Origin of the sequence: Microbacterium sp. TPD7012 (assembly GCF_003075395.1) — a bacterium.
Taxonomy (GTDB): Bacteria; Actinomycetota; Actinomycetes; order Actinomycetales; family Microbacteriaceae; genus Microbacterium.
The window spans coordinates 1-53229 of the sequence record NZ_QDFV01000011.1 but is presented as its reverse complement, the minus strand read 5'-3'; the positions used below and the strand labels follow the sequence as shown (position 1 = coordinate 53229).

Genomic DNA, 53229 nt, shown 5'->3' with positions numbered 1-53229 from the left:
ATAACACACCGTTTGTTGGTGCTACGCGTCCACTGAGTGGTTCTCGATGTACGGTCGAGAACCGCATAACAACAATGACTTTGTTATGTGTTTGATTGAAACATCAATAGTGTTTCGGCGGCCATAGCGTGAGGGAAACGCCCGGTTACATTCCGAACCCGGAAGCTAAGCCTCACAGCGCCGATGGTACTGCAGGGGGGACCCTGTGGGAGAGTAGGACACCGCCGGACTTCTTTTAGACAAGAAAGCCACCCAATGCTGGGTGGCTTTCTTGCGTTAACGCGATCATTCGAACTGCTCCCATTCCGGGCAGCCGTCCGTGTGGAACGTGACGTACTCCGGGACGTCGGTCAGGAATGCGTACGCGCCCTGGTTCTCGACGACGATCCCGCCGCTCTCGTCCTGGATGCTCCACGTGCAGCCGTCCGGGACCGGTGCAGGTTCCCCGTGCATCTGGAATCCGCCGTACGGGATGTCGCCTCCGATCGTGTACACGCCCGTCCCCGCGACGGTGACGCCGGCACTGTCCTCGGCTGCGGCGTCGTCTTCAGCGGCCGGTGCCTGCTCCGCGGACGATGACTCGTCCGCATCGTCGGGTGCTGTCGGTTCCGGCGTCCCGACTCCGCACGCCGACAGCGCGAGCGCGGTCAAGACGACGATGCCACCGGCGATGGATCTCCTTCGTGTCGTGTGCATGACGACTCCCTCCTCAGCCCGACTCCCGGGCTCTCCCGTTCTCATGGTGCTCGTCATGCGCTGCTGCGGGCCATGGGGGAATCGAGCTATTCACCCGGCCGGGGGATACCATGACGCCATGTCTCGCGCTGCCCGTCTCGACGCGCTTCTTCGGCAGCTCGTCGTCGTCGATGCAGTGCCTCCTGAGCTGTACCGCGTCACGGCGGGCTCGTCGGACGTCGCCTTCGACAGCGCGCTCGCGGCACTCGCTGCAGTGTGGGCGGGGCAGTTCGGCATCGCCGCTCCGTTGGCGACGGCGGCTCGTCGTGCTGCAGACGACCCCGACACCGTGGTCTTCGCTGAGAGCGTGTGCGGACTCGCCCGGGCAGGGACGCCCATGTCGGCTCCGCCCGAAGAGTTCGCGTCCGCCGCGCGGGCCTCCGCGGGCATCGCGAGCGAGCTCCGCCTGCCCCTCTGCGCTCTTCTCGCCGAAGCGGCTCTCGCGGAGGCGCGCCTCGATATCGCGGAAGGGCTTCTCTCGGTCGTCCCTCCCCGCACGGCGCTGTTCGGTCGACGGGATCACCCGTTCCTGACCGTCATCCGCTGCTTCGTGGCGAGGGTGCGGCTGTTCAGCGGCGATGTGAGCGGCGCCGCCGACGAGGCGGCGCAGGCGTGCGCGGGTGCCGGGACGGAGGCGGAGCGGATCTTCGCGACCGCGACCGCGGCGGTCATCGACGGGAGTGCAGGACGGCGCCAGGAGGCACGGGCGGCGGTGAGCGGCATCCTCGCACGGGACATCGCGCCGGTGAACGCGTTGATGAGCGGGGCGTTCCTGCTCGCGAGCTACGCGGCGATCGTCGGCGACGACGTGCGGACCTCCGCCGCCGCCGTGCTGCGGGCATCCGTGGATCCGTCCTTCGGACAGGTGCGGATCGTCGACCGCGCGATCTGCCTCGAGATCCTGACCAGGGCCGCCGTCGACGCGGGCGACCTCGACGCTGCTCGCTCCTGGCAGCTGCGCGCTGCTCCGCTCGCGGAACACCCGAGCGCGAGCTCGACGGTCGAGCGGATCGCGAGCCGGGTGTCGCTCCTCGCCGGCGATGCCGAGCGTGCGCTCGAGGAGGCCATGCGATCGGTCGCTCTCGCTGAGAGCGCGCGGCGCGCATTGGAGGCAGCAGAGGGTGAGATTCTCGCGGCCCGCGCCAGGATCTCCCTGCGCGAACGAGGAGCGGCCGCACGGCGACTGGCGGATGTCGTGACCGATGCGGATGCGCACGGCTTCGGCGCCGTGCGCAGGTCGGCGTCCCGCGAGCTCCGGTCGGTGGGCAGGCGCCTCCCTCCGGACACGCGCCGCGGGTGGGAGGGGCTGTCCGCCCGTGAACAGGGCATCGCGCTGCTCATCTCCGAGGGGCGCAGCAACGCGCAGATCGCGTCGTCCGAGTTCCTGTCCGAGCACACGGTGCGCATCCATGTCTCGCGGGTGCTCCATGCCTTCGGGGTCCCGACGCGGGTGGGTGTGGCGTCGGCGTTGGGAGCAGCCTCCGCGGCTGCCGGACCCGAGCCGCTGACGGTGCGCCAGCAGCAGATCGTCGCCCTCATCACGAGCGGTGCGACGAACCGCTCGATCGCGGAGCGGCTCGAGGTGAGCGAGTCGACGGTCGAGAAGCATGTGAGTGCGGTGATGCGACGGTGGGAGGTGACATCGCGTTCGGGTATCGCCCGCCGGGCGGCCGGGCAGCACCCCGTCTGAGCGCGGCGGGCCTGATCCCGCTCATCACCTCAGCCGGGATTCCAGGACGGATGCCGTGGCCGTCACGGCATCCGCCAGCGCGCGCTCGTCCCGCTCCTCGCCGGCCCAGGTGACCGCGACGGCGGCCACCGGCCATCCGGCCTGATCGCGCACCGCGACGCCCACCGACCGCAGGCCCTCCGCCACTTCACTGTCCTCCGTCGCGTAGCCGCGCGAGCGGACCTCCCGGAGCAGCTCGCGCAGCTCTGCGGGACGACGAGGCCCGAGTCCGGTGCGGTCGGGGAAAGCGGAGGCGCTCGGGTAGAGCGCGCGCACCTGCTCGCGGGGGAGCACGGCGAGCATCGCCCGCCCGCTGGCCGTGAGATGTGCGGGGAGACGTACGCCGACGTCGGTGATCAGCGCCGGCCGCCGCGGCGCGCGCTCCTCGACGATGTACAGCACGTCGCCTCCGCTCATCACCGCGAGGTGCGCGCTCTCACCCAGACGATCGGACAGCGCGGCGACCAGGGGGCGTCCGAGGCGGGCGAGCGGCTGCTGTCGTGTGTAGCCTCCGGCCAGCTCGAAGGCGGAGGTGCCGAGGCCCCACCGATGCTCCTCCTGGAAGTGCAGCACGAAACCGTGGGTCGAGAGCGTGGTGAGCAGGTGATACACGGTCGATCGGGGGAGCGACAGCTCACGGGCGATCGCGGAGGCGGCGACCGGCGCCGGGCGACCCGCCAGATAGCTCAGGATCCGCAGGGTGTTCTCGGCCGCCGGCACCTGAGGTGCGCCGCTCCCTGAGGCTTGCGAACTGTCTGGGATCACAGACACAGCATGTCATGATCCGCTGTCGCCGTCGACGCTGCGGGTGTGGAATCGGAACATGAGTGATCTCGCCCCTGTTCTCGTCGGTGCCCGGCCGCTGACGCCCGCCGAAGTGGTCGCCGTCGCCCGGCACGGCGCGCCCGTCACGCTCGATCCCGCGGCCCTCGAGCGCGTCGCCGAGACGCGCCGGGTCATCGACGGACTCGCCGCCGACCCCGACCCCCACTACGGCGTCTCCACCGGATTCGGTGCCCTGGCGACCACGTTCATCGCGCCCGACCGGCGACTGCAGCTGCAGGCCAGCCTGATCCGCTCGCACGCGGCGGGCACCGGCACCGAGGTCGAACGCGAGGTCACGCGCGGTCTTCAGCTGCTGCGCCTGCAGACACTGGCGTCGGGTCGCACGGGGGTGCGTCCCGTCGTCGTCGAGACCTACGCGGGTCTGCTCAACGCCGGGATCACCCCGGTCGTGCGCGAGTACGGCTCCCTCGGATGCTCCGGCGACCTCGCCCCACTCGCGCACATCGCGCTCGCAGCGATGGGAGAGGGACAGGTCCGCACGGCGGACGGTCAACTCGTCGACGCCGCCGCGGCGCTGACCGCGGCCGGCCTCGAGCCGCTGACCCTCGTGGAGAAGGAGGGGCTCGCCCTCATCAACGGCACCGACGGCATGCTCGGGATGCTCCTGCTCGCGCTGCACGACCTCGAGACGCTGCTCCTGACCGCCGACATGGCGGCGGCGATGTCGGTCGAATCGCAGCTCGGCACCGATGCGGTGTTCGCGGCCGACCTCATGGCCCTGCGCCCGCAGACGGGGCAGGCCGTGTCGGCGGGCCACCTGCGGTCGTTCCTCGGCGACTCGCCCATCGTGCACAGCCACAAGGGCCCGGAGGACGGACGGGTCCAGGACGCCTACTCGCTGCGCTGCTCGCCGCAGGTGCACGGTGCCGCCCGCGACACGATGGGCTACGCGTCGACCATCGCCGAGCGCGAGCTCGCCAGCGTGATCGACAACCCCGTCATCACCGTCGACGGCCGCATCGAGTCCAACGGCAACTTCCACGGAGCGCCGGTCGCCGCGGTTCTGGACTTCCTCGCCATCTCGGTCGCCGACGTCGCCTCGGTCTCCGAGCGCCGCACCGATCGAGCGCTCGACCCCGCCCGCAGCCACGGGCTGCCGCCCTTCCTCGCCGACGAGGTCGGTGTCGACTCCGGCCTCATGATCGCGCAGTACGCGGCCGCGGGCATCGTGTCCGAGCTCAAGCGCCTGGCGGTGCCGGCATCCGTCGACTCGATCCCGTCGTCGGCGATGCAGGAAGACCACGTCTCGATGGGGTGGGCCGCTGCCCGCAAACTCCGTCGTGCGATCGACGGGCTCGGGCGCGTGCTCGCGATCGAGATCCTCACCGGCGCTCGTGCGCTCGACCTGCGAGCCCCTCTGCAGGCCGGACCCGCCACCGGCGCCGTCCGCGACCTCGTCCGCACCGTGGCCGCAGGCCCCGGCCCCGATCGCTTCCTCTCGCCCGAGATGGAGGCCGTCACCGAACTCGTCCAGTCGGGCGCCGTCGCCCGTATCGCAAAGGAGCACTCCCATGGCTGACACTTCGACCGGCTCAGCGTCCGAGCCGCGCGTCGTCCGCGCCGCCCGCGGCAACCAGCGCACCGCCAAGAGCTGGGGCGCCGAGGCCGCCAAGCGCATGCTCATGAACAACCTCGACCCCGAGGTCGCCGAGCACCCCGAGGACCTGGTCGTGTACGGCGGCACGGGCAAGGCCGCCCGCAGCTGGGAGGCGTACGACGCGATCGTGCGCACGCTCGACGAGCTGGAGCCGGATGAGACGCTGCTCGTGCAGTCGGGCAAGCCGGTCGGGGTGTTCCGCACCCACGAATGGGCGCCGCGCGTGCTGATCGCCAACTCGAACCTCGTGGGCGACTGGGCGAACTGGCCCGAGTTCCGTCGGCTCGAAGAGCTCGGACTGATCATGTACGGGCAGATGACCGCGGGGTCGTGGATCTACATCGGAACCCAGGGCATCCTGCAGGGCACCTATGAGACCTTCGCCGCCGTCGCCCGCTCGCTGGGTCGCGATTCTCTGCGCGGCACCCTCACCCTCACCGGTGGCGCCGGGGGCATGGGCGGTGCGCAGCCTCTGGCCGTCACCCTGAACGACGGCGTCGTCCTGATCGTCGATGTCGACGAGACGCGTCTCGCCCGTCGGGTGGAGCACGGTTACCTCGACGAGTACACGACCGATCTCGACGCCGCCGTGGCGAGGGTCACCGCGGCCAAGGAATCCGGAGAGCCTCTCTCGGTCGGTGTCGTCGGCAATGCAGCGGAGGTCTTCCCCGAGCTGCTGCGCCGCGGGGTGCCGATCGACATCGTGACCGACCAGACCAGCGCGCACGACCCGCTCGCCTACCTTCCGGTGGGCATCTCGGTCGCGGAGTGGAAGGCCGAGGCAGAGCGCGACGCGGAGGACTTCACCCGGCGCTCACGCGAGTCGATGGCGCAGCACGTCGCGGCGATGGTCGCGTTCCAGGATGCCGGGGCCGCGGTGTTCGACTACGGCAACTCGATCAGGGCCGAGGCACAGCTGGGCGGGTTCGACCGCGCCTTCGAGTTCCCCGGATTCGTGCCGGCCTACATCCGTCCCCAGTTCGAAGAGGGGCGCGGCCCCTTCCGCTGGGCAGCGCTCTCCGGCGACCCGGAGGACATCTACAAGACCGACCGGGCGATCGCGGAGCTCTTCCCCGACGACAAGCCTCTGCACCGCTGGCTCGAGAAGGCGGGGGAGAAGGTCCACTTCGAAGGGCTGCCTGCACGCATCTGCTGGCTCGGGTACAAGGAGCGGCACCTCGCGGGCCTCAAGTTCAACGAGATGGTGGCATCCGGCGAGCTGTCGGCACCCATCGTGATCGGCCGCGATCACCTCGACTCGGGTTCGGTCGCCTCGCCGTATCGGGAGACCGAGGCGATGAAGGACGGTTCGGACGCGATCGCCGACTGGCCGCTGCTGAACGCACTGCTCAACACGGCATCCGGTGCCTCATGGGTGTCGCTGCACCACGGCGGCGGCGTCGGCATCGGCCGCTCGATCCACGCCGGTCAGGTCTCGGTCGCCGACGGCTCGGCGCTCGCCGCGGAGAAGCTCGAGCGCGTGCTGACCAACGACCCCGGTACCGGAGTCATGCGACACGTGGATGCCGGGTACGAGCACGCCCGCGACGTGGCCCGCGAGCGCGGGCTGAAAGTGCCGATGCTGTGAGCACCGTCCTGATCACGAACATCGGTGAGCTGACGACCAACGTCGGCGTCGACGGCGACCCCTGCGGGACCCTTCATGACGCGGCGGTGCTCGTCGAGGACGGACGCATTTCCTGGGTGGGGGCGGCGACGGATGCCGACCGTACGATCGCAGGCGAGGTCGTCGACGGGGGCGGTCGCGCCGTGATCCCGGGCTTCGTCGACAGCCACAGCCATCTCGTCTTCGGCGGCGACCGGGCCGCGGAGTTCGAGGCGCGGATGGCGGGGCAGAAGTATGCCGCGGGCGGCATCCGCTCCACCGTCGCCGCCACCCGCGCGGCGAGCGACGACGAGCTGCGCGCGCGGCTGCGCGGATTCCTCGATGAGATGCTCGCACAGGGCACCACGACCGTCGAGATCAAGAGCGGGTACGGCCTGAGCGTCGCGGACGAGGAGCGGCTCGTGCGCCTGGCCGCCGAGGTGACGCCGGAGGTGACGTTCCTCGGTGCGCACGTGGCACCGGCCGAGTATGCCGACCGGGCCGACGACTACGTCGACCTCGTGGTCGGACCGATGCTCGACGCATGCGCTCCGCACGCCAGGTGGATCGACGTGTTCTGCGAGACCGGTGCCTTCACTGTGCCGCAGTCGCGGCGTGTGCTCGAGGCGGGGATCGCCCGAGGGCTCGCACCCCGCGTGCACGCGAGCCAGCTGGGCCCGGGGGAGGGCGTGCGTCTCGCGGTCGAGCTGGGCGCGGCATCCGTCGATCACGGCACGTACCTGACCGATGACGATGTCGCCGCGCTCGCCGCATCCGACACCGTGCTGACGCTGCTGCCCGGGGTCGAGTTCTCGACCCGGCAGCCGTACCCGGATGCGCGTCGTCTCATCGACGCCGGCGTGACGGTGGCGCTGGCCTGCGACACGAATCCCGGATCGAGCTTCACCTCATCGATGCCGTTCTGCATCGCGATCGCCGTGCGCGACATGGGTATGACGCCCGCGGAGGCCGTCTGGGCGGCGACCGCCGGCGGGGCACGCGCGCTCCGTCGCGACGACGTCGGGATCATCGCGCCCGGGGCCCGCGCGGATCTCGTGCTGCTGAAGGCACCCACGCGTATCCACCTGGCGTACCGGCCGGGAGTCCCGCTCGTCGATCAGGTGTGGAAGGACGGCGCCGCCGTCCTCACCGCGCAGGAATCCGGAAGGGGAACGGAAGACCATGGCTCTCTCGCACGATGACCTCTGGCCGCGGGCGGGCTCGTGGCCCGCGTTCGCCGCAGGGGATGACGCGGATGCCGTGCTGCTCGGCGTCCCCACCTGGCGCACGTCGCTGTCGCCGACGGGCGCACATGCCACGCCCGCCGCGGTCCGTGAAGCGCTGACCCGCTACAGCGCCACGCTCATGGGTCCGCCGGCCATCGATCTCGGTGCGGCGCTGCGCGTTCTCGACGCCGGTGACGTGCGCGAGCCGGACGGCGACGCCGGCATCGCCGAAACCGTCGCTCAGGTGCGTCGTGTCTCCGACGCCGCCCGACTCGTGATCGCGCTCGGCGGCGACAACGCGCTGACGTACCCGGTCGCGCGAGGCGCCAGGGCCACCGGTCTCATCACGATCGATGCGCACTTCGATCTGCGCGACGGGGTCTCGAACGGATCGCCCGTGCGGCGACTCGTGGAGGATGCCCCGGAGGGGGAGCGCATCGACCCGGCGCGGATCGTCCAGATCGGCATCGCGGACTTCGCGAACTCCGCGGCCTACGCGGCGCGCGCTGCCGAGTGGGGCATCCGCGTGATCACCCTCGACGAGGTTCGGCACCGGGGCATCGACGACGTCGTCGCCGAGGCGACGAGCATCGCGGGAGCCGGTGCCGCAGCCCGCATCCATCTCGATGTCGACGTCGACGCCGCCGATCGGGCCGCAGCGCCCGGGTGCCCGGCGAGTATCCCTGGCGGGTTCGCCGCGTGGGAGCTGCGCGTCCTCGTCCGCTCGATCGTCGCGGACCCGCGCGTGGTCAGTGCGGACATCGCCGAGGTGGACGCGACCGCCGACACCGACGACATGCGCACGGTCCGACTGGCCGCGCTCTGCGTGCTCGAGATGCTCGCCGCCCTCACCACTCGCTGACCGGTGCCGCAGCGCCGACGCCACGGACGACTGCCGCGGCGAGCAGCCCCGCGGCGGGGACGAGGATGATGCTCAGGCCCGGTTGCAGAACGGTCGCGACGATCAGCAGGACTGTCGCGCCGATCCCCAGAATCCACGAACGCGGCCCGGTCGGCTGGAGACTCAGCATCCCGACCGCGAGGCCGATCGCGCTGACGACGGCCGCAGGTCCGATCGCTCCGACCCAGTACTCGGCGCCCGTCAGTGGTGCGTACTGATCCTGCACCTGCGTCGACGACCCGTACCAGGTCAACCCGAGGATCCATGCAGTGGACAGGGCGGCGAGAACCACGAGCGCCAGTCGTGTCTGTCGATCACGCCGGACGAGCAGAGCGATGAGGGAGCCGACGAGCACGACAGCGAGCCACCCCGTGCCGAGGATGCCCGCGGTGGCGAGGTACCCGATCTCGTCGGCGCATATCCAGGTGCCCGCTGCCTCGGAACCCGGGGGCTGCATCTCGCAGTTGTGGTGCAACTCCTCCCGCACGAGCTCCAGGGCCGAGCTCGCGAGGACGAAGGCGATGACCCCGCTGACCAGCACGGACAGCGCTGCAAGGACTCGGACCCCGAAGCCCGCACCCGATCGCCTGCGACGGGAACTGGTGGATGCATCGTCGGCCATAGATGAGGACCCTAGCAACTGCAGCTGATCCGACTGCATCTGATCCGCTGCTCGTCGTAGACGTGCTCAGAGATCGGGACCTCAGACTCCGGGGATCAGGGCGTGCGCGATCGTGAAGATCGCGAGACCGGCGAGGGCGCCGACGAACGTGCCGTTCAAGCGGATGTACTGCAGGTCGCGGCCCACCATGAGCTCGATCTTCTCGGTGGTCTCGGCGGGATCCCAGCGCTCGACCGTGTCGGTGATGATCGAGGCGATGTCATGCCGGTAGCGGTCGACGAGGAAGACGGCGGCATCCGACACCCAGGTGTCGACGCGGTGCTGCAGCGCGGCATCCGTCGTCAGGCGCTCGCCCACCTCCTGGAGGGCGCGCACGGCGCGCCGACGCAGCCCGCTCTCCGGATCCGCGAGGGCGGTGAGCAGGCCGTTCTTCGCGGTGTTCCATGCCTCGGCCGCGAGGGCGCCCACCCGCGGGCTGTCGAACAGCGACGCCTTCGCGTTCTCGAGCTTCGCCCGGGTCTCGGGATCGTTCTGCAGGTTGTCGGCCAGTCGGGAGAGATACCCGTCGATCGCGATCCGCGCCGGATGCCGCGGGTCGGCCTGCACGGCATGCACGAACTTGATGGCCTCGTTGTAGACGGTGTCGTCGACGAATCGGTGCGCGAGCTTGGGCACCCAACCGGGCAGGCGGCGGGAGACGAGGCCGGAGAACGACTCGGCGTTCGCTTCGAGCCATCGTCCGATGTTGTCCACCGCGAGGTCGACGGCGCCGTGGTGCGCATCGGCGGCGACGATCTTCTCCAGCCAGACGCCCGCGGGCGGTCCCCACTCCGGTTCGACGAGGTGCTCGCGGGCGAGGTCGGTGATGAGGTCGCGGACGTCGTCGTCGCTGAGCGCGTTGAGCACGGCCGTGGCGATCGTGGCGCCTTCAGCGCCCACGCGCTCGGCGTGCGGTCCCTCCTTCAGCCACTCTCCCGCACGCAGTGCGATCGCGGTGCTCGACAGCTTCGTGCGCACGACGCCGGCTTCGAGGAAGTTGGTCTCCACGAACTCGCCGAGCGTGCGCCCGATCTCGTCCTTGCGGCTCGGGATGATCGCGGTGTGCGGGATCGGGAGCCCGAGCGGCCGCCGGAACAGGGCGGTCACGGCGAACCAGTCCGCCAGGGCGCCGACCATTCCGCCCTCGGCGGCGGCGCGCACGTACGCGAGCCAGCCCCATCGCTCCTGGAAGGCGAAGGCGAAGACGAACGCGACCGCCATGAACACCAGCGCGCCGAGGGCCACGGCCTTCATGCGACGGAGGGCGCGCAACCGCTCCTGGTCGGCGGGCGAGAGCTGCGCCATCGGTGTTCGCGGCATGACGCCATCCTTTCACGCGGAGAGTACCCTCGAGACGTGATCGAAGACATCAAGAAGCGCGCTCTGCACCGCACCAGCATCCTCGAGGGTCAGATGCGCGGCGTCGCGCGGATGATCGAGAACGAGGAGTACTGCATGGACATCATCACGCAGTCCCGTGCGATCCAGCGCTCACTCGAGTCGCTGAACCGTTTGCTGCTCGAGAATCACCTGCGCACGCACGTCACGCACATGTTCGACGAGGGGGGAGAGGAGCGCGACAAGGCGGTCGCCGAGCTTCTCAAGGCGTTCGACTTCGACCGCAAGTAGGGTCGGGCCCGACGCGCTCCTCTGCGGTCACCGCTTCCCGTCGAAGATCTCGCCCTCCATCGCGTCGTAGCCCTCGGCCTGCGGGTCTCCGTGCGAACCGCCCGAGAGCGCGTACTCCTCTTCCGGGGAGAGCACGAGGCGGTGCCGGAAGAACAGGCCGAATCCGAGCAGGATGATCGCGTAGACGATCGCGATCGCGATGATGGCCGGACCGAACGTCGGGTTCAGCAGGAAGCCCACGAAGATGAGCGCGGCGATCACGAGCGCGATCACGGCGCCCGGGATGCCCCAGGGGCTCACATACGGGCGGTCGACGTTCGGGAACTTCTTGCGCAGGATGATGAACGACACGAGCTGGAGCCCATAGGCCACGACCGCGCCCCAGACGGCGATGTTCAGCACGATCGCGCCGGCGACGGTCCCTGCACCCTCCGAGTCGACCGCCGTGAGCACATCGAGCACGATCAGAGCGACGAAGCCGATCGCGGCCCCCACGGTGAGGGCCACCCACGGGGTCTGACGCTTCCCGGTGAGGGAGAGGAACCGCGGGTAGTAGCCGGCGCGGGACAGCGAGTACATGTTGCGGCCGTAGGCGAACATGATGCCCTGCAGCGACGCGAGCAGACCGATCAGGGCGAACAGCGCCAGCACCGCGGCGAGCTGGTCGCCGACGATCGCGCGGAAGCCGTCGAGGAGCGGCTCGCCGGCGGTGCCGGTGGCCTCGGCACCGATCACTCCGGTGTTGAGGAACAGCACCAGGAGGCCGGTCACGATGAGGGTGCCCCGGGCCCAGAATCCGGCCTTCGGGATGTCGCGGGTCGGGTTGTGCGACTCCTCGGCGGCCAGCGGCAGCTCCTCGATCCCCAGGAAGAACCACATCGCGAAGGGCAGGGCGAACAGGATCGGCAGCACGCCGTGCGGGAGGAAGGTCGACTGTCCCTCGTCGGGGACGATGTCCCACAGCGCGTCCCAGCTGAAGGCGCCGGAGAAGATCGCCATCACGGAGAACACGAGGATGATGCCGATCGAGATCACCGAGACGACGATCGCGAAGCGGAAGGAGATCGCGGCGCCCGCGGAGTTCAGCGCGATGAAGACGACGTAGAGGATGAGGTACCAGACCCACCCCGGCAGCTCGAGACCGAGCAGCTCGCTCGTGATGCCGTTCGCATACGATGCCGAGAAGTAGACGATCACCGCCGTGGTGGCGACGTACTCGATCGTCTCGGCGGCGCCGGTGACCAGACCTCCCCAGGGGCCCATGGCCGATCGGGCGAACGAGTAGGCCCCGCCCGTGTGGGGCATGGCCGCCGCCATCTCGCCGATCGCGAAGATCATGCCGTAGTACATGGCGACGAGGATCGCGAAGGCGATCAGCATGCCACCGAAGCCCGCGAAGTCGATGCCGAAGTTCCAACCGGAGAAGTCGCCGGAGATGACGGCGGCGACGGCGAGACCCCAGAGTCCCCAGACGCCGGCCGATCTCTTCAGGGTCCGTTTCTCGAAGTAGTCACTCCCGGCACGTGTATAGGTCGCCCCAGCGACCTTGCGGGATTCATTGCTCTGCTCAGACATCCGCTCTCCGTTCGCATGCACACAGGCGCCGGGTGCACCTTGCGGATGATTGTGGCAGTCAATGGTGGTTTCGTCTACCTTTAGACGTCGAGGTGATCTACTCTGAGGGCGAAGCCGGTCGGTCGATCGCCTTCACCACGACGACGGGAGCGAGAAGATGTCGGGAAACCTGAGCATCGAGCAGCTGGATGCCGGCATCGCCGCCGGCGAGATCGACACGGTGATCGTGGCCTTCGCCGACGCGCAGGGACGACTGGTCGGCAAGCGGGTCTCCGCGCGGCTGTTCCAGGAGGACATCCTGCATCACGGCGCCGAGGCCTGCGACTACCTGCTGTCGGTCGATGTCGACATGAACACGGTCGACGGCTACGCGATGTCGGGCTGGAACCGCGGATACGGCGACATGGTGCTGCGCCCCGATGTCGTCACGCTCCGTCGGATGCCGTGGCTCGAGGGCACGGTCCTGATCATGGCCGATCTGGTCTGGCAGAACGGCGAGCCGGTGGGGCCGTCGCCGCGCGCGATCCTCGATCGGCAGCGTGATCGCCTGGCCGAACGGGGATGGACCGCCTTCTCGGGAACCGAGCTCGAGTTCATCGTGTTCGAGAACACCTACCGCGACGCCTGGGCGCGCAAGTACGAGGGACTGACGCCGGCGACCGACTACAACGTCGACTACAACCTGCAGGCCTCGACCCGGATGGAGCCGCTGCTGCGGGACATCCGCAACGGCATGGACGGCGCGGGCATGTACTGCGAGGGCGTCAAGGGCGAGTGCAACCTCGGCCAGCAGGAGATCGCATTCCGCTACGCCGAAGTGCGCGAGACCGCCGACCAGCACGTGATCTACAAGAACGGTGCGAAGGAGATCGCCGCGCAGCACGGGCAGGCGCTCACCTTCATGGCGAAGTTCAACGAGCGCGAGGGCAACAGCTGCCATATCCACCTCTCGCTGCGTGCGGATGACGGCACGCCGGTGATGGCCGGCGACGGAGCGCACGGGTTCAGCCCGGTCATGGAGCACTGGATCGCCGGCATCCTGGCGACGCTCCGCGAGTTCACGCTGCTCTACGCGCCGAACATCAACTCCTACAAGCGCTTCGCCAAGGGCAGCTTCGCGCCGACCGGCGTCGCCTGGGGCATCGACAACCGCACCTGCGCGCTGCGCGTGATCGGCAGCGGTTCCGGGCTCCGGGTCGAGAACCGGGTGCCCGGCGGCGATGTGAACCCGTACATGGGCATCTCGGCGATCATCGCCGGCGGCCTGTACGGCATCGAGAACGAGTTGCCGCTGCCGGAGCGCTTCGAGGGCAACGCCTACGAGGCCGGCGTCGACCACCTCCCGACGACTCTCCGCGAGGCGGCGCAGCTGTTCAGCGAGTCGACCATCGCGAGGGCGGCGTTCGGCGACGACGTCGTGGACCACTACCTGAACCAGGCGCGCATCGAGCTCGAGGCCTACGACGCCGCCGTCACCGACTGGGAGCGCATCCGTGGTTTCGAGCGGCTCTGAACCGGCACCGCTGATCGGTGTCACGACCTATCTGGAGCGGGCGCAGCAGGGGGTGTGGGATGTGCGGGCCGCGTTCCTCCCCGAGCAGTACCTGACCGGGGTGACCGCATCGGGCGGCATCGCGCTGCTGCTGCCCCCGCAGGATCCGGAGACGGCGGAAGCGGCCATCGCCGGAATGGACGGAATCATCCTCTCGGGCGGGGCCGACGTCGCCCCCGAGCTCTACGACGAGGAGCGGCATCCGCTCACCGATCCCGCCCGCACCGACCGCGACGCCTGGGAGCTCGCCCTGTTCCGCGCGGCGGAGCGGCGGCGCATCCCGGTGCTCGCGATCTGCCGGGGTCTGCAGCTCGTGAACGTCGCCCGCGGCGGCACCCTCCAGCAGCATCTGCCCGAGACTCTCGGAACCGAGCGCTACCGTCTGGGCGGCGGCGTCTTCGCCGAGAACGACATCGAGGTGTCGGACGACACGGCGCTCGCCGGGGTCCTCGGTGCGGGCGGGCTGCGGGTGCACAGCTATCACCACCAGGGCATCGATCGGCTCGGAGACGGACTGACCGCAGCCGCGCGCTCCGACGACGGACTCGTGCAGGCGTTCGTCGACACCTCGGCCGGCCATGTCGTCGGCATCCAATGGCATCCGGAGGAGAACGCCGAGGACCGGCGTCTCTTCGCCGATCTCGTCTCACAGGCTCGCGCGTTCGCCGCGCGACGGAAGGAAGAATCGCGATGAGTGCGTTCACCGTCATCAATCCGTCGACCGGCGCGGCGATCCGCGACGTCGCCCGCGCCGACATCGGAGAGACGGATGCCGCGATCGCCCGCGCCGTCGTCGCGCAGCGCCGGTGGGCGGCGCTGGCACCGGTCGCCCGCGCGGACGCGCTCCGGGCGTTCGCCCGCGCGGTCGAGGGTGCCGTCGAAGAGCTCGCCCAGCTCGAGGTCCTCAACTCCGGGCATCCGATCGGCTCCGCCCGCTGGGAGGCGGGGCACGTCGCCCAGGTGCTCAACTACTACTCGGCCGACCCGGAGCGCCTGTCCGGTCGGCAGATCCCGGTGGCCGGCGGGCTCGACGTGACCTTCCACGACCCCTACGGCGTGGTCGGCGTCATCGTGCCGTGGAACTTCCCCATGACGATCGCGTCGTGGGCGTTCGCGCCGGCGCTCGCCGCCGGCAACGCGGTGGTGCTGAAGCCGGCCGAGCTGACCCCGCTCACGGCGATCCGCCTCGGCGAGCTCGCGCTCGAGGCAGGGCTCCCCGATGGACTGTTCGAGGTCGTGACCGGCTTGGGTTCGGTGGTGGGCCAGCGACTGGTCGAGCATCCCGACGTGCGCAAGGTGGTCTTCACCGGGTCGACCGAGGTCGGCATCGAGGTGGCGGCGGGCTGTGCGCGTGCGCTCAAGCCGGTGACGCTCGAGCTCGGCGGCAAGAGCGCGAACATCGTCTTCGCCGACGCCGATCTCGAGCGGGCGGCGGCCGCGGTGCCCGGCTCGGTGTTCGACAACGCCGGCCAGGACTGCTGCGCGCGCAGCAGGCTGCTCGTGCAGCGCTCGGTCTTCGACCGCTTCCTCGAACTGCTCGAGCCGGCCGTCGCGGCCTGGCGCGTGGGAGACCCCGGCAGCTCCGACACTGACATGGGCCCGCTCATCTCGGCCGGGCACCGCGACACCGTCTCCTCCTTCCTCGACGGCGCCGACATCGCGTTTCGCGGTACCGCGCCCGAGGGGGACGGGTTCTGGTTCGCCCCGGCCGTCGTGCTCGCCGACCCCTCCGACCGCATCGCCCAACAGGAGGTCTTCGGCCCCGTCGTCGCGGTGATGCCGTTCGAGGACGAGGCCGACGCGATCCGCCTGGCGAACGACACGGTGTACGGGCTCGCAGGCTCCGTATGGACCGAGAGCCTCGGACGCGGTGTGCGCGTGGCGCGAGGCGTGCGCAGCGGTGTGCTGTCGGTGAACTCGCACTCCTCGGTGCGCTACGCGACGCCGTTCGGCGGCATGAAGGCCTCCGGCCTCGGGCGTGAGCTCGGTCCGGACGCCGCCGAGCACTTCACCGAGACCAAGAACGTCTTCTTCGCGACCGATGAACCCTGATCGCGTCGCACCCCACACCCCACAGAGCGGAGAACCCACATGAGCATCGATCTGACCCAGCGCCTGAAGGACCGCGTCGCCATCATCACCGGTGGTGCGAGCGGCATCGGGTTCGCCACCGCCGAGCGCTTCGCGGCAGAGGGAGCCTTCGTCGTCATCGCCGACGTCGACCCGGCGACGGGCGAGGAGGCTGCGGCGAAGGTGGGCGGGGTGTTCCGCCCTGTCGACGTCGCCGACGAGGCCAAGGTGAACGCGCTGTTCGACGGAGTGGCTGCGGAGTTCGGCCGCATCGACATCGCCTTCAACAACGCCGGCATCTCACCGGCCGACGACGACTCGATCGAGACGACGGAGCTGCCGGCGTGGGACCGGGTGCAGGATGTGAATCTCAAGAGCGTGTACCTGTGCAGCCGTGCGGCGCTGCGGCACATGGTGCCGGCGGGACGCGGCTCGATCATCAACACGGCGTCGTTCGTCGCGCTGCTGGGCTCGGCGACCTCGCAGATCAGCTACACCGCGTCTAAGGGCGGCGTGCTCGCGATGTCGCGCGAGCTGGGCGTGCAGTTCGCCCGGCAGGGGGTGCGCGTGAACGCGCTGTGCCCCGGACCGGTGAACACGCCGCTGCTGCAGGAGCTGTTCGCCAAGGACCCGGAGCGCGCGCAGCGACGGCTCGTGCACGTGCCGATGGGGCGCTTCGCGGAACCGTCGGAACTGGCGGCGGCCGTGGCCTTCCTCGCCTCGGACGACTCGTCGTTCATCACCGCGAGCGCTTTCGTCGTGGACGGCGGGATCACGAACGCCTACGTCACCCCGCTGTGAACGACCACGACGGCGACCTCGTCGAGGTGCGGAGAGCGGTCTATCGGCCGCTGCGGCGCGGCAACGCCCTGGAGGACGCGGTCGCCCGTCTCGTGCAGACGATCCGTCTCGGCGTGGTCGCCCCGGGGGAGTCCCTGCCCCCGGAGCGGGAGCTCGCGGCATCCTTCGGCGTGAGTCGCGACACCGTGCGCGAGGCCATCCGCGAACTGGCCGACACCGGCTATCTCCTTCCCCGTCGAGGACGGTACGGAGGGACCTTCGTCGCGGATCCGCTGCCGCACCCGTCGGTCCCCGGCGCCGTGGCACCGGAGAAGATCGACGATGTCCTCGGCCTGCGGCGCGTGCTCGAGACCGGTGCCGCCCGCGCGGCCGCGAGCCGGTCCCTCGACGCCGCGACCCGTGCGGATCTGTGGGCGCGGCATGAGGCGGCGCTGCCGGCGGGACCGGACGAGTATCGACGCCTCGACACCCTGCTGCATCTCGCGATCGCGGAGGCCGCGGGCATCCCCTCACTCGTCGCGCTCGTGGCCGAGAACCGCGCCGACGTCAACGCCTGGCTCGACACGTTCCCGCTGATGCCGCGGAACATCCAGCACTCGGGTGAGCAGCACGAGAGCATCGTCTCCGCGATCCTCGCCGGACGAGCGGATGCCGCGGAGGCGGCGATGCGCGATCATCTCGCCGGCTCCGAGGCGTTGCTGCGCGGCTTCCTGACGTGACGGTCACCCGGCCGCTCGGATCGCCGGATCAGCGGTCGTCGTATCCCCAGCGGATGCCGAGCGCGCCAGGACCGAAGTCCCGACGCGTCTGATGCACCGAGGTCTGCGGCCGGAGCGGGCGGTAGACCGTGCCGTCCGTCGACTCGGTCCGCTCGAGCTCGTCGAGCCAGTCCGGGACGGCGTCCTCATGGAATCGCGTCCACAGGACGAGGTCGCGGATGGGGCGCACGACGAAGGCGCCGGTCTCCGGCTGCGAGGTGTACTCCTCATGCCCTTCCATCGTGACCTCGATCATCGTCGTCGCGCCGAGCGTGAGCGGCTGGTCGAGCTTCAGGACGTAGGCGTACACGTGCTCGCTGACGTGCAGGTGATCGCGGACCATCCGCGCCCCTCGCACTGTCATCTCCGGGCGGTCGATGACGTCCTCCGCCGACAGCAGGGTGTACGTCACGTGGTCGACGGTCGCGGGGATGACGGACTGGATCAGGGTCTGGGCGGCACGGCGGCGCAGGTAGCCGTCGGCGGACACATCCGCGATCACATGCGTCGAGAGCTCACGGGTGATGTCGAGCGGCGGCGCATCGAGGAGCTCGAGCGTCTCGGACAGCGCCCGGGTGATCTGCTCCTCCGTGAACGGGTTGCGGGGTTCGTGCAGCGCTCCCAGGCGCACGCGCTCCGGCACCAGGCCGCCGAGAGCCCCCGATGGCAGGCCGAGTAGCCGCTCGATGTCCTCGACGGCGGCGAGCGAGGCTGCTCCCTCGGGCGCGCGCTCCCCGGAGCGCCAGTAACTGAGGGTCGTGAGCGAGACGGGGTTGGCGCGGGCGACGAGTCGGCGCTGGAGCGACGAGAGCGAGATGCCGCTCGCGGTGAGCGCTGCTCCGAACGCCCTGCTGAACGAGTCGCGTCCGTCGGGAACCTCAGCTGCCATCCCACCCTCCTCTCCCCGACGATAGTCCCGTCAGCGGTCGAACCCCCATCGGATGCCGAGGATGCCGGGCCCGAAATCCCGGCGTGACTGGTGGATGGAGTCGCGCGGAGACAGCGTCCGCGACACCAGGCCGTCGGTCGCGGGCGTGCGCTCGAACTCCGTCGTCCAGTCGGGGACGGCATCCGGATGGAAGCATGTCCAGACGACGAGGTCACGGATCGGACGCATCACGAAGGCGGCCGTCTCGTCCTCGGCCGGGAGCTCTCCCGCGGGCGGCGGCGGGACAGCCATCCCGATCTCGAGCATCGTCGTCGCGCCCATCACCAGCGGTCGATCCAGGCGGAGCACGCAGGCGTAGACATGCTCGCTCTCGTGCAGGTGCTCGCGCACCAGGGTCGCTCCCCGGAGCGTGCACTCGGGCCGGCGGACGACCCTCTCGACGGACATCAGGGCGTAGGTCATCTCGTGGACGAACGGTGCGACGGCCTGCACGAGGACCTGCGCCGTGCGATCGCGGAGCAGTCCGTTCTCGTCGACGGTCGACACCACGTGCGCGGACAGCGACCTCGTCGCCTCGATCGGCGGTGCATCGAGCAGCCTCAGGGTCTCGGCCGCCGCATCGCGGACCTGGGATTCGGTGAACGGGTTCTGCGCGGGCGCGAGCGACCCGAGTCGTGCGCGCGTGCTCACGAGGTCGAGCAGAGCGCCCGGCTCCAGCCCGAGCAGGCGCTCGACGTCCTCCAGCGCGGTCAGCGACCGCAGGCCCTCGGGGTGCCGTTCTCCCGACCGCCAGTAGCTGAGGGTCGCGACCGAGATGGGGTTCGCCCGGTCCTTGAGCCGTCTGTGCAGCCAGGACAGCGAGACCCCTCGCGCCGTGATCGCCCCCGAGAAGGCCTGAGCGAAGGCCGTCCGATTCTCTTCCCCCGTGTCGAGCATGATGTCTCCCGGGCGCCACCGTAGCGCCGGAGAGAGGGGCGGTATCCGCGCGACCCGATATGCTGCATCACCGCGCTCCGGCGGTCAGAGCACCGCCTGAGCGCGCGTCAGGACGTCGCGGAGGATCTGCTCGATCTCCCGGAACTCCGCCGGGCCCGTGGTGAGCGGGGGAGCGAGCTGGATGACGGGATCGCCCCGGTCGTCGGCGCGGCAGTAGAGCCCGGCCGCGAACAGGGCGGGGGAGAGGAATCCTCGCAGCAGCCGCTCGGATTCCGCATCGTCGAAGGTCTCCTTGGTGCTCTTGTCCTTCACGAGCTCGATTCCGAAGAAGTACCCGTCGCCGCGCACGTCGCCCACGAGGGGCAGATCGCTCAGCTTCTCGAGCTCGGCGCGGAACAGCGGAGAGTTCTCCCGCACGCGGGCGTTGAGTCCCTCCTCGTCGAAGATCGCGAGGTTCTCCAGCGCCACCGCCGCCGACACGGGATGGCCGCCGAACGTGTAGCCGTGGGGGAACGACACGTCTCCGTGCGAGAAGGGCTCGTAGATGCGGTCGCTGACGATCGTGGCGCCGATGGGGGAGTAGCCGCTGGTCATCCCCTTCGCGCAGGTGATCATGTCGGGCACGTAGCCGAGGCCCGTGCAGGCGAACGTGTGGCCGAGCCGGCCGAAGGCGCAGATGACCTCGTCCGAGACGAGCAGCACATCGTGACGGTCGCAGATCTCGCGCACGCGGGCGAAGTAGCCGGGAGGAGGCGGGAAGCACCCGCCGGAGTTCTGCACAGGCTCGAGGAACACCGCGGCCACCGTGTCTGCACCCTCGAAGAGGATCATCTCCTCGATGCGGTCGGCCGCCCAGCGTCCGAACGCCTCGAGGTCGTCGGCGGGCGCGCCCATCTCGGCCGCGCGGTAGAAGTTGGTGTTCGGCACGCGGAAGCCCCCGGGCGCGACCGGCTCGAACATGGCCTTCATCGCCGGGATCCCGGTGATCGCGAGCGCGCCGTGCGGCGTCCCGTGGTAGGCGACCGATCGCGAGATCACCTTGTGCTTGGTGGGCCTGCCCTGCAGCTTCCAGTAGTGCTTGGCCAGCTTCAGCGCGGTCTCCACGGCCTCGCCGCCGCCGGTCGAGAAGAAGACCCTGTTCAGATCTCCCGGAGCCTCGTCCGCGAGCCGGTCGGCCAGTTCGATCGCGGCGGGATGGGCGTAGGACCACAGCGGGAAGAACGACAGCTCGGCGGCCTGGGCGGCGGCCGCCTCGGCCAGGCGGCGCCTGCCGTGTCCGGCGTTCACCACGAACAGTCCGGAGAGGCCGTCGAAGTACTCCTTGCCCGAGGAATCCCAGATCCGGTGCCCGTCGCCCTTGACGATGATCGGCACGCCCGACTCGGCCATCGTGGACTGCCGGGTGAAGTGCATCCAGAGATGATCCTTCGCCATCTTCTGCAGCGCGGATTCCGACGGGGTCGTGCGGGTCGTGCTCATCTGGTCCCCCAGTTGTAGAGCTGCTTCTGCAGCTTGGCGTAGATGAAGGTCTCGGTCGACACCACGCCCTCGATCGGACGGATGACGTCGTTGATGAGGGCCAGCAGCTGATCGTCGTCCTCGCAGACCACCTCGGCGAGCACGTCGAACGCTCCGACGGTGATCACCACGTAGTCGATCGCCTCGACCCGGGCGATCGCCTCCGCGACGACCCGCGTGTCGCCGGAGACGCGGATGCCGATCATGGCCTGACGGTGGAAGCCGAGCTGCATCGGATCGGTCACCGCGACGATCTGCATCACGCCCGATTCGGTCAGCCGCTGCACCCGCTGACGCACGGCGGCCTCGCTCAGGCCGACCACGCGGCCGATGTCGGAGTAGGAGCGGCGTCCGTCCTCTTGGAGCAGCTCGATGATCGTCTTGGACACCGCGTCGAGCGATGAGTGCTTCTTCACCGAACTCATGGTGCGATCTTCGCACTCGGCGGCGCGCTCGGCAACCGATTCCGCGGCCGCAGGTGAAGCTGGGGCGCGATATCGGCAGGATGTCGCCTCAGTCCTCCAGAGGACCGAGCCACGCGCTCGCCGCGGTGGCGTGGGCGGATTCCGGGTCGGAGGGGTGGAAGGCGCCGGCCAGGACATCGCGGTAGAGGCGGGACAGCTCGTTGGCGGAGAAGTACGAGCCGCCACCGCCGACGAGCATGGCCTGGTCGACGACCCGCTTGGCCATCGTGATGGCCCGGTGCTTCACACCGGAGAGGAGGGAGAACCAGCGGGCGCCGTTGTCGACGCGGTCGTCGACATCTCGGGCGAGGGCGGCGATCTGCGGCGGCAGGGCGTCGTAGTCGAGAGCCATGTCCGCGATCCGCCAGCGGATGTCGGGGTCCTGGCTGTACGCGGCGCCGGTCTTCTTGGAGCGGCGCTTCCCGGCGGCGAGCACGGCGAGCTCGAGCGCCCGTCGTGCGATGCCCGTGTACACCGAGGCGAGGAGGATCTCGAACACCGAGAAGATGCCGAAGACGATCGGGTCGGGGGTGGGGCCGGGGTCGATCCGGCGCACCACGTGCACGGCATCCGCCGTCGCCCCGTTCAGGCGTGTGGTCCTGCTCTGCGTCGCGCGCATGCCGAGCGTGTCCCAGTCGTCGCTCGTCGCGACGGCGTCCGTCCGCTCCACGAAGGCGAAGACGAGCTGGGGGGCATCGGGGCTGGTCGTGTCCAGGCCGTGCAGGCCCAGCCGCGTCCAGACCGGGGCGAGCGAGGTGAAGATCTTCGTTCCCGTGAAGGCGTAGCCGCCGCTGCCGTCGGGCACGGCGGCGGTGTCGCTGCCGAAGAGGACGAGGTCGTTGCCGCCCTCGCTGATGCCGAAGGCGAAGACCTCGCCGGCCACGGCGCCGTCCTGCACGAACTCGAGCCCCGGCACACCGCGGTCGGAGAACACCTTGGCGACACCGGTCCAGACGAGGTGCATGTTGATCGCGAGCGCCGTTGCGGGAGCTGCCCCGGCGAGCCGCTGCTGCAGGACCGCGGCCTGGGCGAGCGAGAGCCCGGCACCGCCGCGCTCGGCGGGGACCAGGATCGAGAGGTACCCGGCCGCGCGCAGCTCGTCGAGATCCTGCTGCGGGAAGGTGTTGTCGCGATCATGGATCGGCGCGCGTTCGCGGATCCGCTCGAGCAGGTCGTCGGGGAGGTACGCGGCGGGGTCGAAGTCGCTCATGACAGGGCCTCCAGGAGCTGGCGGATCGATTCCTCGGGCTTGTCGCGGTGCAGGGAGTGGCCGGCGCCCTCGACGACCGACATCGTGAACCGGGGATTGGCGGCGAGCACCTCGGCGGCCAGGTCGCCGGTGAAGATGCTGTAGACAGCAGGATCGGCGGCGATCACGTGCGTGGGGACGGTCACCCGCTCCGCCTGCTCCCGCACATCCCACGGCTGGTTCTGTGCGCTGGTCTGCTCCACGGCCCATGCGCTCGCGCGCAGCACAGCGTCGACCTTCAGCTCGTGATCCTGCGGATGCCAGTGCGGATGCTCCTGCTGCACGACCTCGATCCGGGTGTCGGCGAAGGCGCGCTCCTGGCTCCGGCGCACGATCGACGCGTCGCGTCCGTCGACATGGATCGCCGGGTCGATGAGGACGAGGCGCCGGGTCCACTCCGGATCGGATGCCGCGGCCACCGTGCTGGCGGCCCCACCCAGCGAGTGGCCGATGACCGCATCCCACGAGCCGCCGTCATCGGGCAGCGTCGCGGCGAGGTCGGCGCCGTACGCCGCGACCGAGTAGTCGAGTGACCGGGGCGCGTCGCCGTGACCGCGCAGGTCGACGGCCGTCGTGTGCCATCCGGCCGCGGCCAGCGCATCGCCGAGACGCCACATCAGGGCACCGGAGGAACCGAGACCGTGCACGAGAAGGGCACGGCGAGAGGCCGAAGGAGAGCCCCAGGCGATGCGGGGGAGACGGAGCGGTGCAGACATGGTCCCAGCCTAGAACCGCGGGGTGCGGGCGGCGCCGGGCGCGCAGCGCCGATCAGTCGACCGGGGGCATATCCGCGTGGGTCACCAGCACGCGCGCGGCCGCGGCGTGCCCCGCCGAGAGACGCTCGTGCAGCGGCCGCTCCTCGAGCGTGGCCGCGAGGAATCCGGAGGCGAACGCGTCGCCGGCGCCGACCGGTTCGACCACGTCGACGCGCGGTGCGGGCACGAAGACCGGCTCGTCGTCTCCCGCGAAGGCGGTCGCTCCGACATCCCCGTCCTTCACGACGAGCAGCGGGCAGTTCGGAAGGAAGGCGCGGATCTCATCGGGCGTGACCGTTCCCCAGATCCGCTCGGCCTCATCGCGTCCGACGAAGGTGATGTCGGCGGCATCCGCGAGGCGGGCAAGGGTCGCGGCGGCATGCTCGCGGGACCAGAGAGGGCGTCGGTCGTTCACGTCGAACGACACGGCCGCACCCGCGGTGCGGGCGTCGACGAAGAGCTGATCGACCATGCGCAGGCACGTGTCGGACAGTGCCGGGGTGATGCCGGTCGTGTGCACGATGCGGACGCCCGCGAGGTGTGCGGTCGACAGGAAGCCCGGCTCCATCGCGGAGGCTGCGGAGCCTCGCCGGTAGTAGTAGACCGACGAGCCGTCGGCGCCGGGGTCCTTGAACATCACGCCGGTCGGCGCATCCGTGTCGCGCTCCACCCAGAGCTCGACGCCCCGCCTGCTCAGCTCCGACGCGATGCGGTCGCCGAGCGGATCGTCGCCGAGCCGGGACGCCCATGCCGCTCGATGACCGGATAACGCGAGGCCGGCCGTCACGTTCGACTCCGCTCCCGCGAGTCCGATGGTCGCGGTCTCCGCCGTGGTCAGCGCGGCGCCGACCGGCGTGATCAGGGCCATCGTCTCGCCGACGCAGACGATCTCGGGGGCGGGGGACGACGGGGTGAGGGGGATGCTCATGAAGGGGTGACCGCCAGGGGTTCGGTGTCGGGATGAGGGCTCGCGTCGCGGTGACGCAGGTCGGGGAAGGAGCGCACGAAGACGACGGCGACGAGGAGGCCGACAGCGGCGAACAGGGTCGCGGCGAAGTACGCGCCGCGCCAGTCGCCGAGGTCGACGAGGAATCCGGCGACGGCGGAGCCCGCGGCGGCTCCGATGAGCTGGCCGGTGCCCGCCCAGCCGAACGCCTCGGCGGTCTCGGAGAACTTGACGCTGGCCGAGGTGATCGCGAACAGGACGGCGAGAGCCGGGGCGATGCCGATGCCTGCGAGCACGAGGGTGCCGCCGAGCCAGAACACGTTGAGCATGACCATCGTCAGCGCGAGACCGACCGTGACGATCAGCAGCCGCCGGGCCATGGCCCAGGGGCCGATCGGGATGTGTCCGAACGCGAGGCCGCCGACGAGGCTGCCGACGGAGAACACTGCGAGGACGAGTCCGGCCGTCAGGCTGCCGTGCTCGAACGTCGCGACGACGCCGACCTCGACAGCGGCGCAGGCGCCGATCAGGAGGAAGCCGATCACGGTGGCGAGCAGGACGGGCGGCTTGAGCACGACCTTGCCCAGCGCGTTGCGGCTGCGGGGGATCCGGACGCGTCCTACCTCGGGGGAGAGGATGAACCACGCGCCCCCGCCGACGAGGATGATCGCGACGAGCAGCAGTCCTTCCACGGTTCCGATCTGCGTGGAGACGAGCGTGATGACGACCGGTGCGAGGATCCAGATGATCTCCTGCAGGGAGGCGTCGAGGGAGAACAGCGGCGTCAGCTGCGAGGAGTTGACGAGCTTGGGATAGATCGTGCGCACGGCGGCCTGGATCGGCGGTGTCGACAGGCCCGCGATCATGCCCAGGATCATGTAGCCGGGCACGTTCAGGGGCAGCAGCGCCAGTCCGAGCACGGCGACGACGCAGACGCTGAGGGTCAGCGTGATCACGCGGCGCATCCCCCACACGCCCATCCATCGGCTCGTGATGGGGCCGGCGACGGCCTGTCCCACGCTGGTCGCGGCGAGGACGAGTCCGGCCGCGCCGTAGGAGCCGGTCTGCTGCTCGACGTGCAGCAGGATCGCGAGCGACGACATCCCGTTGGGGAAGCGTGCGGTCAACTGTGCGGCGATCATGCGCGCCACTCCCGGCGTGCGAAGAAGATCCCGGTATCCCGCCACCAGACAACGGTACCGGGCGCCGACGATCGGCGTCGAAGCGACGACCCGTGCGACACGCCGACGACACGCCGAAAGGCGAATTCCACAAGCAATCCGATGTCGGAGGCCCCGCGTAGCGTGCCACCTGTGGATGGATCTCTCACAGGTGGCTCCCAGCCCCGGATTCTCGGGCTTCGCGGCCCTCTCCGACGAGGGGCCGCCTGTGGAAGAAACGGTGGAGAACCTGTGTTGTAACAGGGGAGAGCGGTGGAAAACTACACGGATGTAACTACTACCCCTTGTGGTCGCCCCCAATGTCGGCACCCATATGTAGTATTGAACTCCCGGCGGGGGGTCTGCCGGAAAAAGTCGCCTGATGAGAAGCAGGCCAGAGATTTGAGGGGTCAGAAAGATGTCGATCACGGTCTACACCAAGCCTTCCTGCGTTCAGTGCAACGCGACGTACCGGGCGCTGGACGCCAAGGGCATCGAGTACGAGATCCACGACCTCTCCCAGGACCCGACGGCCCTCGAGCAGGTCAAGGCGCTCGGCTACATGCAGGCGCCCGTCGTCGTCACCGACGAGGACCACTGGTCGGGCTTCCGTCCCGACAAGATCGCCGAGCTCGCGACCCGTCTGGCCTGACCGACTGCCCCTGAGGAGGGAACTATGAGCGCCGCCGTCGCAACCGCTGCGCCGCTCCTGGTCTACTTCTCCAGCGTGTCCGGAAACACGGCACGCTTCATCGAGAAGCTCGGGCTCCCCGCTCGGCGCATCCCGCTCCACCGGCAGGAGGGCGACCTCGTCATCGACGAGCCCTTCGTGCTGGTCACCCCCACCTACGGCGGGGGCGAGGGGCGCGGCGTCGAACGCGGGGCCGTGCCCAAGCAGGTGATCCGGTTCCTCAACGACGAGGCCAACCGGCGTCACATCCGCGGAGTCATCTCCGCGGGCAACACCAACTTCGGCGACTCCTTCTGTCTCGCCGGCGACATCATCAGCCGCAAGTGTCACGTGCCCCACTTGTACCGGCTCGAAATATTCGGCACACAGGACGATGTTGATCGCGTGAGCGACGGATTGGAACGACGGTGGGAATTGCAGTCGAAGAGCACGCAGAGCGTGACGCAGTGACCGAGACGGTGGCATTCAAGGCCAACCCGTCCTACGAGGGGCTCGACTATCACGCGCTGAACGCGATGCTGAACCTCTACGACGCGAACGGCAAGATCCAGTTCGACGCCGACAAGCGCGCCGCGCGGGAGTACTTCCTGCAGCACGTGAACCAGAACACCGTGTTCTTCCACTCGCTCAAGGAGCGTCTGGACTACCTCGTGGAGAAGGAGTACTACGAGGGCTCGGTCATCGAGAAGTACTCGTTCGACTTCATCCAGAAGCTCAACGACCTGGCCTACTCGAAGAAGTTCCGGTTCGAGACGTTCCTGGGCGCGTTCAAGTACTACACCAGCTACACGCTCAAGACGTTCGACGGCAAGCGCTACCTCGAGCGCTTCGAGGACCGCGTCGTGATGACGGCCCTCGGCCTGGCCGACGGCGACGAGAAGCTCGCGGTGAACCTCGTCGAGGAGATCATCTCCGGGCGCTTCCAGCCGGCGACGCCGACCTTCCTCAACGCCGGCAAGGCGCAGCGCGGCGAGCTCGTCAGCTGCTTCCTGCTGCGCATCGAAGACAACATGGAGTCGATCGCCCGCGGCATCAACTCCGCCCTGCAGCTCTCGAAGCGCGGCGGCGGCGTGGCCCTGCTCCTGTCGAACATCCGCGAGTCGGGTGCGCCGATCAAGCAGATCGAGAACCAGTCGTCGGGCATCATCCCCGTGATGAAGCTCCTCGAGGACAGCTTCAGCTACGCGAACCAGCTGGGTGCGCGTCAGGGTGCCGGCGCGGTGTACCTCAACGCCCACCACCCCGACATCATGCGCTTCCTCGACACCAAGCGCGAGAACGCCGACGAGAAGATCCGCATCAAGACGCTGTCGCTCGGTGTCGTCGTTCCCGACATCACGTTCGAGCTGGCGAAGAACGACGAGGACATGTACCTGTTCTCGCCGTATGACGTCGAGAAGGTCTACGGGGTTCCGTTCGGCGACATCTCCGTGACCGAGAAGTACCGCGAGATGGTCGACGACCCGCGCATCAAGAAGACGAAGATCAATGCGCGCGAGTTCTTCCAGACCGTCGCCGAGATCCAGTTCGAGTCGGGCTACCCGTACGTCATGTTCGAAGACACGGTGAACAAGGCCAACCCGATCAAGGGCCGCATCAACATGTCGAACCTCTGCAGCGAGATCCTGCAGGTGAACACGCCGACGACGTATAACGACGACCTGTCGTACGACAACATCGGCAAGGACATCTCCTGCAACCTCGGCTCGATGAACATCGCCCTGTCGATGGATGCCGACGACCTCGGCCAGACGGTGGAGACGGCCATCCGCGCCCTCACCGCGGTCAGCGACCAGAGCCACATCGGCTCGGTGCGCTCGATCGAGGACGGCAACGACCGCTCGCACGCCATCGGGCTCGGTCAGATGAACCTGCACGGCTACCTCGCTCGCGAGCACGTGTACTACGGCTCCGAAGAGGGCATCGACTTCACGAACATCTACTTCTACACGGTGCTGTTCCACGCGCTGCGGGCGTCCAACAACCTCGCGATCGAGCGCGGCACGACCTTCGACGGCTTCGAGGACTCGACCTACGCGTCGGGTGCGTTCTTCGACAAGTACATCGAGCGCGCCTGGGTGCCCGAGACGGAGAAGGTCAAGGAGCTCTTCGCGGGCAAGCACATCCCCACGCAGGAGGACTGGGCGGCGCTGAAGGCCTCCATCCAGGAGCACGGCATCTACAACCAGAACCTGCAGGCGGTGCCGCCGACCGGCTCGATCTCGTACATCAACAACTCGACGTCGTCGATCCACCCGATCGCGTCGAAGATCGAGATCCGCAAGGAAGGCAAGCTCGGTCGCGTGTACTACCCGGCGGCGTTCATGACGAACGACAACCTGGAGTACTACCAGGACGCGTACGAGATCGGCTACGAGAAGGTCATCGACACGTACGCCGCGGCGACGCAGCACGTCGACCAGGGCCTGTCGCTGACGCTGTTCTTCAAGGACACCGCGACCACGCGCGACATCAACAAGGCGCAGATCTACGCATGGCGCAAGGGCATCAAGACGATCTACTACATCCGTCTGCGTCAGATGGCACTCGAGGGCACCGACATGGCCGAGTGCGTCTCGTGCATGCTCTGAGGCGTTTCGTCTCGCTTCGCTCGCTCAACGACCGATCCTAGGAAAATCATGACTCCCTCCTCACCGCTCAAGCTGGTCGACCACGTGCAGGCGATCAACTGGAACCGCATCCAGGACGATAAGGACGTCGAGGTGTGGAACCGCCTCGTCAACAACTTCTGGCTGCCCGAGAAGATCCCGCTGTCCAACGACATCCAGTCGTGGAACACGCTGACCGCCGACGAGCAGCTGCTCACGATGCGCGTCTTCACGGGGCTCACCCTGCTCGACACCGTGCAGGCCACGGTCGGTGCGGTCTCGCTGATCCCCGATGCGATCACCCCGCACGAGGAGGCCGTCTACACGAACATCGCGTTCATGGAGTCGGTGCACGCGAAGAGCTACTCCTCGATCTTCTCGACGCTCGCGTCGACGAAGGAGATCGATGAGGCCTTCCGCTGGTCGGTGGAGAACCCGAACCTGCAGAAGAAGGCGCAGATCGTCACCGAGTACTACCGCGGTGACGATCCCCTCAAGCGCAAGATCGCCTCGACCCTGCTGGAGAGCTTCCTGTTCTACTCGGGCTTCTACCTGCCGATGCACTGGTCGAGCCGAGCGAAGCTCACCAACACCGCCGACCTCATCCGCCTCATCATCCGTGACGAGGCCGTGCACGGGTACTACATCGGCTACAAGTTCCAGAAGGGCCTCGAGACGGTCGACCAGACCAAGCGGGACGAGCTGAAGGACTACACCTTCTCGCTGCTGTACGAGCTCTACGACAACGAGGTGCAGTACACGCAGGACCTCTACGACGGCGTCGGTCTCACCGAGGACGTCAAGAAGTTCCTGCACTACAACGCCAACAAGGCGCTGATGAACCTCGGCTACGAGGCGATGTTCCCGTCGAGCGTGACGAACGTGAACCCGGCGATCCTGTCGGCGCTCTCGCCCAACGCCGACGAGAACCACGACTTCTTCAGCGGGTCGGGCTCCTCGTACGTCATCGGCAAGGCAGAGGCCACGGAAGACGACGACTGGGACTTCTGAGAGTCACCCGTCGGCGAGGGAGTCGCTGACGAATCACAGGCCCCTGGTGGCCGCTTCCCAGGAGCGGTTCACCAGGGGCCTTTTGTGCCACCCACCTCTCCGACACGGAGTGCCGGGTGCCGGCGCATCCTGTCGCGAGGGTGCACCGGCACCGTGGGGGAACCGCGAACGGGGGAGCGTTGCGCGATTCACCTGTAAAGAGTGCGGAATCCCCGCAGAGTGACGAACGCTCACACATCCTGCAGGGAAGCGCCGTCAGAGGCCCGGATCTGAGGAATCTCGCAGGTTCGGGTCTCTTCTGCTCTATCCTTGTGCGCATGGTGATCGGTGTGGTGTATCTCGACGGCTCTGGAGTGAGCCGTCGGCGCATGCATCGCTGATCCCAGATACTCGGCACACCCCAGAGCCCAAAGGTGAGGACGATCCGTCCTCACCTTTTTACGTTCATCGCGAGCGGGGTCTGCTGGGAGTTCTCGCTCGCACAATCGAGGGAGAACTCCATGACCACGCCTGACCAGGTGCTCGACCATCTGAGTCGCACGACCGAGCAGATCTTCGGCCGGGACGATCTGCACGACCGGCTCTCGTCGGGGAAGCCCCTGCGGGTCAAGTTCGGCGTCGACTGCACCGCGCCCGACCTGCACCTCGGTCACGCTGTCAACCTCTGGATGATGCGGTACCTGCAGGACCTCGGTCACGTCGTCGTCTTCCTCCTCGGCGACACGACGACCCGCGTCGGCGACCCGACCGGGCGTAGCAGTACGCGTCCGGTGCTCACGGCGGAACAGATCGAACGGAACGCTCAGGCGTTCCTCGATCAGGTGAGCCTGGTGCTGAGGAACGAGCCGGACGTGCTCGAGATCCGTCGCAACTCGGAGTGGTTCGACGCCATGCCGATCACCGACCTGCTCGGCGAGCTGAGCCTGGTGACCCACAGCCAGCTGATGGGCCGGGACATGTTCCAGAAGCGTGTCGAGGAGCGTCGCGAGATCGCGATGCACGAGTTGATCTACCCGCTGCTCCAAGGCTTCGACAGCGTGGCCTTGCAGTCGGACCTGACGATCGTCGGCTCGGATCAGCTCTTCAACGAGAACATGGGGCGCGAACTGCAGGCGAAGCACGGTCAGCGGCCGCAGACCGTCATCACGAGCACCATCACCCCGGGCCTCGACGGAGGGCCGAAGCAGTCGAAGTCATTGGGCAACTACGTCGGGCTCGCGCAGGCCGCGGACGACAAGTTCGGACGCCTGATGACCTTGAACGACGATCTCATCGGAGTCTGGGCGAAGGTCTACACCGAGCTGCCGATCGCCGCCGTCGATGAGCTCGCGCGACGGGCGGGCCTCGGCGGCATCGATGCTCGCGACGCCAAGCTGGACCTGGCCGAGGCGATCGTCGCGCGCCACCATGGCGCCTCGCAGGCCGCGCGCGTGAGGCGCGACTTCCTCGAGGTGTTCTCTGAGCGCGCAGTTCCCGACGGGATGCCGCGACTCGAGGTGCCCTCGCACGCGACGGTTCTACAGCTCGTGACCGCTGCGCGCCCTGAGCTCACCCGGTCGGAGGCACGCAGACTCATCGCGGATGGCGGCGTTCGCGTCAACGGCGTGAAGCGGCTCGACGGTGACGATGCTGCGTCCCCCGGCGAGCAGGACGTGCTCCAGGCAGGGCGGCGGCGCTGGTTCAGGATCCATGTGCACGACGGCGGATCAGCGCACCGACCGGATGCCGCAGGTCGGTGACGAGGATCCTAGGATGGCTCCGATGAGCGAGCCGACCACCGACGCCGCGGTGCGCGCGACCGTGGGGCGCAAGCTCATCCGCAACCCGATGCTCTGGGGAGCGCTGCTGCTGCTCGGTGCGATCGCCGCGACGATCGCCGGCGACGACCTGAGCATCTTCCCGATGTTGTTGATGCTCGTCGGCGGATGGTGCTTCGGCTTCGCATTCGTGAACGCGACCCTGCGCATGACGCCGTCCCGCAACGGTGCGTACCTGCACATCGGCGTCGCCGTCGTCCTCGGCGCGATCATGACGTTCGTGGTCGAGTTCGGGAGCGAGCTGCTCGCGTCCCTCCCGGAGTCGGTGCGCGCCGTCGCGGTCGTGCTGCAGATCGCCGCGATCCCGGCGACGGGCTGGATCTGGCTCGGACTGCTCAGCCGCGTCACCGACGCGTTGACGCGACGCGACCGGAGGAAACATCCTCTGCCCACGACCGTCGAGTGGGAGCGCGAGGAGAGCGGCGACGGGTCGAGCGTGCGCATCAACGGCATCCCGCTCCGGATGAAGGTCCTCACGGGCGCGATCGTCGGAATCGTGATCGTCTTCGGACTCTTCGGCACGCTGTTGCTGATCGCCTTCGACGACATCGTCATGCGACTGGGGCCGCGACTCCTGATCATCCTGGTGGGGGTCGTGATCGCCCTGCCGGTGTACCTGGCGTTGACCGCGGTGCTGCGGCGGCGAACGGTCGCCTGCGTCATCGCCTTCGGCAACGACGAGCTCCGCGTGCGAGTGGGGGATGAGGATCACGTCGTCGCGTTCCGTGACCTCGAGTTCCTGCTGTGGCGGACCCGAAGCGACTACGCGCGGATCGAGGTGCGCGGGGCCGGCGTCGATCTGTCTGTGTTCGCCGGACTCGCGAAGCCTCCGGCCGGTCGCACGGCCGAACTCCCCGTCCTACCGCGACGCGTCTTCCGTCGCCTGGAGCTCGCGGGGATGAGCGTGGAGCGCGCGCGCCGCGGCGAGGTGATCACGTTCACGCGTCCGTGAGCCTTGTGCGACGACCTGGGCCTCAGGTGCTCGGATACTCCCGCTCTCGCAGCACCCGTGCGAGATGCGCCGCATTCCGAGCCGCTGTCGCCGTCGCGGCGGCCACCTTCTCAGGCACGTCGTCCAGATCCTTGTAGTCGACGGTCTGCATGGCCTCGCCGTTCCAGTAGACGGACGACTGCGACGGGATCGTGTACCCGACGTCGTTCAGCGACTGGAAGAGGATCGCGGCGATGTGGTGTGCGCCGTCTTCGTTGCCGACGATCCCGGCGATGGCGACCTTGTCGAGCAGCGTGAGCCGACCGCGGGCATCGGTCTCGGAGAGCTCCGCGTCGAGCCTCTCGAGCACGCGCTGAGCGACGCTCGAGTGCTGTCCCATCCAGGTCGGCGTGACGAAGACCAGGATGTCGGCGTCGAGGATCTGGCGGCGCAAGCCGGGCCACGCATCGTTCCCGCCCATGTCCTTCTCGACGCCGGGGCTGATCACGTGGTCGACAGCACGGATGACCTCGCCGGTGACACCGTGCCCCGCCAGGGCCGCGAGGATCTGCGACGCGAGCAGGTCCGAGCTCGAATCGCCGGGGGAGGGCTTCAGCGTGCAGGAGATGGCGACAGCCGTCAGCGGAGCGTTCATGGGGAGAGAGAACCACGGCCCTCCGCCCCGACCCAAGGGGGTTTCGTCCGCCCGTCCGGTACGCTAGAAGGCGGCCGCTACGACAGGAGATCCCGTGATCCTCAGCTTCATCTTCTTCATGATCCTCTTCCTCGGAGGCATCTGGCTGATGGGTCTCGCGCAGTCGCTTCCCGTGGAGTACGCGGCCTACGTCTTCGTCGCCGGTCTCCTGATCGTGAGCCTGTCGCTCGCGTTCATGATGCGCCAGCGCGGCTCCGCGACCCGCCGCAAGGACAACTGGTCGGGCAGCCCGACCGAGTGATCGTCGGCGCGCTCAGCGCCGTCGCGCGAGTCGCGCCTCGAGGTTGGCCTTCACCGCCGGCCATTCCGGCTCGATGATCGAGAACTCGACGCTGTCGCGCAGCGCGCCGTTGCGGTAGCGGCTCATGGCTCGCATCACGCCGTCCTGCTTCGCGCCGAGCCGCTCGATGGCCGCGCGCGACTGGAAGTTCACCCACTGCGTCGTCAGGCCGACCCGGAAGACCCCGAGCGTCTCGAAGGCGTGCCGCAGCAGCAGGAGCTTGGACTCCGCGTTCGTGCCCGTGCCGTGCGCCGACGGACGGTTCCAGGTGTATCCGATGTGCAGACGCGGCACATCGGCGACGATGTCGTAGAACGAGGTCAGACCGAGGACGCGCCCGGAGGCGTCGAACGCGGTGAACGGCAGCATCTCGCCCGTGTCGATCAGGCCGATGCGGCGGTCGACCTCGGCGGCGACGCCGTCGGGAGCCGGCACCGACGTGTACCAGGCGGTCTTCCACAGGTCGCCCTCCTCGACGGCCTCCACGAGGCCAGCGACGTGAGAGCGATCGAGCGGACGGAGCTCGACGAGCTCACCGGTCAGGGTGACGGGGGCGGGGGTGACGAGGAAAGCCATGAGGATATTCAATCAGCGCACGCAGGCTGAGCAGAGCCTCCCGCCGCGCTGAACCCGAGCGTCGCATCCGTTCCCTTTCGCCGGAGCAGGCGCTGATACGCGACGACGATCTCTACCGTCACCCCGAGCTCGAACGCGAGGCTCGCCAGGTGCGGTCCGCGCAGGTGCTCGGCCTCCGCGTATGCGCGGGGCGTGATGAGGCGAGCGGCCGCCCATTCGTCAGCCTGCCGTTCCTGCCTCTCGCGAATCGTCGCGGACCTGGTCGGCTCGTGCCCGAGCAGGGCGTGGGCGAGCTCGTGCGCGAGCACGCTGACTGCCGTGCGAGCGGTCATGCCGGGGGCGAGCCGGATGGTACCGGATGCCGGCTCGAAACCGCCGCAGGTGGCTCCGGACCGCTCGACGATGCGCAGGCCATGCTCCTCGGCGAGGCGGAGGAGCTGATGCATGAGGTTCCCTATTCGTAGAGATCGTCGGTGTCGGCGCCGTGGCGGAGGCCGGAATCGAATGCGACTTCCCTCTGATCATGGCGCGGGCCTGGGACATCGGGTCGGCGGCGCAGAACGCTGATGCGCGCGGCAGGGGCGTCGTCAGCGCGCAGACGATCCTCGGCACGGTCGAGGAGCACGTGGGGCTCGAGGCCGACCACCGCGCACACCTGGTAGACGACGGGGATGGGGATCGATCGTTTGCCGGTGACGTAGTTGTCCAGGGCGCTCCGCGCGATGCCGATGTCACGCGCCATGGCGGCGATGCTGCTTCGCGCCGCCGCGATCTCGGCGCGGAGCTGGCTGCCCACCGCTGCGTTGAAGTCGTCTGCAGGTGTCTTCACCCGGCACACGATAGCACCGACGTGTAGCCAGAATATCGTCATATTGGTACAGGCGACCGTTGAATGGAGGCGTATGACTTTGTAGTGTCGACATATGGGATCGGAAGCGGGTCATTTGGTGGCACAGACCGTTCGGCAGCACCTGCATCGACGCGAGTTGTCGTTGGAGTGGCTCGCTGCGGAGATGGGAATCGAGCCTGCAGTTCTGCACGCGAAGCTCTCCCAACAGACGGATCCCACGGGAGCAGACCCCGCGGTCCTCGATCTCACGGTCGTCGACCTGGCGAACATCGCGACCGCGCTCAGGGTCCCCGTCTCATCGCTGGCTCCGAGCTCGCCCGGTGCGACGCCCGATGCGGGCGATCGGCGGGCATCGGGGGTCTTCGACGGGTAGCGTGTCCGACATGAAGACAGTGCCGTTCGGATCCGCCACCGCCCCCGCCGTCGTCGCCGGAATGATGCGCATCGACGACAAGGACGATGCGCACATCCGCGATCTCTACGCCGCCGCACGCGATTCCGGAATCGACTTCTTCGATCACGCCGACATCTACGGCGGGAGCATGCATCACTGCGAGTCGCGGTTCGCCGACGCTCTGCGGCTCACCGCCTCCGAGCGCGACGAGATCGTGCTGCAGACCAAGTGCGGCATCGTGCCGAAGCAGGGGATGTTCGACTTCTCCTACGAGCACATCGTCGCTCAGGTCGAGGGGTCGCTCGCCGCCCTGCGCACCGACCGGATCGACGTGCTCCTGCTCCACCGCCCCGACGCGCTCGTGGAGCCCGACGAGGTCGCCCGGGCGTTCGATGAGCTCGAGGCCGACGGCAAGGTGCGGGCGTTCGGAGTGTCGAACCACACGCCGAGGCAGATCGACCTGCTGCGCACGGCCGTGCGTCAGCCGCTGATCGCGAACCAGCTGCAGTTGTCGATCACCCACGCGCCGATCATCGCGCAGCCCATCGCGATGAACATGGCGGGCGAGGAGCAGAGCGTCGTCCGCGACGGCGGGGGCATCGTCGAGTACTGCCGCATCAACGGCATCACGATCCAGGCCTGGTCGCCGTTCCAGGGCGGCTTCTTCACCGGGGTCTTCCTCGGCAACCCGGAGTACGCCGAGCTCAACACGGTGATCGATCGACTCGCCGCGTCCTACGGCGTCACCCCGATCGCCATCGCGACCGCGTGGATCACCCGGCACCCCGCGCATATGCAGGTCGTGCTCGGCACGACCACGCCGCAGCGCGTGCGCGATGCCGCGGCCGGCGCCGACGTCGAGCTCACGCGCGCCGAGTGGTACGAACTGTTCCGCGCCGCGGGCCACCTGCTCCCGTAGGCCGCGCGGCCGAATCCGGCGTCGTCTACCCTGAACTCATGCCGTTCCTGTTCTCGATCCTCGTCATCGCGCTGATGATCGGCGCGCTGATCGACATCATCACGCGCGACGACTCGCAGGTGAAGCATCTGCCGAAGATGGTGTGGATCATCATCGTGATCCTGCTGCCGTTGATCGGCAGCGCGCTCTGGTTCGGGATCGGGCGGGAGTACGGCGAGTCCGGCATCTCGCTCCCGAGGATGCGGCGGTCCGAGCGGCCGGCGGGACCCGTGGACGTCCGCCCGGCACCGCCGACGGACCTGCGCACGACCGAGCAGCAGATCGCCGACCTCGATCGGGAGATCGAGGAGTGGCGCCTGCGCGAGGAGCTCGAGCGGCGCCGCCGAGACGGCGAGGAACCTGCCGCCGGGGCGGCGTCCTAGAAGCTACGCCGCGGGCGCGACCTTGCGATCGAGGGATTCCCTGACGGCGTCTTCGAGCGTCGGATAACGGAACTCGAACCCTGCGGTCGTGAGCTTTTCCGGCACCACCCACCGGCTCTTGAGAACGAGCTCGGTCTCGGTGCGGATGCCGATGGCCCCGAGCTCCAGCATCCACCGCGGCATCGGCACTCCGATACGGGCGCCGAGCGCGCGGCGCACCGTCGCCATGAACTCGACATTGTCGACCGGGTGGGGCGCAGCGGCGTTGATCGGACCCTCGAGTGTCGGAGTCTCCTCGAGGAAGTCGATGATGCGCGCCACGTCTTCGATGTGCACCCAGCTGAAGCGTTGACGCCCTCGGCGCGCACCGAGGAGGTGCGCGGTGCCCGCCGCGCGGCGAGCACGGCTCACCGGCCAGCGGCCGTCGTGCTGGGCTCCGCCGAGTCCCAGCCGGGCGAGGTTCCGGATCGGGCCGAGCACGCCTCCGTGGCCGAGGACGATCGCGCTGCGCAGCGCGATCCGGCGCGTGCGGGGGAGGTCGGCGGCGAACAGCGCGTGCTCCCAGGCCTTCGCGACCTCGACCGAGAATCCGCTGCCGATCTCGCCGTCCGACTCGGTCATCGGCCGATCCTCCGCATGCCGATAGATCGTGGCGGTGGAGGAGTTCACCCAGAGCGCGGGAGGGGCGGAGGCCTTCTCGATGGCGCGGCTCAGCGACGAGGTCGTCTCCAGGCGCGAGCGGAAGATCTCGGCGCGGTTCTCGGGGGTGTAGCGGCAGTTGACGCTCTTGCCCGCCAGGCCGATCACGAGAGAGGCACCGTCGACCGCCTGATCGATGGCCTCCTGCTCTCCCCAGCGGACATCGGCTCCGGAGCGGGAGATCGTGACGACCTCGCGACCGTCGGACCGCAGACGCGGGATCAGGTACCGTCCCATGAATCCGGTCGAGCCTCCGATGACGACCCTGCCTGCGCTCATCCGGCGGTCTCCCTCTCTGCGACGGTCTCGATGCGGTACTGGAAGTGTCCGCGGTACTCGTACACGCGGCCGATGACCGGGGCGTCGATGCTCACGCTCACGAACTGGCGGTCGACGGCGTCGTCGAACCGCTCGGTGAGGCGGACGACGGGGGAGAGGAATCGGGGGAGTCGTACGCGCAGGCGTCCGAGGCGGAACCCGACCGCGCGGCTCGTGAGCTCGAGGGCTCCGTCGTGGGCGCGCACGTCGAAGCAGGCGGCGATGAGGCCGGGCTCGCCGAGCTCGTCGACCACGCGGCCATGGCGGGTGAGGGCGACGGCGTCGTGCATGACCCACGGCCCGCGCGCCAGGTGGAACGTGCGCTCGCCGATGGCGCGCGATGCGATCGTGCGGTTCTCGATGCGGAAGGGGATGTCGCGTTCCCAGCAGGCGGCGACCACGCCGCGGCGCTCGAGCAGGCGGAGGATCGGCCAGAGCCAGCGTCGTGGCGTCCCGACCCGTTCGAAGACGCCCTCGCCGATGCCGACGGCGCCGTCGGGGATCGCCTGGAAGTACGTGCGAAGCCGCGGATGCAGGTCGTCGAGGCGCTCGCCGAGTGCTCTCGCGTAGGGGGACTGCGGCACGGGCGTCACGCTTCGAGCCTAGCCCGCGTGCCTGCCGCCGCCGGACTTCAGCCCGCCGGTCGCAGCAGCCGGTCGAGGAGGGCCAGAGCCTCGTGCTGCGGCGCGGCATCGTCGAGCAGCCACTGGGTCTGCAGACCGTCGGATGCTGCCACGACGAGGGCGGCGACGGCATCCGGATCCGCGTCCTGGCGAAGGCGTCCACGTTCCTGCTGCTCTCTGACGGCCTCGGCGAGGCGCGTTCGGAGGTCGGCGAACCGTGCCGTCGCGAAGTCGCGCGCCACGGGGTGACCATCTTCCAGGGCTGAGGCGACCAGTGTCGAGTAGAGCTGGACGAGCCCGGGAACCTCGCGGTTGGTGCGCGCGGACGCGATCATCCGCTCGACCGGCGTCGCGTCGTCCGGCACGATCTCCTGCCGGTGGGCGGGGGCGTTGCTCTCTTGGTACACGGCGACGAGGAGCTCTTCCAGCGAGCCGAAGTAGTGCGTCAGTGCGGCGTGCGTGACCCCGACCTCGCGGGCGATGGCGCGCAGGCTGGTGCGGTCGGCGCCGCGCTCGGCGAAAACCTCGATGGCGCGGTCGAGGATCTCCTGGCGCCGCGCGATCCCCTTCGCATAGGCGCCGCGCTGGCGAGGGCGCTCATCGTCGTCGGGCATGGTCGGAGTCTAGCGAATGAAAACTTCCGCGTGGAGGTATTTGGTGATAGCGTGCTGACGTCGGGTCGCGCACCCGCCGTCACCGATGACCGAAGGAGCAAGACCGATGACGATTCAGACCTCCCTCCAGCTGTTCACGATCAAGGAGCAGCTGGACGCCGACCTCGAGGGCTCGCTCGCCGCGGTCGCCGCGCGCGGCTTCGCCGCCGTCGAGCCGTACGACTTCGTGCGCCGCGCCGCGCCGCTGGCCGACGCGCTCACGGCAGCGGGGCTCACCGCGCCGTCCGGCCACGCCTTCCTCGCCTCGCAGTCGTTCGTCAATCCGGACGGCAGCGGGACCACCGTTCCGGTGCCGTCGCCCGCCGAGGTCTTCGCCGCGGCGAAGGTGCTCGGCATGACGACGGTCATCGACCCGTACACCGAGCCGGCCCGCTGGACCTCGATCGAGCAGATCGAGGAGACCGCGCGCCTGCTCAACGAGGCCGCCGCCGTCGGAGCCGCGGTCGGCGTGCGCGTGGGCTACCACAACCACGCGCACGAGCTGGAGGCCGTGTTCGACGGCGTCACCGGCCTCGAGGTGCTGGCGGGACTGCTCGACGAGCGCGTCGTGCTCGAGGTCGACCTCTACTGGGTCGCCCGCGGCGGCGTCGATCCCGTCGCCCTCCTCGAGCGTCTGGGCAGCCGCGTGATCGCGGTGCACGCCAAGGACGGCACGCTCGACCCTGCCCTCGCGAATGCCTACCCGCCGGCCGACCAGGTGCCCGCGGGCGAAGGCGCCGTGCCGCTCGTCGAGGCGATCGCCGCGGCATCCGCCCTCGAACTCGCGATCGTCGAGTTCGATCACTACGACGGCGACCTCTTCGACGCGATCGAGCGCAGCCGCGTCTACCTCGACGAGAAGGTCGCGGGCTGATGGCGGGCGGCACCGGTCCCGTCGGCGTCGGCCTCATCGGCGCGGGGAACATCAGCGACCAGTATCTGACCCAGCTCACCACCTTCCCGGACGTACGCGTCCTCGCGGTCGCGGACGTGATCAAGGAGCGTGCGAAAGCACAGGCGGAGAAGTACGGGGTGCCGCGCGCCGGCGGCGTCGACGTCGTGCTCGACGACCCGGAGATCGACATCGTCGTGAACCTCACGATCCCCGCGGTGCACGTGGAGGTGTCCGAGGCGATCATCGCCGCCGGCAAGCACGTCTGGACCGAGAAGCCCATCGGCGTGAGCCGCGAGGAGTCCCGTCGGCTGCTCGAGAAGGCGGAGGCCGCGGGCCTCCGGGTGGGCGTCGCGCCGGACACCGTGCTCGGACCGGGAGTGCAGACGGCGAAGCGCGCGATCGCTCGCGGCGACATCGGGCGCCCGCTGTTCGGTCAGACGACCTTCCAGTGGCAGGGCCCGGAGATCTTCCACCCGAACCCGGCGTTCCTCTATGCGAAGGGGGCGGGACCGCTACTCGACATGGGGCCGTACTACGTCTCCACGCTCGTGCACGTGTTCGGTCCCGTCGCCTCGGTGGCGGCGCTCGGGCTGCAGGGGACGGCGACCAGGCGCGTGCAGGTCGGCGAGCTGGCAGGCCAGGAGTTCCCCGTCGAGATCCCGTCGACGCTGAGCGTGCTCATGGAGTTCGAGCAGGGCGGTCAGGGGCAGAGCATCTACAGCACGGACTCGCCCGCGATCCGTCAGGGGATCGTCGAGATCACCGGCACCGAGGGCACGCTCGTGATCCCCGACCCGAACACGTTCGGCGGAGCGATCTCGATCACCCGCCCGCTCCGGCTCGGGCAGCAGCCGGTCGAGCAGGAGGTCGTCGACGTCGTGCAGGAGGGCGCGCTCGCCGGTCGCGGCGTCGGGCTGCTCGACATGGCGCGCTCGATCGCCGCCGGTCGTCCGCATGTCGCGACGGGGGAGTTCGGCTACCACGTGCTCGATACGCTGCTGTCGATCGAGGAGGCCGCGGAGAGCCGCCGCTTCGTCGCCGTCGAGAGCTCGCTCGACCAGGTCGGCGCGCTCGACGCGGACTTCGACCCCTTCGCCGCCACGCTCTGAGCGCAGGCACAGGGTGGCGGAGGCGCGCTCAGCGCGTCTTCGCCACCACGTAGGCGTCGACGTTCGCGGGTGAGAGCACCTCGCGGGCGACCATGATCGCGGCGCCGAGCACGGCGGCGCGATCGCCGGCCTGGGACTGCACGATCGCCAGATGCTGCGTCGCCAGCGGGATCGAGCGCCGGTAGACGATCTCGCGCACGCCCGCGAGCAGATGCTCACCGGCCCGGGCGATGCTGCCGCCGAGCACGATGATCGACGGGTTGAGCAGATTGACGACCGTGGCGAGGACCTCGCCGACGTCGCGTCCGGCCTGACGGGTGGCCTCGATCGCGGCGGCGTTGCCCGTGCGCACGAGGTCGACGACGTCGGACGCGCTCTGCACGTCGTGCCCGTCGTCGCGGAGCGCGACGGCCAGGGCCGACCCGCTGGCGAGGGCCTCCAGATCGCGTTCGTCGCCCGGCTCACGCGTGGATCCGGCACCGGTCGGCACCTGGACATGCCCCATGTCTCCGGCAGAACCCTGCGCGCCGCGCTGCAGCTGCCCGCCCGCGATGATGCCCGCCCCGATCCCTGTCGACACCTTGACGAAGATGAGGTCGTCGACCTGCGGCCAGCTCGTGGCCTGCTCGCCGAGGGCGAGGATGTTGACGTCGTTGTCGACGAGCACCGGCACGTCGAAGGTCTGCTGCACGTATCCCGGAACGTCGAAGCGGTCCCACCCCGGCATGATCGGCGGATTGGTCGGTCGGCCCGTGGAGTGCTCCACGGGTCCGGGCACGCCGATGCCGACCCCGAGCAGGGGGAGTCCTGCGGCCGACGGCAGCTCCAGCAGGGCGGTGCCGTCGGTGATGATCGTGTCGAGGAGCGTCTCGGGCCCGTCGCCGATATCGATCGTGCGCGTGCGTGCGTCGAGGATCACGCCCGCGAGGTCGGCCACCGCCACTGTCGCGTGCGTCGCGCCGAGGTCCACGGCGAGCACGAGCCCGGCTCGCGGGTTGAACGCGACACGGGCAGGCGGTCGCCCGCCGGTCGACGCCGCCTCGCCCGCCGGGCGCAACAGATCGGCGGCGAGGAGGGCGTCCACGCGCAGCGCCACCGTCGAGCGGGCGAGGCCGGTGAGAGCGGCGAGCTCGGCCTTGGTGCGCGCGTGCCCGTCGCGGAGGATCTGGAAGATCTCGCCGGTGCCCGGATTCGTCGCGGGGACGGGGCGCAGAACGTCAACCATTGCGTCAGTAAACCACAGGCTTTCACCACTCGGGCGATTGACTTCAAATTACGAAACGATGACTTTTGACGAAGGACTAGCAAAAGTAGCGAAGCGTGTGTCAGAATCGCCGACATGACAACGGATGTCACAGACACCGGTCTCGGAACGATCCGAGCCGGCATCCTCGGCGGAGGATTCATGGCCCGCGTGCACCGCACGGCGGCCCGAGACGCCGGAGGCGAGCTCCGCGCCATCGCCACCCGCTCCGCCGCCGGCAGCCGCCATGCCGCCGACGCCCTGGGTGCCGAGCGTGCAGAGGCCGACGCCATCGCACTCCTGGACGCGGCCGACATCGACGTGGTCCACATCTGCACCCCGAACGCGACGCACGCCGAGCTGGCCCTGCGCGCTCTGCAGGCAGGCAAGCACGTGGTCTGCGAGAAGCCCCTCGCGACGACCGCGCACGACGCGAGGACGCTCGCAGACGCCGCGGAGGCCTCCGGGCGCGTGGCCGCCGTGCCCTTCATCTACCGCTACCACCCGATGGTGCGCGAGGCGCGGGCCCGCGTCGCCCGCGGCGACATCGGCGAGCTCCTCACCCTGGACTGCTCCTACCTGCAGGATTGGATGCTGTTCCCCACCGACGACGACTGGCGGGTGCGCTCCTCCTCGGGCGGTGCGTCCCGTGCGTTCGCCGACATCGGCTCGCACCTGTGCGATCTCATCGAGTTCGTGATCGGCGACCGCATCCGCGCGCTGAGCGCCCGCACGCGCCGGGTGTTCCCCGAACGCGCCGGGCACGAGGTCGACACCGAGGACATCGTGGCGGTTCTCGTCGAGACCGTGTCGGGGGCACTCGGAACCCTTCTCATCTCGCAGATGGCGGCCGGGCGGAAGAACGCGCTCACCCTCGAGCTGCACGGGTCCCGGCAGAGCATCCGCTTCGAGCAGGAGCGTCCGGAGGAGCTCTGGATCGGCACGCGCGAGGAGTCGCGGCTGCTGCTGCGCGATCCGGCGGGCTCCGCTCCCGACTCCGCTCGGCTGCAGCGGGTTCCCGCCGGGCACGCGATGGGCTACCAGGACGCGTTCAACGGGTTCGTCGCCGACGTCTACGCCGCGATGGCCGGTGCGCAGCCGGACGGGATGCCGACCTTCGCCGACGGACACCGCTCGGCCGTTCTCACCGAGGCGGTCCTGCAGTCGGCGGCCGACGACGGACGATGGGTGGAGGTGACGGCATGAACGCGACCACGACGCAGCCGGTGCTCGCAGTGAGCGGCATCCGCAAGTCGTTCTTCGGCGTCGAGGTGCTCAAGGGCATCGACTTCGATGTGCGACCGGGAGAGGTGCACGGTCTCGTCGGCGAGAACGGCGCGGGCAAGTCGACTCTGATGAAGATCATCGCCGGCGTGCAGCCCGCCGATGAGGGCGTCGTGGCGTACCGCGGCGAGGAGGTGCGCCACGCGCACCCCCGGCAGGCGATGGATGCCGGCATCGTCACGGTGTTCCAGGAGTTCACGCTGCTGCCCGAGCGGACGGTCGCCCAGAACGTGTATCTCGGACGCGAGCCGCGTCGCGCCGGGTTCGTCGACCGGAAGGCGATGATCAGCAGCACGGCAGGGCTCCTCGCCGACCTCGGCGTCTCCTTCATCGATCCGCAGGCGCGCGTGGGCTCGCTGACCGTGGCGGAGCAGCAGATCGTCGAGATCGTGAAGGCGCTGTCGTTCGATGCGCAGGTGATCTCGATGGACGAGCCGACCGCCGCACTCAGCGACCGCGAGGTCGAGCTCCTGTACGCGATCATCCGCCGTCTCACCTCCCGCGGCGTCGCCGTGATCTACGTCTCGCACCGGTTGAAGGAGATCTTCGACCTCTGCGACCGCATCACGATCCTCAAGGACGGCTCCCTCGTCTCCACCGACGAGACGGCCGCTCTCACGACGGACGAGCTCGTGCGGCGCATGGTCGGACGCTCGATCCAGTCCTACTTCCCGGATGCCGTCGAGGGCACGACCGTGGGCGAGCCGCGCATCGAGCTCGAGGAGTGCGGCAACGCCTACGTCGACGGAGTGTCGCTGACGCTCCGTGCAGGCGAGATCGTCGGCATCGCCGGCCTGCAGGGCTCGGGGCGCACCGAACTGGTCGAGGGGATCTTCGGCATCCAGGCCTTCACCCGTGGCTCGATGAGGATCGACGGCTCACCGGTGCGCATCAGCAGCGCCCGGTCCGCCGTCCGCGCCGGGCTCGCCCTCGTGTCGGAGGACCGCAAGGCGCAGGGTCTCGCGCTCGGCCAGTCTGTGCTGGACAACGCCCTGCTGGTCGTGCGGAGCGTGTTCCCCGGTCGCACGTCGGCGTCGCGTCGCGAGGTGCCCGGAGTGCTCAGCTCGCTCGAGATCAGCTCGCGGGGACTCGACCAGGAGGCGCGCTTCCTCTCCGGAGGCAATCAGCAGAAGGTCGTCCTGGCGAAGTGGCTGCTCACACGGCCCCAGATCGTGCTGTTCGACGAGCCGACCAGGGGCATCGACGTCGGCGCGAAGTACGCCGTGTACCAGCTCATGCGAGAGCTGGCGGCGCAGGGCACAGCGGTGCTCATGGTCTCGAGCGAGCTGCCGGAGGTGATCGGCATGAGCGACCGCATCCTCGTCATGCACGACGGCGAGCTCGTGGCGGAGCTGCCCGCAGGGTCGGCGGAGCACGAGATCCTCGGCGCCGCGACCGGTGCGGGGGATCCCCGGACCTCGACGGACGGAGGTGCGCGATGAAGCGCATCCGGATCGACTCCACAGTCATCGTCCTCGGCATCCTGATCCTCGCCCTCATCGTCGGGGCGATCCTCATCGGGACCGTCGGACGCAACTTCCTCAGCCCCGGCAACATCCGGGACATCCTCACCGGCATGAGCGTGCTCGGCCTCGTCGCGATCGGGCAGACGCTCGTGGTCCTCGGCGCCTCGCTCGACCTGTCGGTCACCTACGTCATCAGTCTCGCGAGCCTGCTGGGGGCGACGATCATGAACGGCAGCCCGGGCAACATCCCGGCGGCCGTGGCGATCACGCTGCTCGTCTGCGCCGGGATCGGCCTCGTCAACGGACTCATCGTCACGGTGCTCAAGGTGAACGGCTTCATCGCGACGCTCGGCGTGGGGCTCATCCTGCAGGGCATCCTCAACACGAACTTCGAGGGATCGGCGGGAGCCGTGCCGTGGGAGTTCCAGCTGATCGGCGCGACCGGCGTCGGACCGGTGCCCGTGTCGACCATCATCATGATCGCGCTGGCCGTGCTCGTCTGGTTCCTTCTGGACCGCACCCGCACCGGTGCGCACCTCTATGCCGTGGGCGGCGACCCCGAGATCGCTCGCCTGTCGGGTGTCCGCACGCGGCCGCCGCTCATCGCCGCGCACGTGCTGTGCTCGGTGTTCGCCGGCCTCGCCGGCCTCCTGCTCGCCAGCCGCCTCGGCGTCGGCAGCCCGACGGTCGGGCAGCAGGGCGGCTACGCGCTGCTCTCGATCGCCGCGGTGGTCCTCGGCGGCACGCTCCTCCTCGGCGGACGCGGATCGATCTGGGGCACGGTCGGCGGCGTCGCCATCCTGGCGGTCGTCGACAACGTGATGAGCGTGATGCAGGTCAACCCGTTCCTCAAGGACGTCGTGCGCGGCGTCGTCATCGTGGCGGCCGTCGCCGTCTACAGCCGCCGCGCCATCGTGCGCCGCCGGCCGCGATTCGGCACCGGCGGCACCCGCACCGGCGGCGACGACGCGGCCAAGGCGGCCGAAGACGAGATGGCGGCGGCCGCATCGCAGCTCGCCGATACGACTCCCGCAGCGGAAGGAGGACGCGCATGAACGTCCTGCGCTCGCTCATCAGCCCCCGAGGCGCCGTGTTCCTGCTCCTCGTGCTGCTGCTGGTCGCCGTCATGATCCTCAACCCGAGCTTCGCGGAGCCGGGCCAGCTGATGCGATTCATCCAGCGGGTGGCTCCCATCGCGATCGTCGCGATCGGGCAGTACTTCGTGATCATCGCCGGAGAGTTCGACCTCTCGCAGGGGTCGCTCATCACCGCGCAGGTTATCGTCGCCGGCAACCTGGTGGGCCAGGACGATTCGCGCACGGTCCCGGTGCTCCTGCTCATGGTGGTCTTCGGCATCGCCGTCGGGCTCGTGAACGGCCTGATCACGACGCTGCTCAAGGTGCCGTCGTTCATCGTGACGCTGGGCATGATGCTCGCGCTCCTCGGCGGGGTCATGTGGTGGACCGGGGGAGCGGCGACCGGGAACCCGGCCGACAGCTTCCGCGAGATCGGCCGCGGCGGGATCCGCGACGTGCCGTTCCTGGAGTTCATCCCGTGGGCTGTGCTGATCCTCATCGCCTGGCTCGCGCTGGGCATCTGGATCACGAAGATGCCCCTCGGCAAGTCCCTCATCGCGGTGGGCGACAACGCCGGCGCGGTCGACTACGCCGGCGGGCGCCGCGCCTGGGTCACCACACGGGCGTTCGTCATCTCCTCGCTGTCCGCGTCGCTCTCGGCTGTGCTGCTCGTCGGCTACGCCGGTGTGCACCCCTCGGTGGGCCGCGGCTACGAGTTCATCGCCATCACGGCCGTCGTGCTCGGCGGCGTCGTGCTGGGCGGCGGTCGCGGCTGGATCGTCGCCGCCGCGGCCGGGGCGTTCGCGCTCGAAGCGCTCTTCATGCTCCTCAACATCGCGGGGGTCCCGTCGACGCTCCGCGACGCCGTGCAGGGCGTCATCATCATCGCCGCCGTCGCCTACTCCGCCGTCGCCTTCCGCGCCCGGCGCCGGCGCGGCCCACAGACTTCCCCCGACCTCACGACCGCAGAATCCGTATCAACCAGCACCATCCACACAGAGAAGATCAGAGGAGATTAGCAATGCGACGATCAATGAGGATCGCCACCGCAGGGGTGGCTCTCTTCGGACTCATCGCGCTCGCCGGGTGCACGACCGACCCGTCCGTCGCGCCGGCCGAGTCCGACAGTCCCGAGGAGTCGGCGGAGACGACCGAATGGTTCGATCAGGAGCTGTTCGACAAGCAGAACGAGGAGCGAGGTGTCGAGCCGCAGGGGCCGGCCGAGGAGCCGTACCTTCAGCACATCAACGCGGAGATGGTCGACACGGCCGAGTTCGCGAGCGAAGGCGCCAAGAAGGCCTGTTTCGCGAACGCCTCGATCTCCAACCCGTGGCGTCAGACGGGCTGGATCACCATGAACGAGCAGCTGAAGGCGCTGCAGGCCGACGGCGCGATCAGCGCGATGGAGACGCGCGACGCGCAGGACTCCGATGACACGCAGATCGCCGACATCGACTACTTCATCGCCGAGGGCAACTGCGATGTGTTCCTCATCTCGCCGAACAGCACGGCGGCGATGACCCCGGCCGTCGAGCGGGCGTGCGAGACGGGCAAGCCCGTGATCGTGTTCGACCGCGGTGTGAACACCGACTGCTACGTGTCGTTCATCCACCCGATCGGCGGCTTCGCCTGGGGCATCGACACGGCCGAGTTCCTGATCGACAACCTCGAGAAGGGCGACAAGGTCGTGGCGCTTCGCATCCTGCCGGGCGTCGACGTGCTGGAGCACCGCTGGGCGGCTGCCGAGAAGCTCTTCGACGAGGCGGGCATCGAGGCCGTGGACTACTTCACGGGCGCTGATCCCGCCGAGATCAAGAGCATCATCTCGGACGAACTGGCCAAGGGCGACGTGCAGGGCATCTGGATGGATGCCGGTGACGGCGCCGTCGCCGCCATCGAGGCGTTCGAGGACGCCGGAGCGGACTACCCGGTCATGACCGGCGAGGACGAGATGAGCTTCCTCCGCAAGTGGAAGGACACCGGTCTCACCGGTCTCGCGCCGGTGTACTCCAACTTCCAGTGGCGCACGCCGCTCCTCGCGGCGCAGAAGATCTTCGCCGGCGAAGAGGTGCCGAAGGAGTGGGTGCTTCCGCAGAAGCCGATCACGGAGGGCGAGCTCGACCAGTACCTCGAGGCGAACGAGGGCATGCCCGACGGTCACTACGCCAAGTTCGGCGGGGAGAACCTCCCGGGGTACCCCACCGTCTGGCAGGAACGGCAGATCCCGTAACCTGACGGGACGAGTGCGGGCGTTTCGTCTCGCTTCGCTCGCTCAACGACCGAAGCCCGGTCGTTGAGCGACGAGACGAAACGCCCGCCGGCATGATTCGAAGGAGAAGGATGCCCCGCACGATCGCCGTCAACACGTGGGTGTGGACGTCGCCGCTCACGGACGCGACCCTCGAGCCGCTCGCCCGGAAGGCCGCCGGACTCGGCTACGACGCCCTGGAGCTGCCCCTCGAGAACGTGGGGGACTGGGAACCGGTGCGCGCGCGCGAGACCCTCGACCGATTCGGTCTCGGCGCGATCGTGGTCGGGGCGATGGGACCGGGGCGGTCGCTGATCGCCCGCGTCGGTGATGTGGCCGCCACGCAGGAGTATCTGCGGGCCTGCATCGCCGCCGCGCGCGAGCTCGGAGCGGATGCCGTCGCCGGCCCGTTCTACGCCCCGACCGGTGTCACCTGGCGCATGGACGTCGACGAGCGCACCGCGGTCGTCCGCGAGCTGCGGGAGAACCTCGCACCGATCGCCGCCGAGGCCGCGGCTCTCGGGATCACCCTGGCCGTCGAGCCGCTCAACCGCTACGAGACGAGCGTGATCAACACCGTCGAGCAGGGGCTCGACGCACTGGCCCCGCTGTTCGACGCCGGCGTCGGGCTGGCTCTGGACACGTACCACCTCAACATCGAGGAGAAGAAGCCCGCGGAGGCGATCCGTGCCGCGGGAGCGGCGATCGCGCACGTGCAGGTGTGCGGCAGCGATCGCGGCGCCGTCGGCGACGACCACACCGACTGGCCCGAGATCCTGCGGGCGCTGGACGACGCGGGCTACCGGGGTCCGCTGGGACTGGAGAGCTTCACCGGCGAGAACGCCACGATCGCCGTCGCCGCGTCGGTGTGGCGCCCGCTCGCGGCGAGCCAGGACGAACTGGCCGCCCGCAGCATCGCGGCACTCCGAGCATTGGAGCATTCATGAGCACCCACCCCGTCACCCTGTTCACCGGTCAGTGGGCGGATCTGCCGTTCGAGGAGGTCGCCCGTCTCGCGTCCGAGTGGGGCTACGACGGGCTCGAGGTCGCCGCATCCGGCGACCATCTCGACCTGCGGCGCGCGGACGAGGACGACGCGTACGCGGCTTCCCGTCTCGAGGTCCTCGATCGGCACGGGCTGAAGATCTTCGCGATCTCGAACCATCTCACCGGTCAGGCGGTGTGCGACGCCCCGATCGACTTCCGGCACCAGGCGATCCTCCGCGACCACGTCTGGGGCGACGGTGACGCGGAGGGGGTCCGGCAGCGTGCGGCGGAGGACATGAAGCGAGCGGCGCGCGTCGCCCGCAAGCTCGACATCGACACGGTCGTCGGGTTCACCGGTTCGTCGATCTGGCCGTACGTGGCGATGTTCCCGCCGGTGCCGGCATCCGTCATCGAGGGCGGCTTCGAGGACTTCGCGGCCCGCTGGAACCCGATCCTCGACGTCTTCGACGGCGAGGGCGTGCGTTTCGCGCACGAGGTGCATCCGGGGGAGATCGCGTACGACTACTGGTCGTCGGTGCGGGCGCTCGAGGCGATCGATCACCGGAAGGCGTTCGGCTTCAACTGGGATCCCTCGCACATGATGTGGCAGAACATCGACCCGGTCGGGTTCATCGTCGACTTCGCCGACCGCATCTACCACGTGGACTGCAAGGACACCCGGATGCGCCCGCATAACGGCCGTGCCGGCGTGCTCGGCTCGCATCTGCCGTGGGGCGATCCCCGCCGCGGGTGGGATTTCGTCTCGACCGGCCACGGCGACGTGCCCTGGGAGGACTCGTTCCGCGCCCTCGACGCGGTCGGCTACACCGGACCGATCTCGATCGAGTGGGAGGACGCGGGGATGGACCGCCTCCACGGCGCCCCCGAGGCACTCGCGTACGTGCGGTCGCTGCTGTGGCCGAAGCCCGAGGCCTCGTTCGACGCCGCCTTCAGCAACCAGTGACCGCCTCTTCGTCCCGCAGGAGCCCCATGTCGATCCAGCACACCGTCGTCTTCCGCCTCGTGCACCCGGCGGGTTCCGCCGAGGAACGCGAGTTCCTCGCCACGGGTCACGCCGTCCTGACCTCGATCCCGGGGGTCTCGGACTTCACGATCCGCCGCCAGGTCAGCCCGAAGAGCGACCTCGCCCATCAGTTCTCGATGGTCTTCGCGGATCAGGGCGCCTATGAGGCGTACAACGCCCACCCTGCGCACACCGCCTTCGTGGCGGAGCGCTGGGTGCCGGAGGTCGAGGCCTTCCAGGAGTACGACTTCGCCGAGTGAGCGGCGCCGGCTCTACTGCTCGCGCAGCTTGACCAGGCGCTCGTGGCCCGTCTCCTCGAGCTCCGCGATGTCGTCGCGGGACTTGAGGAAGTCGGAGAACGATCGGTAGCCGAGAGCCTTCTCGCTGAACGACGGATCCATGCGGCGCATGTGCGTCTTGACCGCCGAGCTGTGCAGCCATTCGTCGGCGTCGGTCTTGTCGTGCCCGAGGCGCAGCGCACGCTCCAGCAGCTGCGTCGCCTCGCCCTGCTCGTCGACCTTGGGCTCCTCGACCTTGGCCACCGCCGTCTTGGACTTGGCCCTGCGCGGCGCCTTCGCCTTGGGCGCGTCTGCCGGGGCTTCTGCGACGGGCTCGACGGTCTCCGCGACCTGCGGGGCGACGGCCGGCGCGGGCTTCGTCGGACGAACGACGCCGGGGAGCGAGTCGTAGGCCTCGAACTCGTCGCAGGCCGCGGCCAGCGACTTGGCGGTGGAGCCGGCGACGCCGACCCCGATCACGTAGCGGCCGAGCCGCTTGCAGCGCTGGGCGAGCGGCACGTAGTCGCTGTCTCCGGCCACGATCACCACATGGGTGAGGTCGGGGAGACGGAACATGTCCTCGACGGCATCGACCGCGAGACGGATGTCGGCGCCGTTCTTGGCGTATGCCGCCGCCGGGAAGAGCTGCACGAGGTCGACCGCGCGGGCGACGAGCTGGGAGCGGTACTCGGCGTTGACGGGCGACGACCAGTCGGCGTACGCCCTCGTGAGCACGAGGGTGCCGAAGGAGGCGGCGTAGTCGATGATCGCGCCGACCTCGATCATGGCCCGGCTGAGCCGCTCGGCGACATCGGGATCGTTCGGGTTCTCGGTGATCCGCTGGCGGTCCTTGCCGTAGGCGTTGCGGCCGTGGACACGGTCGTACCAGGAGATGACGATGTTGTCGAAGTCGAGGTAGACCGCGACGCGGGCGTTCGTGGGCTCAGCCACGGTCGGACTCCTCGTGCGGGTAGCGCACGCCGATCTGGGATCGGATCTCGTCGAGGGTCCCCATGATCGCCACGGTCTCGGAGATCGGGAGCAGATCGCCCGCGATGTTCCCCTCGGCCACGAGCCGTTCGGCCGCGAGCGCCTCGAACTGCATGCCGCGCCCTTCGATGTCGGAGGCGTACTCCTCGTGGACGGTGCCGTCCGGCAGCACGACGCGGAACGACGTGGGGGCGTACCAGACGTGGTCGATGTCGATGCGCGCGGCCGTGCCGACGATGCTCGCCGTGTTCGGGCCGGCGGCGCGGGAGGACGAGAGGGTGGTCGAGATCGCCCCGCCCTCGTGCGTCATGACCGTCGCGACCTCGGCATCCGCACCGGTCTCGATCAGGCGGCCGACGGCGCGGATCGTGGTCGGGGCGCCGAGGATGTCGTGGACGAACGAGATCGGGTAGATGCCCAGGTCGAGCAGGGCGCCGCCGCCGAGCTCGAGCGCGTTGAGCCGGTGCGCGGGATCGGAGGGCAGCAGCTGGGTGTGGTCGGCGGTCACGGCCCGGATCTCGCCGAGCGTGCCCTCGGCGATGATCTCGCGGATGCGGATCATGTGCGGCAGATACCGCGTCCACATGGCCTCCGTGACGAGCAGCCCCTTCTCGGCGGCCAGCCGCTGCAGGTCCTCGGCCTCGGCGCGATTCAGCGTGAACGCCTTCTCGGCGATGACGTGCTTGCCGTGCTCGAGCAGCAGGCGGGCGTTCTCATGGTGCATCGGATGCGGAGTCGAGACGTAGACGATGTCGACATCCGGGTCCGACGCGAGAGCCTCGTACGAGGGATGCGCGTGCGGGATGTCGAAGCGGCTCGCGAAGGCGTCGGCCGATTCCTGCGAGCGCGAGCCGACGGCCACCAGGTCGAGTCCTGCGGTGCGCAGATCGGATGCGAACGAGGCGGCGATACCGCCGGTTGCGAGGATTCCCCAACGAAGACCAGTCATCGTCTCAGCGTAGACGGTGCTGTCGGTGTGACGGACTGTGACATCGCGTGACGCCCGGCATCGACGGCATGGCAGCGGCGCGCACGCCGAATCTACGGTGGCGATCATGACCGGACCTCTCATCATCGGCGCCATGGTGCGCACACTCGGCGCGTACCCGTCGGGGTGGCGGCAGCCGGGAGCGCACCGCGACCCGGCGGGCGACGCCGACATCCTCCGCCGCATCGCGAGGGAGGGAGAGGATGCCGGCCTCGACTACCTCTTCTTCGGGGACTGGCTGGCGACCGGACCCGACCTGGAGTTCCGCGATCCGTACCTGCTCGCCCGCATCGATCCGGTCAGCGCGGTGCTGTTCCTCGCCGGCATCACCTCGCGGATCGGGCTCATCGCCACGGTCAACACGACCTACGCCGACCCGTACACGACCGCCCGGTCGCTCGCATCGCTCGACGTGCTCTCCGGGGGCCGTGCCGGGATCAATCTCGTGACCGGCGCCGAGCCGCGCGCCGCGGGCAACCACGGCCGCGACGCGCACGCCGACAACGAGACGCGCTACGACCGCGCCGAGG

Annotated in this window: 55 protein-coding genes and 1 rRNA gene; 33 read left to right on the top strand and 23 right to left on the bottom strand. The window is 69.2% G+C overall.

Annotation, left to right across the window (positions count from 1 at the left end; translation table 11 throughout):
• Window positions 1-113 precede the first annotated feature (113 nt).
• Window positions 114-230 (top strand): 5S ribosomal RNA (gene rrf / locus DC434_RS19570).
• A 55-nt stretch (window positions 231-285) separates the two neighbouring features.
• Here the strand turns inward: rrf and DC434_RS19565 are convergent.
• The gene (locus tag DC434_RS19565; RefSeq protein ID WP_116636994.1) at window positions 286-696 is read right to left on the bottom strand and encodes a hypothetical protein; all 411 of its coding nucleotides are present in this window, start codon (window positions 694-696) and stop codon (window positions 286-288) included.
• Between the two features lie 118 nt (window positions 697-814).
• Here DC434_RS19565 and DC434_RS19560 point away from each other — a divergent pair, with 118 nt between their 5' ends.
• Window positions 815-2425 (top strand): helix-turn-helix transcriptional regulator, encoded by a 1611-nt coding sequence (locus tag DC434_RS19560; RefSeq protein ID WP_116636993.1) that lies wholly within the window; start codon window positions 815-817, stop codon window positions 2423-2425.
• 24 nt (window positions 2426-2449) lie between these two features.
• Here DC434_RS19560 and DC434_RS19555 read toward each other — a convergent pair whose 3' ends face one another.
• Window positions 2450-3235 carry an IclR family transcriptional regulator gene (locus DC434_RS19555; RefSeq protein ID WP_243409026.1) on the bottom strand — a complete coding sequence of 262 codons (786 nt, stop codon included), beginning with the start codon at window positions 3233-3235 and terminating at the stop codon, window positions 2450-2452.
• Window positions 3236-3287: 52 nt separating this feature from the next.
• Between DC434_RS19555 and hutH the strand changes: the two genes are divergently transcribed.
• Genes hutH through DC434_RS19535 form a run of 4 tightly spaced genes read left to right on the top strand, consistent with a single transcriptional unit; the run spans window position 3288 to window position 8601 of the window.
• Entirely contained in the window at window positions 3288-4829 is a 1542-nt protein-coding gene (gene hutH / locus DC434_RS19550) for a histidine ammonia-lyase (protein ID WP_116636991.1), read from the top strand.
• Window positions 4822-6495, top strand: coding sequence for a urocanate hydratase (gene hutU, locus DC434_RS19545; protein WP_116636990.1), 1674 nt, complete (start codon window positions 4822-4824; stop codon window positions 6493-6495). Before hutH ends, hutU begins: the two co-directional genes overlap by 8 nt.
• Window positions 6492-7715: an imidazolonepropionase gene (gene hutI, locus DC434_RS19540; RefSeq protein WP_116636989.1), complete on the top strand. Its 1224-nt coding sequence runs from the start codon at window positions 6492-6494 to the stop codon at window positions 7713-7715. The genes hutU and hutI overlap by 4 nt, the downstream gene beginning before the upstream one ends.
• Entirely contained in the window at window positions 7696-8601 is a 906-nt protein-coding gene (locus tag DC434_RS19535; RefSeq protein ID WP_116636988.1) for an arginase family protein, read from the top strand. The genes hutI and DC434_RS19535 overlap by 20 nt, the downstream gene beginning before the upstream one ends.
• Here DC434_RS19535 and DC434_RS19530 read toward each other — a convergent pair.
• Together DC434_RS19530 and DC434_RS19525 are read right to left on the bottom strand one after the other, a co-directional pair.
• Window positions 8588-9262 (bottom strand): hypothetical protein, encoded by a 675-nt coding sequence (locus DC434_RS19530; RefSeq protein ID WP_116636987.1) that lies wholly within the window; start codon window positions 9260-9262, stop codon window positions 8588-8590. The genes DC434_RS19535 and DC434_RS19530 overlap by 14 nt on opposite strands.
• An 81-nt stretch (window positions 9263-9343) precedes the next feature.
• Entirely contained in the window at window positions 9344-10621 is a 1278-nt protein-coding gene (locus DC434_RS19525; protein WP_116636986.1) for a DUF445 domain-containing protein, read from the bottom strand.
• 36 nt (window positions 10622-10657) lie between these two features.
• Here DC434_RS19525 and DC434_RS19520 point away from each other — a divergent pair, with 36 nt between their 5' ends.
• Window positions 10658-10930, top strand: a complete 273-nt coding sequence (locus DC434_RS19520) for a metal-sensitive transcriptional regulator (protein ID WP_056517673.1) — start codon at window positions 10658-10660, stop codon at window positions 10928-10930.
• Between the two features lie 27 nt (window positions 10931-10957).
• Here DC434_RS19520 and DC434_RS19515 read toward each other — a convergent pair whose 3' ends face one another.
• Window positions 10958-12505: an amino acid permease gene (locus DC434_RS19515; protein WP_116636985.1), complete on the bottom strand. Its 1548-nt coding sequence runs from the start codon at window positions 12503-12505 to the stop codon at window positions 10958-10960.
• Between the two features lie 157 nt (window positions 12506-12662).
• Here DC434_RS19515 and DC434_RS19510 point away from each other — a divergent pair, with 157 nt between their 5' ends.
• The 5 genes from DC434_RS19510 to DC434_RS19490 are packed head-to-tail and all read left to right on the top strand — an operon-like array spanning window position 12663 to window position 17647.
• Window positions 12663-14018: a glutamine synthetase family protein gene (locus tag DC434_RS19510; RefSeq protein WP_116636984.1), complete on the top strand. Its 1356-nt coding sequence runs from the start codon at window positions 12663-12665 to the stop codon at window positions 14016-14018.
• A complete protein-coding gene (locus tag DC434_RS19505; RefSeq protein ID WP_165808136.1) occupies window positions 13999-14751 on the top strand; it encodes a gamma-glutamyl-gamma-aminobutyrate hydrolase family protein in 753 nt (250 codons plus the stop codon). Before DC434_RS19510 ends, DC434_RS19505 begins: the two co-directional genes overlap by 20 nt.
• Window positions 14748-16109, top strand: a complete 1362-nt coding sequence (locus DC434_RS19500) for an aldehyde dehydrogenase family protein (protein ID WP_116636983.1) — start codon at window positions 14748-14750, stop codon at window positions 16107-16109. Before DC434_RS19505 ends, DC434_RS19500 begins: the two co-directional genes overlap by 4 nt.
• A 39-nt stretch (window positions 16110-16148) precedes the next feature.
• Window positions 16149-16928: a 3-oxoacyl-ACP reductase gene (locus tag DC434_RS19495; RefSeq protein ID WP_116636982.1), complete on the top strand. Its 780-nt coding sequence runs from the start codon at window positions 16149-16151 to the stop codon at window positions 16926-16928.
• The gene (locus tag DC434_RS19490) at window positions 16925-17647 is read left to right on the top strand and encodes a GntR family transcriptional regulator (RefSeq protein WP_116636981.1); all 723 of its coding nucleotides are present in this window, start codon (window positions 16925-16927) and stop codon (window positions 17645-17647) included. Before DC434_RS19495 ends, DC434_RS19490 begins: the two co-directional genes overlap by 4 nt.
• A 28-nt stretch (window positions 17648-17675) precedes the next feature.
• Here DC434_RS19490 and DC434_RS19485 read toward each other — a convergent pair whose 3' ends face one another.
• The 8 genes from DC434_RS19485 to DC434_RS19450 all read right to left on the bottom strand — a co-directional run bounded on the left by DC434_RS19485 (window position 17676) and on the right by DC434_RS19450 (window position 25630).
• Window positions 17676-18575 (bottom strand): hypothetical protein, encoded by a 900-nt coding sequence (locus DC434_RS19485; protein ID WP_116636980.1) that lies wholly within the window; start codon window positions 18573-18575, stop codon window positions 17676-17678.
• Window positions 18576-18605: 30 nt separating this feature from the next.
• Complete coding sequence (locus DC434_RS19480; protein ID WP_116636979.1) at window positions 18606-19511, bottom strand: hypothetical protein; 906 nt, start codon at window positions 19509-19511, stop codon at window positions 18606-18608.
• Window positions 19512-19595: 84 nt separating this feature from the next.
• Window positions 19596-20990, bottom strand: a complete 1395-nt coding sequence (locus DC434_RS19475; RefSeq protein ID WP_116636978.1) for an aspartate aminotransferase family protein — start codon at window positions 20988-20990, stop codon at window positions 19596-19598.
• Complete coding sequence (locus tag DC434_RS19470) at window positions 20987-21454, bottom strand: Lrp/AsnC family transcriptional regulator (protein ID WP_116636977.1); 468 nt, start codon at window positions 21452-21454, stop codon at window positions 20987-20989. Before DC434_RS19470 ends, DC434_RS19475 begins: the two co-directional genes overlap by 4 nt.
• 88 nt (window positions 21455-21542) lie before the next feature.
• Entirely contained in the window at window positions 21543-22703 is a 1161-nt protein-coding gene (locus DC434_RS19465; RefSeq protein ID WP_116636976.1) for an acyl-CoA dehydrogenase family protein, read from the bottom strand.
• A complete protein-coding gene (locus DC434_RS19460) occupies window positions 22700-23458 on the bottom strand; it encodes an alpha/beta hydrolase (RefSeq protein WP_116636975.1) in 759 nt (252 codons plus the stop codon). The genes DC434_RS19465 and DC434_RS19460 overlap by 4 nt, the downstream gene beginning before the upstream one ends.
• A 52-nt stretch (window positions 23459-23510) precedes the next feature.
• Window positions 23511-24425 (bottom strand): sugar kinase, encoded by a 915-nt coding sequence (locus DC434_RS19455; RefSeq protein WP_116636974.1) that lies wholly within the window; start codon window positions 24423-24425, stop codon window positions 23511-23513.
• On the bottom strand, window positions 24422-25630 hold the full coding sequence (locus tag DC434_RS19450; RefSeq protein ID WP_165808135.1) for an MFS transporter: 1209 nt from the start codon (window positions 25628-25630) through the stop codon (window positions 24422-24424). Before DC434_RS19450 ends, DC434_RS19455 begins: the two co-directional genes overlap by 4 nt.
• 391 nt (window positions 25631-26021) lie before the next feature.
• Here DC434_RS19450 and nrdH point away from each other — a divergent pair, with 391 nt between their 5' ends.
• The 6 genes from nrdH (at window position 26022) to DC434_RS19420 (ending at window position 32683) form a co-directional block, all read left to right on the top strand.
• Window positions 26022-26255 carry a glutaredoxin-like protein NrdH gene (gene nrdH, locus DC434_RS19445; protein WP_116636972.1) on the top strand — a complete coding sequence of 78 codons (234 nt, stop codon included), beginning with the start codon at window positions 26022-26024 and terminating at the stop codon, window positions 26253-26255.
• 24 nt (window positions 26256-26279) lie between these two features.
• Window positions 26280-26744 (top strand): class Ib ribonucleoside-diphosphate reductase assembly flavoprotein NrdI, encoded by a 465-nt coding sequence (nrdI, locus tag DC434_RS19440; RefSeq protein WP_116636971.1) that lies wholly within the window; start codon window positions 26280-26282, stop codon window positions 26742-26744.
• Entirely contained in the window at window positions 26741-28885 is a 2145-nt protein-coding gene (gene nrdE / locus DC434_RS19435; protein WP_116636970.1) for a class 1b ribonucleoside-diphosphate reductase subunit alpha, read from the top strand. Before nrdI ends, nrdE begins: the two co-directional genes overlap by 4 nt.
• Window positions 28886-28933: 48 nt before the next feature.
• Window positions 28934-29914 carry a class 1b ribonucleoside-diphosphate reductase subunit beta gene (nrdF, locus tag DC434_RS19430; RefSeq protein WP_116636969.1) on the top strand — a complete coding sequence of 327 codons (981 nt, stop codon included), beginning with the start codon at window positions 28934-28936 and terminating at the stop codon, window positions 29912-29914.
• Window positions 29915-30414: 500 nt separating this feature from the next.
• Complete coding sequence (gene tyrS, locus DC434_RS19425; RefSeq protein ID WP_116636968.1) at window positions 30415-31653, top strand: tyrosine--tRNA ligase; 1239 nt, start codon at window positions 30415-30417, stop codon at window positions 31651-31653.
• 22 nt (window positions 31654-31675) lie between these two features.
• Complete coding sequence (locus DC434_RS19420; protein ID WP_133192840.1) at window positions 31676-32683, top strand: hypothetical protein; 1008 nt, start codon at window positions 31676-31678, stop codon at window positions 32681-32683.
• Between the two features lie 22 nt (window positions 32684-32705).
• On the opposite strand, the gene DC434_RS19415 is transcribed toward DC434_RS19420, so the two are convergent.
• Window positions 32706-33317: an NAD(P)H-dependent oxidoreductase gene (locus DC434_RS19415; protein ID WP_116636966.1), complete on the bottom strand. Its 612-nt coding sequence runs from the start codon at window positions 33315-33317 to the stop codon at window positions 32706-32708.
• Window positions 33318-33411: 94 nt separating this feature from the next.
• Between DC434_RS19415 and DC434_RS19410 the strand changes: the two genes are divergently transcribed.
• On the top strand, window positions 33412-33618 hold the full coding sequence (locus tag DC434_RS19410) for a hypothetical protein (protein WP_116636965.1): 207 nt from the start codon (window positions 33412-33414) through the stop codon (window positions 33616-33618).
• A gap of 12 nt (window positions 33619-33630) precedes the next feature.
• Here DC434_RS19410 and DC434_RS19405 read toward each other — a convergent pair whose 3' ends face one another.
• From DC434_RS19405 to DC434_RS19395, 3 genes are read right to left on the bottom strand one after another with little or no spacing between them, the layout of a single operon-like run.
• Entirely contained in the window at window positions 33631-34233 is a 603-nt protein-coding gene (locus tag DC434_RS19405) for a GNAT family protein (protein ID WP_116636964.1), read from the bottom strand.
• Window positions 34234-34241: 8 nt separating this feature from the next.
• Window positions 34242-34679 (bottom strand): ImmA/IrrE family metallo-endopeptidase, encoded by a 438-nt coding sequence (locus tag DC434_RS19400; RefSeq protein ID WP_116636963.1) that lies wholly within the window; start codon window positions 34677-34679, stop codon window positions 34242-34244.
• A gap of 8 nt (window positions 34680-34687) precedes the next feature.
• Window positions 34688-35062, bottom strand: a complete 375-nt coding sequence (locus DC434_RS19395; protein WP_243409025.1) for an XRE family transcriptional regulator — start codon at window positions 35060-35062, stop codon at window positions 34688-34690.
• A 118-nt stretch (window positions 35063-35180) separates the two neighbouring features.
• Here DC434_RS19395 and DC434_RS20275 point away from each other — a divergent pair, with 118 nt between their 5' ends.
• Genes DC434_RS20275 through DC434_RS19380 form a run of 3 tightly spaced genes read left to right on the top strand, consistent with a single transcriptional unit; the run spans window position 35181 to window position 36818 of the window.
• Window positions 35181-35456, top strand: a complete 276-nt coding sequence (locus tag DC434_RS20275; RefSeq protein ID WP_207770006.1) for a hypothetical protein — start codon at window positions 35181-35183, stop codon at window positions 35454-35456.
• 10 nt (window positions 35457-35466) lie between these two features.
• Window positions 35467-36396 (top strand): aldo/keto reductase, encoded by a 930-nt coding sequence (locus DC434_RS19385; RefSeq protein WP_116636996.1) that lies wholly within the window; start codon window positions 35467-35469, stop codon window positions 36394-36396.
• Window positions 36397-36434: 38 nt separating this feature from the next.
• A complete protein-coding gene (locus DC434_RS19380) occupies window positions 36435-36818 on the top strand; it encodes a PLDc N-terminal domain-containing protein (RefSeq protein ID WP_116636962.1) in 384 nt (127 codons plus the stop codon).
• A 3-nt stretch (window positions 36819-36821) separates the two neighbouring features.
• Here DC434_RS19380 and DC434_RS19375 read toward each other — a convergent pair whose 3' ends face one another.
• Genes DC434_RS19375 through DC434_RS19365 form a run of 3 tightly spaced genes read right to left on the bottom strand, consistent with a single transcriptional unit; the run spans window position 36822 to window position 39072 of the window.
• A complete protein-coding gene (locus DC434_RS19375) occupies window positions 36822-37796 on the bottom strand; it encodes a DUF1731 domain-containing protein (RefSeq protein ID WP_116636961.1) in 975 nt (324 codons plus the stop codon).
• Window positions 37793-38428 carry a DUF4166 domain-containing protein gene (locus tag DC434_RS19370; RefSeq protein ID WP_116636960.1) on the bottom strand — a complete coding sequence of 212 codons (636 nt, stop codon included), beginning with the start codon at window positions 38426-38428 and terminating at the stop codon, window positions 37793-37795. The genes DC434_RS19375 and DC434_RS19370 overlap by 4 nt, the downstream gene beginning before the upstream one ends.
• A 38-nt stretch (window positions 38429-38466) precedes the next feature.
• Window positions 38467-39072 (bottom strand): TetR/AcrR family transcriptional regulator, encoded by a 606-nt coding sequence (locus DC434_RS19365; RefSeq protein WP_116636959.1) that lies wholly within the window; start codon window positions 39070-39072, stop codon window positions 38467-38469.
• A gap of 106 nt (window positions 39073-39178) precedes the next feature.
• Here DC434_RS19365 and DC434_RS19360 point away from each other — a divergent pair, with 106 nt between their 5' ends.
• Window positions 39179-39985: a sugar phosphate isomerase/epimerase gene (locus DC434_RS19360; protein WP_116636958.1), complete on the top strand. Its 807-nt coding sequence runs from the start codon at window positions 39179-39181 to the stop codon at window positions 39983-39985.
• Window positions 39985-41115, top strand: coding sequence for a Gfo/Idh/MocA family oxidoreductase (locus tag DC434_RS19355; protein ID WP_116636957.1), 1131 nt, complete (start codon window positions 39985-39987; stop codon window positions 41113-41115). Before DC434_RS19360 ends, DC434_RS19355 begins: the two co-directional genes overlap by 1 nt.
• 28 nt (window positions 41116-41143) lie before the next feature.
• Here DC434_RS19355 and DC434_RS19350 read toward each other — a convergent pair whose 3' ends face one another.
• Window positions 41144-42340, bottom strand: a complete 1197-nt coding sequence (locus tag DC434_RS19350; RefSeq protein ID WP_116636956.1) for an ROK family protein — start codon at window positions 42338-42340, stop codon at window positions 41144-41146.
• Between the two features lie 114 nt (window positions 42341-42454).
• On the opposite strand from DC434_RS19350, the gene DC434_RS19345 reads away from it, so the two are divergent.
• The 8 genes from DC434_RS19345 to DC434_RS19310 all read left to right on the top strand — a co-directional run bounded on the left by DC434_RS19345 (window position 42455) and on the right by DC434_RS19310 (window position 50703).
• Window positions 42455-43564 carry a Gfo/Idh/MocA family oxidoreductase gene (locus DC434_RS19345; protein ID WP_116636955.1) on the top strand — a complete coding sequence of 370 codons (1110 nt, stop codon included), beginning with the start codon at window positions 42455-42457 and terminating at the stop codon, window positions 43562-43564.
• Window positions 43561-45084: a sugar ABC transporter ATP-binding protein gene (locus DC434_RS19340; RefSeq protein WP_116636954.1), complete on the top strand. Its 1524-nt coding sequence runs from the start codon at window positions 43561-43563 to the stop codon at window positions 45082-45084. Before DC434_RS19345 ends, DC434_RS19340 begins: the two co-directional genes overlap by 4 nt.
• On the top strand, window positions 45081-46163 hold the full coding sequence (locus DC434_RS19335) for an ABC transporter permease (protein WP_116636953.1): 1083 nt from the start codon (window positions 45081-45083) through the stop codon (window positions 46161-46163). The genes DC434_RS19340 and DC434_RS19335 overlap by 4 nt, the downstream gene beginning before the upstream one ends.
• The gene (locus tag DC434_RS19330) at window positions 46160-47203 is read left to right on the top strand and encodes an ABC transporter permease (protein ID WP_243409024.1); all 1044 of its coding nucleotides are present in this window, start codon (window positions 46160-46162) and stop codon (window positions 47201-47203) included. Before DC434_RS19335 ends, DC434_RS19330 begins: the two co-directional genes overlap by 4 nt.
• 2 nt (window positions 47204-47205) lie before the next feature.
• Window positions 47206-48414 (top strand): substrate-binding domain-containing protein, encoded by a 1209-nt coding sequence (locus tag DC434_RS19325; protein ID WP_116636952.1) that lies wholly within the window; start codon window positions 47206-47208, stop codon window positions 48412-48414.
• A gap of 110 nt (window positions 48415-48524) precedes the next feature.
• The gene (locus DC434_RS19320) at window positions 48525-49379 is read left to right on the top strand and encodes a sugar phosphate isomerase/epimerase family protein (RefSeq protein ID WP_116636951.1); all 855 of its coding nucleotides are present in this window, start codon (window positions 48525-48527) and stop codon (window positions 49377-49379) included.
• On the top strand, window positions 49376-50383 hold the full coding sequence (locus DC434_RS19315) for a sugar phosphate isomerase/epimerase family protein (protein ID WP_116636950.1): 1008 nt from the start codon (window positions 49376-49378) through the stop codon (window positions 50381-50383). The genes DC434_RS19320 and DC434_RS19315 overlap by 4 nt, the downstream gene beginning before the upstream one ends.
• A 26-nt stretch (window positions 50384-50409) precedes the next feature.
• Window positions 50410-50703, top strand: a complete 294-nt coding sequence (locus tag DC434_RS19310; RefSeq protein WP_116636949.1) for a Dabb family protein — start codon at window positions 50410-50412, stop codon at window positions 50701-50703.
• A 12-nt stretch (window positions 50704-50715) separates the two neighbouring features.
• On the opposite strand, the gene DC434_RS19305 is transcribed toward DC434_RS19310, so the two are convergent.
• Entirely contained in the window at window positions 50716-51672 is a 957-nt protein-coding gene (locus tag DC434_RS19305) for an NYN domain-containing protein (protein ID WP_116636948.1), read from the bottom strand.
• Window positions 51665-52660, bottom strand: coding sequence for a Gfo/Idh/MocA family oxidoreductase (locus DC434_RS19300; protein ID WP_116636947.1), 996 nt, complete (start codon window positions 52658-52660; stop codon window positions 51665-51667). Before DC434_RS19300 ends, DC434_RS19305 begins: the two co-directional genes overlap by 8 nt.
• 106 nt (window positions 52661-52766) lie before the next feature.
• Between DC434_RS19300 and DC434_RS19295 the strand changes: the two genes are divergently transcribed.
• On the top strand, window positions 52767-53229 hold a 463-nt coding region (locus DC434_RS19295), incomplete at its 3' end, for an LLM class flavin-dependent oxidoreductase (protein WP_116636995.1).

Bases quoted from the DNA above. Each gene is read 5' to 3' on its own strand.
- DC434_RS19500 (WP_116636983.1), top strand. From the start codon at position 14,748: ATGAGTGCGTTCACCGTCATCAATCCGTCGACCGGCGCGGCGATCCGC.
- DC434_RS19455 (WP_116636974.1), bottom strand. From the start codon at position 24,425: ATGAGCATCCCCCTCACCCCGTCGTCCCCCGCCCCCGAGATCGTCTGC.
- DC434_RS19330 (WP_243409024.1), top strand. From the start codon at position 46,160: ATGAACGTCCTGCGCTCGCTCATCAGCCCCCGAGGCGCCGTGTTCCTG.
- DC434_RS19325 (WP_116636952.1), top strand. From the start codon at position 47,206: ATGCGACGATCAATGAGGATCGCCACCGCAGGGGTGGCTCTCTTCGGA.
- DC434_RS19460 (WP_116636975.1), bottom strand. From the start codon at position 23,458: ATGTCTGCACCGCTCCGTCTCCCCCGCATCGCCTGGGGCTCTCCTTCG.
- DC434_RS19380 (WP_116636962.1), top strand. From the start codon at position 36,435: ATGCCGTTCCTGTTCTCGATCCTCGTCATCGCGCTGATGATCGGCGCG.
- DC434_RS19530 (WP_116636987.1), bottom strand. From the start codon at position 9,262: ATGGCCGACGATGCATCCACCAGTTCCCGTCGCAGGCGATCGGGTGCG.
- DC434_RS19510 (WP_116636984.1), top strand. From the start codon at position 12,663: ATGTCGGGAAACCTGAGCATCGAGCAGCTGGATGCCGGCATCGCCGCC.
- DC434_RS19360 (WP_116636958.1), top strand. From the start codon at position 39,179: ATGACGATTCAGACCTCCCTCCAGCTGTTCACGATCAAGGAGCAGCTG.
- DC434_RS19350 (WP_116636956.1), bottom strand. From the start codon at position 42,340: ATGGTTGACGTTCTGCGCCCCGTCCCCGCGACGAATCCGGGCACCGGC.
- DC434_RS19525 (WP_116636986.1), bottom strand. From the start codon at position 10,621: ATGCCGCGAACACCGATGGCGCAGCTCTCGCCCGCCGACCAGGAGCGG.
- DC434_RS19300 (WP_116636947.1), bottom strand. From the start codon at position 52,660: ATGACTGGTCTTCGTTGGGGAATCCTCGCAACCGGCGGTATCGCCGCC.
- DC434_RS19565 (WP_116636994.1), bottom strand. From the start codon at position 696: ATGCACACGACACGAAGGAGATCCATCGCCGGTGGCATCGTCGTCTTG.
- DC434_RS19400 (WP_116636963.1), bottom strand. From the start codon at position 34,679: ATGCATCAGCTCCTCCGCCTCGCCGAGGAGCATGGCCTGCGCATCGTC.
- DC434_RS19535 (WP_116636988.1), top strand. From the start codon at position 7,696: ATGGCTCTCTCGCACGATGACCTCTGGCCGCGGGCGGGCTCGTGGCCC.
- DC434_RS19320 (WP_116636951.1), top strand. From the start codon at position 48,525: ATGCCCCGCACGATCGCCGTCAACACGTGGGTGTGGACGTCGCCGCTC.
- DC434_RS19375 (WP_116636961.1), bottom strand. From the start codon at position 37,796: ATGAGCGCAGGCAGGGTCGTCATCGGAGGCTCGACCGGATTCATGGGA.
- DC434_RS19560 (WP_116636993.1), top strand. From the start codon at position 815: ATGTCTCGCGCTGCCCGTCTCGACGCGCTTCTTCGGCAGCTCGTCGTC.
- DC434_RS19485 (WP_116636980.1), bottom strand. From the start codon at position 18,575: ATGGCAGCTGAGGTTCCCGACGGACGCGACTCGTTCAGCAGGGCGTTC.
- DC434_RS19335 (WP_116636953.1), top strand. From the start codon at position 45,081: ATGAAGCGCATCCGGATCGACTCCACAGTCATCGTCCTCGGCATCCTG.
- DC434_RS19495 (WP_116636982.1), top strand. From the start codon at position 16,149: ATGAGCATCGATCTGACCCAGCGCCTGAAGGACCGCGTCGCCATCATC.
- DC434_RS19415 (WP_116636966.1), bottom strand. From the start codon at position 33,317: ATGAACGCTCCGCTGACGGCTGTCGCCATCTCCTGCACGCTGAAGCCC.
- DC434_RS19310 (WP_116636949.1), top strand. From the start codon at position 50,410: ATGTCGATCCAGCACACCGTCGTCTTCCGCCTCGTGCACCCGGCGGGT.
- DC434_RS19470 (WP_116636977.1), bottom strand. From the start codon at position 21,454: ATGAGTTCGGTGAAGAAGCACTCATCGCTCGACGCGGTGTCCAAGACG.
- DC434_RS19385 (WP_116636996.1), top strand. From the start codon at position 35,467: ATGAAGACAGTGCCGTTCGGATCCGCCACCGCCCCCGCCGTCGTCGCC.
- tyrS (WP_116636968.1), top strand. From the start codon at position 30,415: ATGACCACGCCTGACCAGGTGCTCGACCATCTGAGTCGCACGACCGAG.
- DC434_RS19355 (WP_116636957.1), top strand. From the start codon at position 39,985: ATGGCGGGCGGCACCGGTCCCGTCGGCGTCGGCCTCATCGGCGCGGGG.
- DC434_RS19340 (WP_116636954.1), top strand. From the start codon at position 43,561: ATGAACGCGACCACGACGCAGCCGGTGCTCGCAGTGAGCGGCATCCGC.
- DC434_RS19345 (WP_116636955.1), top strand. From the start codon at position 42,455: ATGACAACGGATGTCACAGACACCGGTCTCGGAACGATCCGAGCCGGC.
- DC434_RS19315 (WP_116636950.1), top strand. From the start codon at position 49,376: ATGAGCACCCACCCCGTCACCCTGTTCACCGGTCAGTGGGCGGATCTG.
- DC434_RS19365 (WP_116636959.1), bottom strand. From the start codon at position 39,072: ATGCCCGACGACGATGAGCGCCCTCGCCAGCGCGGCGCCTATGCGAAG.
- nrdF (WP_116636969.1), top strand. From the start codon at position 28,934: ATGACTCCCTCCTCACCGCTCAAGCTGGTCGACCACGTGCAGGCGATC.
- DC434_RS19405 (WP_116636964.1), bottom strand. From the start codon at position 34,233: ATGGCTTTCCTCGTCACCCCCGCCCCCGTCACCCTGACCGGTGAGCTC.
- DC434_RS19475 (WP_116636978.1), bottom strand. From the start codon at position 20,990: ATGAGCACGACCCGCACGACCCCGTCGGAATCCGCGCTGCAGAAGATG.
- DC434_RS19515 (WP_116636985.1), bottom strand. From the start codon at position 12,505: ATGTCTGAGCAGAGCAATGAATCCCGCAAGGTCGCTGGGGCGACCTAT.
- DC434_RS19480 (WP_116636979.1), bottom strand. From the start codon at position 19,511: ATGCTCGACACGGGGGAAGAGAATCGGACGGCCTTCGCTCAGGCCTTC.
- nrdH (WP_116636972.1), top strand. From the start codon at position 26,022: ATGTCGATCACGGTCTACACCAAGCCTTCCTGCGTTCAGTGCAACGCG.
- hutU (WP_116636990.1), top strand. From the start codon at position 4,822: ATGGCTGACACTTCGACCGGCTCAGCGTCCGAGCCGCGCGTCGTCCGC.
- nrdI (WP_116636971.1), top strand. From the start codon at position 26,280: ATGAGCGCCGCCGTCGCAACCGCTGCGCCGCTCCTGGTCTACTTCTCC.
- hutH (WP_116636991.1), top strand. From the start codon at position 3,288: ATGAGTGATCTCGCCCCTGTTCTCGTCGGTGCCCGGCCGCTGACGCCC.
- DC434_RS19465 (WP_116636976.1), bottom strand. From the start codon at position 22,703: ATGAGCGACTTCGACCCCGCCGCGTACCTCCCCGACGACCTGCTCGAG.
- DC434_RS19420 (WP_133192840.1), top strand. From the start codon at position 31,676: ATGAGCGAGCCGACCACCGACGCCGCGGTGCGCGCGACCGTGGGGCGC.